We start from the raw sequence: 45,286 nt of genomic DNA on the forward strand, positions 1-45,286 counted from the left end.
GTCCGCCCGGACCTCGTGCTGCGGTGGGCGCTGACCGGACGGCACCTCGACGCCGCGGAGGCGGCGGCGCACGCGCTGGTCACCGACGTCGTGCCCGCCGGGCAGGCGCTGGCGTCCGCCCGCGGCCTCGCCGCCGAGCTCGGCGCGGCGCCCCGGCACGTCGTGACCGCGGGCATGGCGTGGCTGCGGCAGTGGGCCGACCACGCCGTCCGTCCGCTGGACGACTGGTCCGAGGAGCACATGACCTTCGCCGAGCCGCCGCCGCCCTGAGGCCTCCGCCGGGGTCCTCACGACGTTCCACCGGAGTCGCGGTTGATCCACAGGCGTTGCAGGCGGCGCTGGTGACCGGTGTCGTCCGGGTCGTCGACGAACCCGGTGCGCGAGTGGATCACCCTGCGGTTGTCGACGAACTCCATGTCACCGGCCCGCAGGTCCACGTGGACGGCGGTCCCCGGACGCCGCAGCAGCGAGTCCAGGTACATCAGGCAGGTCATCTCCTCGGCGCCCAGCCGCGGGACGTCCTCGAACCGCATCGCGCTGATGATCCGCTTGGTCGCGAGCGAGCAGGTCAGCACGCCTCCCGCGAAGGAGAAGATCGGCCGGAGAGTCCAGCCCGGCCGCTCGCCCGCCCAGTCGGTGGCGTACTCGCGGTGGACCAGCTCCAGCCACTCCGGGTGCTCGCGCACCAGGGCGTTGTAGACCGTCGCGGCGCTGGCCACGACCCGCGCGCCGCCGCTCCTGGCCGGCGCCAGGCACAGGTAGCTCACGACGTCGGCGGGGTCGCTGTGGAACGGCGCTCCGGCCTTGCTGGCGTAGGTGCCGCCGGGCTGGGCGGGATGGTGGGCGTCCTCAAGGACGCGGAGCAGGTCGCCGTCTTGGTTCTGCGGGACGATCTCGCCGATCCGCCGGGCGATCGTCAAGTGGAGCTGCGACGCCTGCTCGGGTGTGTACCGCGTCCCCAGCGGCAGGCCGCGCAGGACGGCGTAGCCGATGCCGTTCTCCAGCCGTTCGACCAGGTCGGAGACCAGGTCGTCGAGGGCCTCGTCGAGCGCGTCCAGTTCGGCGCCGGTGAGGTGCCGCACGTACGGCTCGCCGGACTGGAGGTCCTCGGCCGTCCACACGCTCGGGCCGGTCACCGGCCGGGTCGACGTCTCGGTGGTCATGATGGGCTCCTGATCGCCGCCGGGCCGGGGGGTCACGCGGACCGCGCCCAGTCCAGGCGGGAGATGCCGCTGCGCCAGTAGTGGTATTCGGGGCACACGACCCGTCCGGTGTCGGGGCGGCTGACCCACAGCCGCAGCAGGTGCCGCTGGAACGCCGGGTCGTCGGGGTCGTCCTCGAAGCCGGTCCGGCTGTGCACGGTCACGAAGTTGTTGACGAACTGGATGTCGCCGACCTCCAGCGTCATGTCCAGCGCGACGCCCGGCCGGGTCGGGATCTCGTCGAGGAACAGCAGGCACGCCACCTCCCGCGCGCTGAGGCGCGGGACGTCGGGGAACCGGGTCGCGCTGAGGATCCGGCCCGTGCGGTAGGCCGACGACAGCAGCCCGTCCACGTACGAGTAGAGCCGCGAGTAGTACCAGCCGGGGCTGCCGGGCGGCTCCTCGCTGACCCAGTCGGTCGGGAACCGCTTGTAGAGGACGTCGAGCCACTCGGGGTGCTCGTCCAGGACGATGTTGTAGAGCGCCATCGCGCTGGCGACCAGGCTGATCCCTCCGCTGCGGGCCGGGTGCAGGCACATCAGCCCGACGATGTCGGTCTGGTCGGTGTGGAACGCGGCGGCGGAGGCGGTGGCGTACCCGCGCGCGTTGTGGCCCTTGGCGCCGAGGTTCCGGATGTGCCCGATCAGCTCGCCCTTGCGGTTCTGCGGGACCAGCTCGCCCAGGTGCAGGCCGATCGCCCAGTAGATCTTGGTGGCGTCCTCGACGCTGTAGCGGTCGTGGATCGGCAGGCCGCGCAGCAGCACGAACCCGGTGCCGTGTTCGAGCTCGTCCAGGACGTCGCGGACCTTCGCCGAGAACGACGGCAGCGGGAAGTCGCGCTTGGACAGCTCCCGCGCGGACTTCTCCCGGACGCCGGCCAGCGCGCGGTCGAACTCCTGGAGGTCGTCCTCGGTGAACCTCCGGGCGTAGGAGTCCTCGTCGCCGATGTCGGCCGCCGTCCAGACGCTCCGCCCGGCCACCGGCTCTTCCAAAATGTCAACCATCACACGTACTCCGAGTAGGGACGATTGGTGATCACGCCGAGCCGCCCGTCGCCGGGCTCACGGTGGGTTCCGCTTCGCCGGGTAGGTCTCACCCATGGCGGGCGCGCCCTGCGCACCGCGCGGTCTCTTTTGGGTCTGTGTGGAGTGGCCTGTCAGACCACGGTTCCGTGCTCGTCGTGCTGTCGCGCCAGCTGCTTCGCGATGGTGAGCAGCTGGATCTGCGAGGTCCCCTCGTAGATCCGGAAGATCCGGCAGTCCCGGTAGAGACGCTCGATCTCGCTCTCCTTCACGTAGCCGTAGCCGCCGTGGACCTGGAGTGCCCTGTCGACGGCCTGGAAGCAGTTCTCGCTGGCCACGTACTTGGCGATCGACCCGGCCCGGCGGACGTCCTCGTCCCGGTCGCGCAGCGCCGCCGCGTGGTAGGCGTGCAGGCGCCCGGACTGGACGAGCGCGTCGATCTCGGCGAGCAGCAGCTGGATCGCCTGCAGCTCGCGGATCGGCCGGCCGAACTGGACCCGCGTCGACGCGTACGCGGTCGCGAGGTCCAGCGCGCGCATCGCGACCCCGTTGGCCAGCGCCGCCACGTCGATGCGGGCGCTGTTGAGGACCTCCAGCGCGATGCGCCCGCCCCCGCCGGGCTCGCCGAGCACGGCGTCCGGCCCGACCCGGACGCCGTCGAGGGAAACCTCGTACGCGTGCTCGCCGCGGATGCCCAGTTTCTCGATGGGTGTGGAGAAGCCGAGGCCGTCCGCCCCGGTGGGGACGAGGAACGCGGTGATGCCCCTGAAGCCGGCGCCGGGTTCGGTCATGGCGAACACGACGATCTCGTCGGACTCCCGGGCGTTGCTGGTGAAGGTCTTGCCGCCCGACAGGGTCCAGGCGCCGTCCGGCCCGGCGGTGGCGCGGGTCCGGATGCGGCTGACGTCCGAGCCGGCGTCCGGTTCGGTCAGGGCGAACGCGAGCCGGGACGACCCGGCGGCGAGGCCGGGCAGGTACCGCTTGCGCTGCTCGGACGACCCGAACTGGCGCAGCGTCTCCATCCCGAGGTAGTGGCCGGCGAACACCGACCCGAGGGACGCGTCGGCGTAGGCGACCTCCTCCATCGCGAGGACCTGGGTCACCATGTCCAGGCCCAGGCCGCCGAACTCCTCGGGGATCGTGATGCCCATGAGCCCCATCCCGGCGAGCCGGGCGACCAGCTCGGCCGGGTACTCGGCCTCGGCGTCGCGGCGTGCGGCGCCGGGCATCACCTCTTTGCGGCAGAAGTCCCGCAGGGTGTCGCGGAACTGTTGCCGCTGGTCGTCGAGCAGGTCAAACATCGCTTGCCTCCCGTCCGGCGCCGGGACGCGCCCGTCCCCCGGCCTCCCCCGCTTCCCCGGCTTCCCCGGCTTCCCCGGGGCGTGCCGGTTCGTGCGTGCGCACCGGTTCGTCCAGCCAGCCGGCGACCAGGTCGTCGTGCTGGCCCAGCGCGGGCGCCGGGACGGTGTCGGTGCGCGACCCGGCGATCCGGAAGCCGTTGTCCAGCGTCGGGAAGCCGTCCGCCTCGGTGCGCACCATGCCGCGCGCCTCGGCCTGCGGGTGGCGCAGGGACTCGCGGACGTCGAGCACCGGACCGCAGGGCACGCCGGCCGCCGACAGGACGGCGATCGCCTCGTCGCGGGTCCGGCCGGCGAGCGCCGCCTCCAGTTCCTTCCGCAGCTCGTCGCGGTTCCGGCCGCGCTCGGCGTCGGTGCGGAAGCGGGCATCGCCGGTCCACTCGGGGTGGCCGAGCGCCGCGGCGAGGGCGGCGAACAGCGGGTCGTTGGCGACCGCGACGGCGATCGGCTCGTCGCGCGTGGCGAAGGTGCCGAACGGCGCGCTGATCGCGTGGTGGCTGCCGGTCGGCTCGATCGGCTCGCCGGTGAGCAGCGCGCGCATCGCGACGGACTCCAGGATGGACAGCAGCCCGTCGAACATGGCGACGTCGATGTGCTGGCCCCGCCCGCTCCGCGCCCGCTGGTGCAGCGCCGCCAGGACGGCGTTCGCGGCGTACATGCCGGGCACGATGTCGCCGAGGCTGACGCCCACCCGCGCGGCCGGGCCGCCGTCCGGGCCGGTCACCGACATCAGTCCCGACGCCGCCTGCACGATCAGGTCGTAGGCGGGCTGGCCGGACAGCGGCCCGGTGCGGCCGAAGCCGCTGATGCTCACCGCCACGAGCCGCGGGTTGAGCTCCAGCAGCCGCGCGGGCGGGAAGCCGAGCCGGTCGAGGACGCCGGGCCGGAAGTTCTCGATCAGCACGTCGGAGCGCTCGACGAGCCCGGCCAGCGTGCGGCGGCCCTCGTCGGACTTCAGGTCGAGCGTGATGCCGGACTTGTTGCGGTTGAGCAGCCGGTGGTAGCTGCTGACGCCGTCGTAGAACGGGCCGAAGTGGCGTCCGTCGTCGCCGGCCGGCGGCTCGATCTTGATGACGTCGGCGCCGAGGTCGGCCAGGATCCGTCCGCAGAGCGGGCCCGACAGGACGCGTCCGAGGTCGAGGACCCTGATGCCGCCGAGTGCGGCCACCTGCTCACGCACCGCGCCTCCCGGTCTTGACGGAACGTTCCAGCCCCTGCCGCCGAGCCGTGCGCGGCCCCGCCCCGAACGCGGCCCTCGGGCCGGTGTGCGGCGGTGCTCCCGCGCTGGACAGCTCGACTCTCATCTGCAACCCTGTCATCTAGTAAAAATCGAAGGTCACTAGATGAAAGCATATGACCGGGGGCCTGGCAAGACTCGCTCCCCGGACGACCACGGAGGACGAACACGGTGTCGACAGACAACGGTCCAGCGCCGACGCGCACGGTGGAGCGGGCCCTCACGCTGCTGGTGGAGGTCGCGACCAACGACGGCCTCGGCCTGGTGGACCTCGCGCGGCGGGTCAACCTGTCGCCGGCGACCGCGTCCCGGCTGCTGCGCACGCTGGAGGCGACCGAGTTCGTCCGGCGCGACGAGGACGGCGCGTACCACGGCGCGAGCCGGCTGATCCAGGTGGCGGTGACGTTCATGGGCAGCGTCCCGCTGTACCGGCTCGCGGAGCCGCACCTCGCCGCCCTGCGCGACGAGGCGGGCGAGAGCGCCTACCTGGGCGTCGCCGGCCCGCAGAACACGGTGCTGTACGCGCGCATGGCCGAGAGCGACAAGTCGATCCGGCACAGCGGCTGGCTCGGCAGGACCGTCCCGGTCGAGGACACCGCGATCGGCACCGCGCTGCGCGGCCGCTGCGGCGAGCTCGGCTACGTCACCGCGAGCCACGCCCTGGAGGACGGCGTCACGGCCGTCGCCGCGACCGTGCGCTGGGCGGACGGCAGCGTCGCGGCCGCGATCAGCGTCGTCGGCCCGACGTTCCGGATCCCGGACGCGCAGGTGCGCGAGATCGGGAAGCTGGTCGCCGCGCGCGCCCAGGCCATGTCCCGTGATCTCGGCACGCCCGACTTCGATGCCGAAACCGGTTCCGCATCCGATCCGGCCGACGGCTGACGGCTGACGAAATGAGCGAGGGGAACTGATGTCCGAAGATGCCGCACCGGCCGTGGGCACGCGCTCGCGCAGCGCCCGGCACGTCGCGGGAGCCCGCGGCGGGACGGCGGACCCGCCGTACGCCGTCGACCTGTCGGTCCTGCTCCGGCTGCTGGAGCAGGTGCGCCCGACGGGCGACGCGGAACTGGCGGCGTTGCGCTGGGACCCGCAGGCCCCGCCCCCCGGCGGCGACGGCGACGGCGGCGGGACGGCCGTGCGTCTGGAGGCCACCGTCACCAGACGGGTGCCAGGCACCGGCCCCGGGCGCGCGACGATCCACCAGGCGGTGCACGTCGTGGACGATCTCGACCGCGTGCGGTCGCGGTCGTCGGTGGCCTGGAGCGTTCCGGCGACGCTGAGCCGGGACGAGGCCGCGGAGTGGGAGGCCGCCGACTTCGCCTCGGTGCGCTGGGGCGGGCGGCTGCGCGAGCGGCTGTCCGGCGACGCCCGCTTCGCCGCCGCCGCGCGCAGCTTCGACGGTGCGATCGCGTTCGCCGCCCAGGACCGGCAGGTGCACTTCCGGATCTACCGCGGCGAGGTCATCGACGTCGCGCGCAAGTCCCTGGACGGCGCGACGTTCACGGTCGAGGGCGCCGACCTCGCGTGGACCGAGCTGCTCGCCGCCCCGTCCAACGACTTCGTCCGCCGCACCAGCGACGGCCTGTTCCGCGTCCAGGGCAGCGGCTACCAGTACCTGCGGATGATCAAGGCGGTCATGATCATGCTGGACCACGCCCGCGAACCGGCCCGGCGGACGGCGTCCGCGACGACCCTGGAGGCGACCGGTGCATAACGCCGACTACCTGGAACTCGACGGCCGGCTCGCGTTCGTCGAGAGCTGGCCGGGGGCGGGCGGGCGCCCGACCGTCCTGTGCGTCCACACGGCCGGGCAGAGCGGGGTGCAGTACCGGCACGTCGCCGCCGGGCTCGCCGGACTGGGCTTCGGGGTCGTCGTGCCCGACATGCCGGGGCACGGCCGGTCGGAGCCGGCGCCGGGCGGGCCGGTCAGCGACCTGTCCTGGTACACCGGCTGGTGCGTCCGGCTGATCGCCGCGCTGGGGCTGGAGCGCCCGTACCTGCTGGGGTGCTCGATCGGCGGCAGCATCGCGCTGGACATCGCCACGAAGGTGCCGGACGAGCTGTCCGGCGTGGTCGCGCTGGACCCGTCCGGGGTCCTCGGCAGCGACGGCCGCCCGCCGCCGCCCCCGCTCCTTGAGGACTCCGCGTCCCCGAGCATGCGCGACCGCACCTACTTCGGCACGATCGAGGCGTGCGGACGGTCCGTCCCCGCCGAGCGGGCCGAGCTGATCGCGCAGATGCACTGCCGCGAGGACTGGCACATCACCGTCAGCGACGTGCACGGCGCGCTCACCCACGACATCCGCGCGGCGCTGGGCGACATCACCTGCCCGGTCCGGATCCTCGCCGGCGAGGACGACTACTTCGTCCCGCCGAGCCGGGTGCGGCGCATCGCCGACCGCATCCCGCACGCGGTCTTCGAGCTGCTGCCGGGCATCGGGCACTACCCGATGGAGGAGATCCCGGACTTCGCGGAGCGCTTCGACCGCTGGGTGAAGGACTTCGACACCGCCGACGGCGCGATCACAGCCGACGGGGTCGCGCCGTGACGGTACGGGGCGCGGCGTTCATCGTCGGCGCCCACGAGCACCCGCGCCGCGACATCCCCGACCTGTCGGTGGCGGAGATCCACGCCGAAGTGGCGCTCGGCGCGCTTGCCGACGCGGGGCTGACGCCGCCGGACGTCGACGCCTACTTCTGCGACTCCGACGCCCCGGGCGTGGGCCCGCTGTCGATGGCGGAGTACCTCGGGCTGCGCTGCCGCCACCTCGACACGACCGAGACCGGCGGCGCGTCGTACCTGTCGCACGTCGGGCACGCCGCCGCCGCGATCGCGGCCGGGAAATGCCGGGTCGCGCTGGTCGTCATGGGCGGACGCCCGCGCACCCTGCGGCTCGCGTCCGGGCCGAGCCTGTCCGGCGCCCCGGAGACGCACTTCGAGACGCACTGGGGCATCACCGACACCGTCCACAACTATGCGCTGGCCGCGATGCGGCACATGCACGAGTTCGGGACGACCAGCCGGCAGCTCGCCGAGGTGAAGGTGGCCGCGTCGCTGCACGCGCAGCACAACCCGAACGCGTTCCTGCGCAAGCCCGTCACGGTCGACGACGTGGTGTCCTCGCCGATGATCAGCGACCCGCTGCACCGCCTGGACTGCTGCGTCATGACGGACGGCGGCGGCGCGGTCGTCGTGGCGGGCACGGACGTCGCCCGGCGGCTGCCGCGTCGCTCGGTCGCCGTCCTCGGGCACGGCGAGGCGGCGAAGGGCACCGGCAACGGCCGTCCCGACCTCACCCACACCGCCGGGGTCCGGTCCGGCCCGGCGGCGTTCGCCGAGGCCGGTGTGACGCCCGGCGACATCGACTACGCGTCCGTCTACGACTCCTTCACCATCACCGCGCTGATGGCGCTGGAGGACCTGGGCTTCTGCGAGAAGGGCCAGGGCGGACGGTTCGTCCAGGACGGCGCGCTCGTCGCCCCGCACGGCAGGCTGCCCATCAACACCGACGGCGGCGGGCTGTGCAACAACCAGCCCGACAACCGGGGCGGGATGGCGCGGATGATCGAGGCGGTGCGCCAGCTGCGCGGCGAGGCCGCGCCCGAGGTGCAGGTGCCCGACTGCCGCCTGGCCGTGGTGCACGGCTCGGGCGGACGGCTCGCCACGCGCAGCTCGGCCGCCACCCTGATCCTGGGACGTGAGGACGCATGACCACGCCGCTGCCCCGAGCCGATTTCACCCCCGCCGACTCCGACGCGACCTTCTGGACGGCCACCGCCGAGGGGCGGCTGCTGCTCCCCCGCTGCGAATCGTGCGCGACCGTCATCTGGTATCCACGGCCGTTCTGCCCGCGCTGCGGCGGACGCGACGTCACCTTCTTCCCGGCGTCGGGCGAAGCGACCGTCTACTCGTACACGGTGGTGCGCAAGGCACGCGGCGACTACCGCGACCTGACCCCGTACGTCGTGGCCTACGTCGAGCTGGCCGAGGGACCGAGGATCCTCACCAACATCGTGGGGTGCGACCCGGCCGAGGTTCAAATCGGGCAGCCCGTCACGCTGCTCTTCGACCCACCCGCCGCCGATGGCGGCGACCGCGACGCCAACGACGGCGACATCGACGACGGCGGCATTCGCGCCCGGCTGTACCGCTTCCGCCCGACGGGTGGAGGCAGGCGATCATGAGCTGCGGGCCGGGGTTATGCTTCGGGCGAGTGATCTTCCCCGTGCACGGCGTATGAAGGGCTTCCGATGGCAGACCAGGCCGGCGAGGCCGGTTCCGCAGACAGGCTCAAGTCGGACGTGCCCCATACGGCGCGGATCTGGAACTACTGGCTGGGCGGCAAGGACCATTTCGAGGTCGACCGGAACGTCGGCGACCGGGTCCTGGAGATCTTCCCGGTGGTGGCCGAGCTGGCGCGCGCCGACCGGCTGTTCCTCGGACGGGCCGTCCGGTACCTCGCCGGGGAGGCGGGCCTGCGGCAGTTCCTGGACATCGGCACCGGGCTGCCGACCCACGACAACACGCACGAGGTCGCGCAGCGGATCGCGCCCGAGTCGCGGATCGTCTACGTCGACAACGACCCGCTGGTGCTGGTGCACGCCCGCGCGCTGCTCGTCAGCACCCCGCAGGGCGCCAGCGACTACATCGAGGCCGACCTGCGCGAACCGGACAGGATCCTGGACGTCGCCGCACAGACCCTCGACTTCGCCGAACCCGTGGCGATCATGCTGCTGGGCGTCATGCACTTCATCCAGGACGACGACGAACTCCAGGCGATCATCGACCGGCTGGTGGACGCCGTCCCGTCCGGCAGCCACGTCGCGGTCGCCAACACGACCACCGCGGTCAACGGCGAGCTGACCGCGGAGGCCGTCCGGGTCTGGAACGTCGACGCCCAGCCGAAGCTGAAGCTGCGCACCCCGGAGCGGATCGCCGGGTTCTTCCGGGACCTGGAGGTCCTCGATCCGGGGTGGGTCTCGTGCTCGCGGTGGCGCCCCGACCTGGGCCCGGACGGCGGTCTCCCCAACGAGGTCGACCAGTGGGCGGGCGTCCTCCGCAAGCCGTGACGAGCCCCAGTTCCCGGGACCCGGGCCGCCGGGGCGTCAGGCCGTGGGCGGGTAGCGGACCGGGCCCTCTGAAGTGATCTTGCCGTTGGTGATGGTCATCAGCCGGGTCGCGCCCGCGATCCGCTCCGGGGCCATCGTCAGCGGGTTCTCCTTGATGACGACGAGGTCGGCGTAGTTGCCCGCCTTCACCGTGCCGCGCTCGCGCTCCTCGAACGAGGCGAACGCCGGCCGCGACGTGACCAGGCGCAGCGCCGTGGGGACGTCGAGCCGCTGGTCCGGCAGCCACCCGCCGGGCGGCGTGCCGTCGAACTCGGTGCGGGTCACCACGCGCTGCAAGCCCCACAGTGGATCGAGCGCCTCGATGGAGAAGTCGCTGCCGCCGACCATCGGCACCCTCGCCCGGAGCATGTCCCGCCACCGGTACGCGTACCGCAGCCGGTGCCGTCCGAGGGCGTCCTCGGCGAACCGCTGGTCGGACGTCGCGAAGCTCAGCTGGATGCTCGCGATCACCCCGCGCCGGATCATCCGTTCCAGCAGGTCGTCCTCGGCGACCTGGACGTGCTCGATCGCCCAGCGGTCCCGCGGCGACACCCCGTTGTGCTCGTAGGCGTTCAGCGTCACCTTGAGCCCGCGGTCGCCGATGGCGTGGGTGGTGACGTTGAAGCCCAGTTCGCGGGCGCGGGCGACGTCGCGGTCGGCGCGCTCCTGCGCGAGGAAGAGGATCCCGCTGCGCGGGAAGCCGTACGGGTCGTCGCTGTACGGGCGGCGCAGCGCGGACGTCCGGGGGCCGAGCCAGCCGTCCGAGTACAGCTTCACGCCGAGCACTTTCACCCAGTCGTTGCCCACGCCGGTGCGCAGGCCCATCCGGGCCGCCTCCTCCATGCAGCCCCACGCCACCCGGACGAGGAAGCGCACCTTCAGCCTGCCCTCCTCGGCGAGCTGGAAGAGGGCGTCCAGCGCGCCGAGATCGCGCAGCCCCGCCTCCACGACGGTGCTGACGCCCTGCCTGGCCACCTCCTCCTGCATGACCAGCAGGTCGTTCTTCATCTTCTCGGTCACCGGGCTGTGGGCGCACTCGTCCACGGGCGTCTCGCCGCGCGCGTGGATGTCCACGTGCCGCTGGCCGGTGCGCCTGCGCGCCTCGAACGCCTCGTCCTCGTCGTACGGCTTCCACACCGGCCGGTACGCCTCAGGGCCCGCGCCGCCCAGCGCGACCTGGATGAGGTGGGTGTGCTGGTCGCGGAATCCGGGCCCGACGAACGCGCCCCGCAGGTCGACGCGGCGCGTGCCGTCCCCCGCGTGTTCGAGGACCTTCCGGTCGGAGCCGACGGCCACGATCCGCTTCCCCTTGACGGCCACCGCCTGCGCGGTGCCGTCGCCCGTCCAGACGACGCCCGAATGCAGCACGAGGTCGGCGTGGCCCCGCGCGCTGCCAGGCGGGCGGCCCGCGGCCACCGTCCCCGCGGCGGCGCCGGTCAGGACGAGCGCGGATCGACGGGTCACCGGAGAATCCATGGCACACTCCTCACAGTTCGCTTCATGATCAATGTGAGGCCGGTGCGGGCGCTTGTCGACCCCGCGCGGGCCGGAAACTCACCCGTCGGTCCCGGGGGTCCGCTCCCGGCCGGACGACCCGGATGACCTGCGAAATGGGAATCGTTATCATCATCACCATGATGACCTCTCCCCACGAGCGCATGGTCCCGGACATCGAGTACGCCATCGCCGATGGCGAGCGCCTGCGGCTCGATCTGTACCTGCCGGAGACGCCGGGGCCGCACCCCGTCTCGCTCTGGGTGCACGGCGGGGCATGGCTGTTCGGCGACCGGTTCAGCGGCGCCACCTCGTTCGTGGCGGGGCTCGTCGAGCGCGGCGTGGCCATCGCGAGCATCGACTACCGGCTCGGCGAGGCCGGGGCCTTCCCCGCCTCCGTCGACGACGTCCGCGCCGCCGTGCGCTGGCTGCGCGCCAACGGCAGCGAGCACGGGCTGGCCACCGCGCGGATCGGCGCCTGGGGAGCCTCGGCCGGCGGGCACCTGTCGCTGATGGCGGCGCTCGGCGCGCGGGGCGGCCCGCCCAGCGACCGCATCGACGTCGTCGTCGACTACTTCGGGCCCACCGACCTGCTGGCCCGCCTGTCGCGCACGGAGCTGGAGCGCGAGGTGCTGCCCGATCCCCCCGACGCGCGCTATCTGCGGACCACCGTCAAGACGCTCGATCCCGACTGGGCGCGTGCCGCCAGCCCGCTGTACCAGCGCCTCGACCAGGCGCCGCCGACGCTGATCGTCCACGGCGACCGCGACCATCAGATCGCGCTGGACCAGAGCCAGCGCATGCATCAGGCCCTGGTCGCCGCCGGACGCGACTCGCAGCTGCTCGTCCTCGGCGGCGCGGGGCACGAGGACCTCCGGTTCCAGAGCTCGTGGGTCCTCGACACCACCGCCGCGTTCCTCCGCCACCACCTGACCGGCTGCTGACGCGGATGAGCGACGGCATCGGCCTCCGGACGCCCGACGACGACCTTCTTCCGCCCGCCGACTGGGGCCGCCGCGCCCCCACCCCTCCAGGGACCAGAGCGGCGTGGACGTTCGGCGCCCTGGCCCTGGCCCTCGTGGCCGGCCGGATATGGGTGGCGCCGGGCGTCGAAGCACGCGCGCTGGACGCGTGGACGACGACGTTCGTGGCGGTATGCGTGCAGGCGCTGCCCTTCCTGGTGTTCGGCGTCGCGCTGTCGGCGGCGATCACCGCGTTCGTCCCGCCGTCGGTGTGGCGGCGCGTGCTGCCGCGCCGGCCCGGGGCCGCGGTGCCGGTCGCCGGGGCGATGGGCGCGGTCCTGCCGGGCTGCGAGTGCGCGTCGGTGCCGGTGGCGGGCGGGCTGATGGCGCGCGGGGTGGCCCCGGCCGCCGCGCTCACCTTCCTGCTCGCCGCACCCGCGATCAACCCGGTCGTGCTGATCGCCACCGCGGTCGCGTTCCCGGGCCGGCCCGAGATGGTCGCCGGCAGGTTCGCCGCGTCGCTGCTGGTCGCCGTGCTGGCCGGATGGACGTGGCTGCTGGTCGGCAAGGGCGAGTGGCTCACGACGCCGACCCGTCCGCGGGCCCGGGGGACGGCCGGACGCGCGGAGGCGTTCCGGGAGGCGATGCGGCACGACCTCCTGCACGCCGGCGGGTTCCTGGTGGTCGGGGCGTGCGCGGCCGCGACCGTCAACACCGTCGTGCCCGCCGCCTGGGTGACGGAGGTCGCCGGGATTCCCGTGGCGTCGGTGCTGCTGCTGGCGCTGCTGGCGGTGCTGATGTCCATCTGCTCGGAGGCGGACGCCTTCGTCGCGGCCAGCCTGCCGCAGTTCTCGACCACGGCGCGGCTGGCGTTCCTGGTGGTGGGGCCCATCGTGGACCTGAAGCTGATCGCCCTGCAGGTCGGGTTCTTCGGACGGCGGTTCGCCGTCCGGTTCGTTCCGCTGACGTTCGTCCTCGCGGTGGCGGTCAGCGCGCTGGTGGGAGGGTTGCTCACGTGAGGCTTCCGGCATGAGCAGGGCGGCGCAGAATCTGTTGCTGGTCCTGATCGGCGCGGCGGTGCTGTGGATCACGCTCGGCAGCGGCGAGTACGTCAACTACGTCCGGCCGGGCTTCCGGTTCCTGCTGGTTCCGGCGGCGGTGGCGCTGCTGGCGCTGGGCGCCGCGGGCGTCCGCCGCGACCGGCGCGCGGCCGGGGACACCGATGGAAACGCAGCCGGGAACGCGGCCGGCGGCGACCACGGTCACGATCATTCGCGGGGGCCGCGGGTGGCGTGGCTGCTGTGCCTGCCGGTGCTGGCGGTCTTCCTGATCGCCCCTCCGGCGCTCGGCTCGTTCACCGCCGCGCGGGACGCCGGCCGGACGGCGCCGCCGCCGTCCGCGCCGTCCGGCGGGTTCCACGCGCTGCCGAGGACGGGCCCGCCGACCCCGCTGACGATGGGCGAGTTCATCGGCCGCGCGTTCGAGGCGCAGACCGGCGATCCGGCGCGCTTCCAGGGCGTCCCGGTGCGGCTGACCGGTTTCGTGACCCCGGGCGCCGAGGGCGAGCGCGGGTGGCGCGTCACCCGGCTGAAGATCGCCTGCTGCGCGGGCGACGCCGTCCCGTTCCCGGTGCTCGTGCGCGGCCTCCCCCGTCCCCCGGACGACGCGTGGGTCCAGGTCGTGGGCGTCTGGCAGCCGCCGCCGGCCGGACGCCGTGCGACCGAGGTCCAGGCGCTGCACGGCCGATCCCTCCGGCGGATCAAGAAGCCCGCGAACCCGTACGAGTGACCCGCGCCCGGCCCCCGCTCATCGGGGTCGAGAGACCGATCAGGAATCGAGAAGCGTCCACGACCGGGCCGGATCTAGCGTGACCGCCATGGACACCGAGATGACCGGCGGGAGGCCGACGATGGCGCGGAAGCAGCGGGCGGAGAGCGGCGGGAAGCGCGAGCCCGGCACGCCTGGCGCGTTCTCACGCTGGATGCAGCACCGGATGAACGCGCGCATGAACCGCAAGGTCCGGCGCGGGCGCGGCACGTTCATGGGCATGGACGTCCTGATCCTGCACACCGTGGGCCGCCGCAGCGGGGAGCGCCGGGAGACGCCGGTGGCGTGGTTCGCCGGGGACGACGAGGACGCCCGGCTGATCGTCGCGTCGGGCGGCGGCAGCCGGCACCCGGACTGGTTCGCCAACCTGATGGCGCACTCCGACCGGGCCTCGATCGAGCTGCCCGGCGGCGACACCGTGCGGGTGACGCCGCACCGGCTCGACGGCGACGACCGCGAGCGGGCCTGGCAGCGCATCGCCACCGCCCAGCCCCGCATCGCGAAGTACCAGAGCAAGTCAGAGCGGCGGTACCCGGTGGTCCGGCTCACGCCCCGGTGATCGCGGGCGCGGGCCCGGCCGCGCGACGGCATCACATTCCGGGCCGCCGACTCGTCGAACATGGTGAGGACGGAAGCGAGCGAGGGAGCCGCCGACCACCATGAGCAGCGAATCCGAACCGGACGACGACCGGGCCGAGCCGGGACTGGCCGCGATCGTCGGCGAGCGGCGCCGGCTGATCAACCTCGGGTACCGGCTCCTCGGCTCCATGGCCGAGGCCGAGGACGTCGTGCAGGAGACGTACGCCCGCTGGTACGCCATGTCGCGGCGGGAGCAGGAGGCCATCGAGTCGCCCGCCGCCTGGCTGACGAAGGTCGCCGGCCGCGTCTGCCTCGACCTGCTGCGCTCGGCGCGGGCGCGGCGGGAGCGCTACGTGGGCGAATGGATCCCGGAGCCGCTGCCCGACCGGACGGAGTGGATCGGCGGCCGCGACGGCGGCGGCCCGGTCGATCCGGCCGACCGGGTCACGCTCGACGAGTCGGTCAACATGGCGTTCCTGGTCGTGCTGGAGTCGATGACCCCGGCCGAGCGCGTCGCGTTCATCCTGCACGACGTCTTCCGCTACCCGTTCGCGGACGTGGCGGAGATCGTCGGCCGGACGCCGGTGGCGTGCCGGCAGCTGGCCTCGTCGGCCCGCCGCCGCGTCCGGGAGTCGCGCGGCCCCGCGACTCCGCCCGCCCGGCAGGCGGGCATCGTCAGGGCGTTCAAGGAGGCGTGGGAGGCCCAGGACGTCGACGCGCTCATCGCGCTCCTCGACCCAGGCGCCACGGCGATCTCCGACGGTGGCGGCCTCGCCAGCGCCCTCCCGGCCCCGATCGAGGGCGGCGAGCGGATCGCGCGCGTCTTCGCCGACCTCGTCCGCAGGGGGCCCGCCCTGACGTACCTGGAGCGCACGGTCAACGGCCAGCCCGGCCTGGTCGCCCAGCTCGACGGCGTCACCGTGGTGGTCGTGGCGTTCGAGGTCGCCGGCGACCGGATCAAGAACATCTGGGCGGTGCGGAATCCGGAGAAGCTCCGTCCCTGGACGGCGGACTGACGCGCCTCTTCCTTCGGCCGGAAAGCGCTTAAGGTAGATCATCTAGCGACAGTCAGGCGATCAGGGGATCGATATGACCGACCGCGACATTGATCTGAAGACCGAAATCCCGCATTCGGCCCGAATTTACGACTACCTGCTGGGCGGGACGGAGAACTTCCCCGCCGACCGGGCGGCGGCCGCGAACATCGTCGAGGGGTGGGCCAACCTTCCGACGTCGATGCGGGCCAACCGCAATTTCATGGCGCGGATGTCCCGCCGCCTCGCCGCCGTGCACGGCATCAGGCAGTTCCTGGACGTCGGGTCCGGGCTGCCGACGGCGCCGAACCTGCACGAGGTCGTCCAGGGCGTCGCGCCGGAGTCGCGGATCGTGTACGTCGACAACGACCCGATCGTGCTCGTGCACGCGCGCGGCCTGCTCACCAGCACGGACGACGGCAGGACGGCGTATCTGGACGCCGATTTCCGCGACCCCGACTCGATCCTGGGGTCCGGCCTGGTGCGCGACGTCCTGGACCTGGACGAGCCCGTCGCGCTGAGCCTGATCGCGATCCTGCACTTCATCGTCGACGACGCCGAGGCGCGGCGGCTCATCGACCGGCTCATGGCGCCGCTGGCTCCGGGCAGCGTCCTGGCGCTGTCCACGACCACGGCCGACAGCGCGCCCGAGGAGGTGACCGCGGGCGTGGCCGCCTACAACGCCCACGGAATTCCGACGGTGGCGCGGACCAGGGCCGAGGTGGAGCCGTTCTTCGACGGTCTGGAGCTCCTCGATCCGGGCGTCGTCCTCGTCAACCATTGGCACCCGGACGAGGCGGCGTCCAAGGTCGCCGACGCCCACGTCCACATGTACGGCGGCGTGGCCCGCAAAGGCCCCCTGAACTGACCTTTCGATGGCTTCCGCGGCCTATTCGGAGGGTCGCTGAAAAGGTCTCCTATGGCGAAGTGTGAATTCGCGTCTCACCCTGCTCACCACGCTCGCCCGCGACCGCGCCTCCGTCGGCTGACCCGCCGCCGCGCAGGACGCGGCCGCCCGCCGTCGGGTGGACGGCGGGCGGCCGGTACTGCCGGTCGTGCGGTCGCTCAGCGGGCGACCTTCGGGAAGCGGATGATGCGGTCGTCGGTCTGGGCGGGCTGGCCGCGGCCGTCGCGGTTGCTCGTCATGACCCACAGCCAGCCGTCCGGGCCGACGGAGACGGTGCGGAGCCGCCCGTAGGTGCCCTGTAGCACCGCCGTGGGCTGGCCGGACGATCCGCCTCTGCCGTCCAGCGGGACCGTCCAGAGCCGGCGGCCGCCGAGCGCGGCGGCGTACAGCGTGTCACCGGCGACGGCGGCGCCGCTGGGCGACGCGTCCCGCGTCGCCCAGGTGGCGATGGGGTCGTGGTAGGTCGGCTCGCCGCCCGGGCCCTCGAAGTTCGGCCAGCCGTAGTTGTCGCCGGCCTCGATGTGGTTGACCTCGTCCAGGCGGTTGTTGCCGAACTCGCTGGCGTACATGTGGCCGCCGCCCCAGGCGAGGCCCTGCACGTTGCGGTGCCCGAGGGTGTAGACGATCGAGCCGGGGGTGGGGTTGTCGGCGGGCGCGGTGCCGTCCGGCTTCATCCGCAGGATCTTCCCGGCGGGGGTGTTCCGGTCCTGGGCGTTGGCCGTCCGGCCGGCGTCGCCGGTGCCGGCGTAGAGCATCCCGTCGGGGCCGAAGTGGATGCGGCCGCCGTCGTGGAAGGAGTTCTTCGGAATGCCGGACAGGATCACCTGCTGCTGCGGCGAGGCGGCGAGCTTGAACCGGACGATCCTGTTGTCGGACGCCGACGTGTAGTAGGCGTAGACGTATCCGTCCTGCTCGTAGGTCGGCGACACCGCGATGCCGAGGAGGCCGGCCTCGCCGGTCGGCTGCACGCCGGACAGCCGGGCGACCTCGGTCGGCGTCGAGCCGGGCTTCACCTGGAGGATGCGGGCGCTGTTGCGTTCCGACACCAGCGCGCTGCCGTCGGGCAGGAAGGCCAGGCCCCAGGGGACGGTCAGGTTGGACGCCGCCACGCTGGGCTTGGCGAAGTCGAAGGCGGGGTCGGCGGCCGTCCGCGCGGGCGGGGTGGACGCGTGGGTCGCCTGGGAGACGGGAACTGCGAGCACGGCTGCGACGGCGAGGGCCGCGGCGGGAGCCAGCGTGCGGGTTTTACGGGGCATCTTCTCTCCTAAGTCACCCCCGAACCAATAAGTGACCTCGGCTGCTGCCCCTGCTGATGGGCGGTTTCACAGTTCAGGGCACCGGGGAGCGTTGCTGGCGCGCCTCTGTCAACGGGAAGAGCGGGGGGTCGTTGGGGCAGCGCAACCGAGGGGAGCGCTCGGTATCGCCTCCAAGCTACTCGGCCCGCCGGCGCCTGGGAAGCGCCGGTTTTTCAGCTTTCAAAACAGGGGTCCGCACGGAGAATCGAAAATGCGATCGCCTAACGCGTTTCCGCAGACGGGAGAAATCGCGGGGCGACGGCGGCGCCCGATGTCGCGGCCGCCGCGGCGGCGGTGACGACCGTCCAGGCGCCTGGGCCGAGCGGGGTGCAGCCGAAGAACTGGCTGATGCCGGGCGTCTCGACCACCGCGAACAGGGCGGCGGCGGAGACCGCGCAGGTCGCGAGGACGAGCGGGCTGCGCCAGCGGGCGATGAGCGTCTGGCCGAGCTGGGCGCCGACCAGCGCCGCCAGGCCCATCGTGGACGCGCGCCTGCCGCCGCCGGGGATGAGGCCGGTCAGCCGGCCCGCCTGCCAGGAGAGCAGGGCGGCGGCCGCGGTGGCGGTGCCGCGGACGGCGAGCGCGCGGCGCATGTCCTCGCCGGTGAAGCCCTGGACGGGCGCCCCGCCGAGCGGCGCCTCGGAGTCGCCCCCGGCCGGGGTGATCGCGACGGCGAGCGCGGGGAGCATGTCGGTGAGCATGTTGACCACGAGCAGCTGCCGGGTGCTCAGCGGCGCGGCCCCGCTGAGGGCCGTCCCGAGGACGGTGAACGACACCTCGCCCGCGTTGCCGCCGACGAGGATCGCGGCGGCGTCGCGGACGCTGTGCCACAGGGCGCGGCCCTCGCGCAGCGCGTCCAGGATGAGCGCGGTGTCGGGCGCGGTGAGGACGAGGTCGGCGGCGCTGCGGGCGGCGCCGGAGCCGCGCCCGGCGACCGCGATGCCGACGTCGGCGCGGCGGATGGCGGCGGCGTCGTTGGCGCCGTCGCCGGTCATCGCGACGACCCGTCCCGCCCTGCGCAGGTCCTTGACGATGCGCACCTTCTGGGCCGGGGAGACGCGGGCGAAGACCGCCGCGTCCTGGACGGCCCCGAGCCGCTCGGCGGCGGACATGGCGTCGAGCTCCGCTCCGGTGACGACCCGGTCGGCGCCGGGGATGCCGAGCTCGGCGGCGACGGCGGCGGCGGTCGCCGGATGGTCGCCGGTGATCATGGTGGTGCGCACGCCGGCGTCGCCGAGCCGCTGCACCGCCTCCTCCGCGGTGGGGCGCGGGGTGTCGGCGATGCCGACGAAGCCGAGCAGCGTGAGGTCCTCGACGTGCTCGGCGATCTCGCCGCGGACGTGCGCGGGGTCGTCGACGGCGCCCTCCGCGATGGCGAGGACGCGCAGCCCCTGCCCGGCCAGGCGGCGGAAGGCCGCGGTCGCGGCGCGGCGCCGGGCGGCGGTCATGGGCTCGTCGCGGCCGGCGGGGAGGCGCGGCGTGTGGATCCGGGCGCAGCGGGCGAGCAGCACCTCGGGGGCGCCCTTGACGGCGAGGACCGTCCGGTCGCCGTCGCGTCCGAGGGAGGCGGAGAAGCCCCGGGTGGTCTCGAACGGCAGTTCCTCGTCCAGCGACCAGGCGGCGTCCGGTTTCAGGTCGGCGGCGCGGTCCAGCACGGCCCGGTCGGTGGCGTGCGCGACCTGCCGTCCGTGTGGGGGCGGGCAGGCGCGGGCGGCGACGCGCAGGATCCGCCGCCCGGCGTCGCCGGTGAGCGGGAGCGGACGCGCCGGGCCCGCCGCGCGGACCAGGCGGAGCCTGCCCTCGGTGAGGGTGCCGGTCTTGTCGAAGCAGAGCGTGTCGACCCGTCCGAGCGCTTCGAGCGCGCGGGTGGTGCGGACCAGCACGCCGAGCCGGGACAGCCGCCGCGCCGCCGCGAGCTGCGACACGGTCGCGACCAGCGGCAGCCCCTCGGGGACGGCGGCCACCGCGACGGCGACGCCGGAGCCGAGCGCCCGGCGCAGCGGCACTCCGCGCAGCATTCCCAGCGCGGTGACGGCCGCGCCGCCGAGCACGGTGGCGGGCAGCGCCTGGTGGGTGAGCTCCGCGAGGCGGGTCTGCATGCTGGACGATGCGTCCGCCGCCCCGGCGAGGGCGGCGGCCCGGCCCGTCTCGGTGGCCTCGGCGGTGGCGACCACGAGCGCGACCGCGCTGCCCGCGACGACCGTGGTGCCCTCGTAGACCATGCACTGCCAGTCGGACGGGTCGGCGCCCGGCGACGGCTCGACGTTCTTGTCGACGGGCACCGACTCGCCGGTGAGCGTGGCCTCGTCCACCTCAAGCGACTCGGCCCACAGCAGCCGGGCGTCCGCGGGGACGACGTCCTCGGAGCGCAGGACGATCACGTCGCCGATCCGCAGGCGTCCGGCCATGACCTGCTCGGCGGCGGCCGACCGCAGATGCGCGAACGCCTCCGGGCCCGCGGCGCGCGGGGACGCGCCGGCGGCGGGCCTCAGCCGCCGGGCGTGGACCTGCTGGCCCAGCAGCAGCTCGCCGAGCGCCTTCTCCGCGCGCATCCGCTGCGCGCCGCCGATCAGGGCGTTGCCCGCCATGACGCCGGTGACCAGCAGCGCGTCCACGCTGGAGCCGACGACCGCGGAGGCCGCCGCGCCGAGCGCGAGCACGGGCGTCAGCGGGTCGTCGAGCTCCTGCCGCACGGCGGCGGTCAGCCGCATGCCCGCACCGGCCGGCCAGACGACCGTCCGGCGCAGCAGCGGGACCGACGCCAACCGGGCGCGCAGTGCGGCGGCGCGGGAGTCGGCGCCGTCCGGCTCGGCGTCCCCGGCGGCGCGGTACAGCCGCCGGAACGCCTCCTCGGCGGTGAAGGCGTGCCACGCGTCGCGGACGACGGGCGGCGGCAGCGGACGATGGTCCAGCCGCCGGGCGCTCACCGCGTTGGTCAGCATCGCCACCAGCGCGGCCGCGTGCACCGGCGGCATGTCCTGCCAGGACGTGACCGCCCGGCCGAACGGACTGCGTCCGGCGCGCCGCCCGGGACGGCGGCCCGCGATCAGCAGCGCGCCCAGCGCCGACGCGCTCAGCGACAGCTCGGCGGCCCGGTCGCTGGCGCGCCGCGCGGGCCGGACCGCCGTCAGCAGCCGCCACGCCTCGGCGAGCCCCGGCCCGCACACCAGGTCGGCGCGCCAGTCGCAGGGCCCGTCCCCGCGCAGGACGCTCACGCCGACGTCGGCGGCGTCCAGCGCTTGGTCCTGTCCGGACGACATGGCGAGCACCACGTGGCCGTCGCGTTGCAGCGCCCGCACGGACTCCGCCAGCTCGCCGACGGCCATCGGGGAGTCGTCGCCCCAGGCGACCAGCTCGCGGGTGCTGGCGTGCTCGGTCAGGAAGACGACGTCGGCCGCCTGGTGCGCCGCCGACAGCAGCGCCTCCGCCAGCGGGTCGAGCGAGCAGCCCACCCGGACGCGGCCGGACCGTCCGCCGCGTCCGTCCAGCAGGTCGAGCGTGACGCCCTCCGGGTCGGCGGGCGCGCCGGACGGGGCGTCCGCCGCCCGCACCAGCCGCCATTCCAGGCCGTTGTCGTCCCAGGGGCCGGGCCCGGCCAGGTCGCCGGGGTCGCGGCCCGCCAGCACGGTGTTCGCCGCGCGCCACACGCCCGCGTCGTCCAGGTCGCCGCCCGCGGCGACCGCCGACAGCAGCCGCAGCTCGCCGTCGCACAGCACCGCGGAGTCGATGACGACCGCGCTGACCCTGTCGAGCCTGCGCAGGGCGGCCGGGTCCAGGACCACGGTGTCGCGTCCCGCCAGGTCGTGCGCCAGCACCGCGGCGAACGCCTCTCTGCCGTGCCGCGCCGCCTTGGCCACGGTCGCCAGCAGCAGGTCGGCGACGGCGGACGAGTCGCGCGTGCCCGCGAGGACGCCCGCCCCGCCGAGCAGATGTCCCAGCGCGGTGCGGTTCCCGGCCTTCTCCACCGGCCCGTCCGGCAGCGGGCACGGCCGCTCGGCCCGGGCGCCGCACTCCTGCGGCTGCCGCCCCGCCGCCAGTCGCGGCTCGCGCCGGCGCCACGCCGCGCGGCGCGCCCCGATCTCGTGGAGCTGGAACACCCGGTGGACGGCGTCGGCGACCGGCGGGGCGACGCCGTGCCCGGCCCCCTGGACGACGGCGTTCGCGACCCCGAGCAGCGCGTCGGCGCGCAGTACGCCGAGCCGCCGCTCCACGGCCGTGCGGACCTGCGGCATCGAGTCCGCGACCGCCGCAGCGGCCCGCAGCGGGCTGGGCACCGGCGGCAGCGCCAGCAGCCTCCCGGCGACGGCCGACATCGCGCCCGCGACGTCCGCGGCCAGGGCGGACGTGGCCGCCGCCCACGCCATCTCGTCATCGGGCCACCGCGCGTGCGCGTTCTCGTCGAACCGGCCGGCCCTGCGCGCCTCTTCCACGTCCTCGACGACCTCGACCAGGGCGTCCAGGCCCACGTCGCCTTCCTCGAACGCGACCAGGACGTGGCCGGTGACAGCGTTGACCTCCGCCCAGTTCACGCCGTCCAGGCGCCGCAGCGCCTCCGTCAGCGCCCGCACGTACCGGAGGTGGCGCGGTCCCTCGCCCGACAGGCCACCCACCTGGATGTGGGCCCGTCCGGCGTTCGCCCACACGCGCCGCTCGCGCCCTCCGGCGGCCAGCGCCGCGAACGCGCCCGCGGCCCGGGACGCCCGCTCCGCCGCCGCGCCCGGGACGCCCAGCACCGTCCTGGCCAGAGACGCCCCCGGAAACCCCACTGCGCTCCTCCCCGACGGAAACGCCGACCGGGTACCCGCGACCGCGCACCGCAAACAAGCCGCCCCGGCGCCGGTGCCCCCGTCAATGAATCCGATTTATGCGGGTAATGCGTCGGCATGCGAATCGGTGTGCTGGACGTCGGATCGAACTCCGCCCACCTGATGGTGGTGGACCTCAGCGTCGGCGAGCCGCCCCGGCCGGTCACGGCGGTGAAACGCCCGACCCGGCTGGCCGAGGCGATCGACGGCGGCGGAGCGGTGGGCCGCGGCGCCGTCTGCCGGCTGGTGGGGTCGGTCGGCGAGGCCGCATGCGCCGCGTCCGCCCACGGCGTCGAGGAGCTGATCGCGTTCGCGACGTCGGCGGTGCGGGACGCGACGAACCAGGACGAGATCGTCGCCCAGGTCGCGGCCACCACCGGCGTCCGGCTCGGATTCCTGTCCGGCCGGGACGAGGCTCGGCTGACGTTCCTCGCCGCCCGCACCTGGTACGGCTGGTCGGCCGGACGACTCCTGCTCGTCGACATCGGGGGCGGGTCCCTGGAGATCGCGCACGGCGACGGGCAGGAACCGGAGCTGGCGCTGTCGCTGCCGCTGGGCGCGGGACGCCTCACCCGGGAGCGGCTGCCGGGCGATCCGCCGTCCCGCAAGCACGTCCGCAGGCTGCGCCGCCGGGTGTACGAGGAGCTGGCAGACGCCGCCGCCCAGGTGAACCCGGGGCTGGACGGCGGCCCGCCGGTGCGGCCGGTCGCGACGTCCAAGACGTTCACGCAGCTGGCCCGCCTCACCGGGGCACCCAAGCGCAAGGCCGGCCCGTACGCGCCGCGGGTGCTGGAGCTGGCGCGGCTGCGCGAGCAGATCCCGGTCCTGGCGGCCAGGTCCGCCGCGCGCCGGGCGAAGCTGCGGGGCGTGTCGCGGCCACGGGCGCAGCAGATCCTCGCCGGCGCGATCGTGGCGGAGGCCCTCATGACCACGCTGGGGATCGGCCGGGTCGACATCTGCCCGTGGGCGATCCGGGAGGGCCTGGTGGCCCGGCGCCTCCAGGCGATGTCCGATCCCGCGGCGGCCGACGACGAGACGGCGCGCCTCACCCAGACCGTCCCCGTCTCGCCCCAGCCGGGACGGCCGCCGCTGCGCGCGGTCTCCGGCTGAGGCGCCGCGAAAATCGGGCACGACCCGATGAATTCGGCGGCCGCACGCGGTCTAACCGGGGAAAGGCGTCAACCAGGAGGGGCAGGCATGCGGAAGCTCGTGGTCACGGAGAACATCACGCTCGACGGGGTGATCGACATGGCGGAGGGCTGGTTCGACCCGCTCGACGAGAACGTCGACCAGGCGGATATCACGGCGGCGACCACCGAGCACCGCGACGCCGCCGACGCGGTCCTGCTCGGCCGGCGGACGTTCGAGGCCTTCCGCGGCTTCTGGCCGAACCAGAAGGACGACCCGACGGGCGTGTCGGAGTACCTCAACGCGGTGAACAAATACGTCGTCTCCAGCACCGTCCAAGACCCGGAATGGGAGAACTCCACCGTCCTGCGCGGGCCCCTCGTGGACGAGGTCAACGCCCTGAAAGTGGCCCCGGGACGCGACATCGTCGCGACGGGCAGCATCCAGCTCGTGCACGCGCTGATCGCCGCAGATCTGGTCGACGAATACCGGCTGTTCGTCTTCCCGGTGGTCGTCGGCCACGGAGCGCGGCTGTTCGAGACGTCGGCGGCGCGGCTGCGGCTTCTTGAGACGCGGCGGTTCGTCTCCGGCGCGGTGCTGCTGCGCTACGCGCCGGAGGTCGCCCGCACCTAGCCGGGACGGTCAGCCCAGCTCGGCGAGCTTGCGTTCCAGCACCGCGCGTTCGCGCTCGTTGCCGCACAGCCGCACGGCGCGCTTCAGCTCGGTGCGCGCCTCGCCGGCGCGTCCAAGGCGGGCGAGCAGCTCCCCGCGGACGCCGGGCAGGAGGTGCGAGGTCGGCAGCGCGCCGGCGGCGACCAGCTCGTCCACGATCGGCAGCGCGGCGGACGGCCCTTCCGCCATGGAGACCGCAACCGCCCGGTTGAGGTCGACCACCGGTGACGGCGCGAGCCGTCCGAGCGCCTCGTAGATGAGGACGACGCGCTTCCAGTTCGTCTCGTCCACCGACGGCGCGACGGCGTGGCATTCGGCGATCGCCGCCTGGAGGCCGTAGGCGCCGAGGCCCCGGCCCGCCTTCTCCGCGCGGGCCAGCGCGGCGCGCCCGCGGCGGATCGCGGCGCGGTCCCAGCGGCGGCGGTCCTGGTGCTCCAGCAGCACGGGCTCGCCGTCCGGGCGGGTGCGGGCGGGGAAGCGCGCCGCGGTCAGCTCCAGGAGCGCCAGCAGGCCGTGCACCTCGGGCTCGCCGGGGACGAGCCGGGCCAGCACCCGGGCCAGCCGCTGCGCCTCCCCGGCGAGGTCGAGCCGGATCAGGTCCGTGCCGGAGCCCGCCGAGGACCCCTCGGTGAAGATCAGGTAGATGACGCTGAGCACGGAGCCGAGCCGCTCGGCCCGCTCCGGCGCGGACGGCGCCTCGAACGGCACCCGGGCCGCGGCGAGGGTCTTCTTGGCCCGGGTGATGCGGGCCTGCACGGTGGCGGTCGGGACCAGCACCACCTTGGCGATCTCGTCGCTGGTCAGGCCGCCGACGACGCGCAGGGTCAGCGCCACCCTCGCCTCCCGCGACAGCACGGGATGGCAGGAGATGAACATCAGCGCGAGGACGTCGTCGTCGATCTGGTCCGGGTCCCACAGGACGTCGTCGTCGCGTCCAGGGCCGGTGGGTTCGCCGCCGGCGGCCACGCCGCCCTCGTCCAGGTGGTGGGCGAGGACGGCGTACCGGTCGTCGAGCGCGGAGCGGCGGCGGTACGCGTCGATGGCGCGGCGCCGTCCGACGGTGAGCAGCCACCCCGCGGGGCTGCGGGGGACGCCGTCGCGCGGCCACGTCACCAGCGCCTCGGCGAGCGCCTCCTGGGCGAGGTCCTCGGCCAGGGCGAAGTCGCCGGTGTACCGCGCGAGCGCGCCCACGATCCGGGCGGACTCGATCCGCCAGACGGCGGCCACCGCCGCGCGGCCCGTCGGGTCGGACATCCCCGCTCCCCCGCTTCCGCTCAGAGCTGGCCGTTGGCCTCGCGCCACGCCCGCTCCTTCTTGATCCACTCGTTGTCCTGCGGGAACTCGTCGATCTCGGTGACCCGGCGGATCTCGGTCTTGAAGCCGGGCCCGGTGAGCGGCTGCCGCCTGGCCCACTCGACGGCCTCCTCCTTCGACGCGACGTTGAGGATGTAGAAGCCGAAGAACAGCTCCTTGGTCTCCCCGTACGGGCCGTCGCTGACCACGGGCGCCTCGGACGAGTAGTCGACCACCACGCCCTCGCTCGCGTCGGCGAGTCCCTCCGCGGCCAGGAGAACGCCCGCCCGGATCAGCTCCTGGTTGAACTTCCCGACGGTCTCGATCATCTCGTCGAGGTCGACGTCGCCCATGCTCGCGGCGGCCTCGTCGGTGGCGCGAAAGATCAGCATGTACTTCATGGTCCGTCTCCCCTTGGGATCGTCCTGGCCCCTCTCCGGGACCCTTTCATCCCTAGGTCGAACGGGGGCCGCCGCGGATCGACACGGCCCCCGATCCTTTTTGAAACCTTCGTGACCTGCGCGGTCACCGCGCCGGGCCGGGGGTCAGGACGGCCGCCGCGACGGCGCCGGCGGCCGCGGCGACGGCGGCGAGGACGAACCCGTCCGTGAACCCGGACAGCGTGCCGCCCGCCAGGCTCGCCGCCGCGACGCTGGAGATGACGGCGGCCCCGATGGACGCGCCGAACTCGTGGAACGTGCTGACGATCCCGGACGCGACGCCCGACTCGTGCGGCGCCACCCGCCCGAGCGCGGTCGCCGACGCGACGACGAACATCGCGCCCGTCCCGGCGCCCGCGACGGCGGTGCCCACGACGACGGTCACGGGGTTCATCGACAGCGCCGGGACGGCCATCCCGGCCGCGGCGACGACGAGCCCGGCGACGGCGAGCGGCCGCGCGCCCGCGCGGGCGAGCGCCCGGCCGGTCAGGTTGGCGCCGAGCATCGTCGCGACCGCCACGGGGAGGAACAGCAGGCCGGTCCGCAGGGCGCCGAAGTCCTCCGCGTGCTGGAAGTAGAACGTGCCGAGGAAGAACACGGCGATCATCAGCGCGGTCGCCATCAGGATCAGGAACGTGCCCGTCGCCACCGGCCGCCGCACCAGCAGCGTGACGTCCATCATCGGCGACCTCGCGGTCTTCTGCCGGATCACGAACGCCACGTACCCGGCGGCGGCGAGCAGCACCAGCGCGCCGGTGGCGCCGGTGACCCAGCCGTGGTCCCCGGCGCGGATGAACGCGTAGATCAGCGCCCCGGACGACGCCGTGACCAGCGCCGCGCCGAGCACGTCGAGCCGGGGCCGCGGCGCGCTCACCCGCTGCCGGGGCAGCATCCTGGCGAGCGCGACGAAGATCACCACGCCGAGCGGCACGTTGACGTAGAAGACCCAGGGCCAGCCGGGCCCGGCGGTGAGCGCGCCGCCCAGCAGCACGCCGAGGGCCGCGCCGCCGCCGCCGAGCGCGGACCAGACGCCGAGCGCCTTGTTCCGCTCGTCGCCGTCGAAAAGGTGCACCACGAAGGACAGCGCGGACGGCGACATCAGCGCCGCGCCCACGCCCTGCGCGATCCGTCCGCCGAGGAGCGGGGCCGCACCGCCGGCGAGGCCGGTCGCCAGCGACGCCGCCGTGAAGATCAGCAGGCCGGCGAGCACGACCCGCCTGGCGCCGAACAGGTCGGCGGCCCGGCCGCCGAGCAGCATGAGGCCGCCGAAGGTCAGGGTGTAGGCGCTGACCGTCCAGGTCACGGCCTGGCGGCCGAGGCCGAGGTCGGTCTCGATGTGCGGCAGCGCGATGGCCACGACGGTCACGTCGAGGATCAGCATGAGCTGCGCGACGCCGAGGAGTCCGAGGATGCGCCACCGCAGCGGGTGGGCCGCGCCGTCCCGCGCGGACGCGTCATGGGTCTGCTGGTTCATCGGAGGGCTCTCCTTAACTCGTACATCGCCATACGATTTCCAGCAGAGTAACACGTACTCCGCCGTACGAGTTAGGATGTTCACCATGCCGACCGCAGCCTCCGGACGCCGCCGGCGCGCAGACGCCGAGCGCAGCATCGCCCGCATCGTGTCCGCCGCCCGCGAGTGCCTCAGCCGGAACCCGAACGCCAGCATCGACGACGTCGCCAAGGCCGCCGGGGTCGGCCGGATGACGCTCTACGGCCACTTCCGCAACCGGGCCGAGCTGGTCGAGGCCGCCCTGACGGACGCGCTGCGCGCCGGCGACGAGGTCCTGTCGGCCGTCGACCTGACCGGCGACGCGCGCGAGGCGCTCACCCGGCTGCTGGAGTCCAGCTGGTCGCTCGTGGCCGAGTCCACGGCGCTGCTGACGGCGGCGCAGGGCACACTGCCCCCGGGGCGCGTCCGCTCGCTGCACGCCGCCCCGGCGGAACGCGTCGAAGAGCTGATCCGCCGCGGTCAGGAGCAGGGCGTGTTCCGCACCGACCTGCCGATCGGCTGGCTGGTCGGCGTCCTCCAGTACGTCCTGCACGGCGCGGCGGAGGAGAACCGCACCGGACGTCTGGACCCGGACGACACCGGACGCGTCGTCACCGCGACGGCGCTGTCGATCCTGACCGCTCCCTCACCGGGCGGCTAGCACACCGAGGGCCTTGGCGTACCGCAGGACCGGGACGGGCACCGTGCCGCCCGACGAGGTGGGCGCCGCGTAGGTCATGGCCCCGGTGTTCCGCCATCCGTGGAACTCGTAGAAGCGCCGGGCCCGCGCGTTGCCGGGCACCACCGCGAGCCACGCCTCCCTGTGGACGCCCGCGAACCGCTCCTCCGCGCCGCGCAGCAGGGCGCCGCCGACTCCGCGTCCGCGAGCGGCCCGGTCGACCGCGAGCTGAACGACCTCGCCCTCCGCGTCGCCAAGGATGATCATGCCGAGCAGAGTGCCGCCGTCGTCGGCGACGATCGTGGAGTCCGCGTACTTCGCGGCGTGGACGGCGAAGTGCCCGGGGCCGCGGGCGTCCATCAGCGCGGCGGGGACGTGACCGGCGTGGCCGTCGAGCCAGGCCGCGCGCCACATCGGGGCGAGCCTCGGCAGATCGGCCGTCCCGGCGGGCCGCAGAATCATCGCCGTCACCTTCTCCCGGACGAGTCGTCACTGTCGTATCCTTGAACGACAGTTACACGGTAACCGGACAAAGGTCACTGGTCAATTGCTTCTAGACAGTTACATGGACGCGGGCGCGCTCGTCTCGGTCGACCTCGTCAACCGGATGGCGATCCGGCCCGAACCGGCCGGGGACGTGGCCGTCCTGCGCGAGGTCCTGGCCGTCGACCCGCCTTCGGTCGCGGAGCTCGCGCCCGGCCACGTGCCCGGCTTCGCCGCCCTCGCCCGCGAACTGCGCGCCGTCTTCGACGACCTGGGCGGCGGCGACGAGGACGCCGCCGCCGCTCGCCTGAACCGGCTGCTGGCCGCGCACCCCGCCCATCCGCACCTGGCGAAGGAGGACGGCCGGTGGCGCCTGCACCACCACCCGGCCGACGCCGCCCTGGTGCCGATGTGGACGTCCATCTGCGCCGAGGCGCTGGCACGGCTGCTGGGCGGCGGGCACGCCGGCCGCGCCGGCTCCTGCGCCGACGACCGGTGCGGACGGGTCTTCGTCGACACCAGCCGCAACGGCAGCCGCCGCTTCTGCTCGACCACCTGCCAGAACCGCGTCAAGACCGCCGCGCTGCGCCGCCGCCGCGCCGCCCTCGACGACTGACCCGGCGTCAGGTGGCGCGGGGGCAGCGCGCCTACCACCGGGTCGTCGATGGGCCGCCCACCCCTGCTGGGCTACCAACCGTCTGGTGGATATTCAATTGCCGGAAAGGGTTTGTCGGACGGACCGGCAGAACGGTCGCGCCAGTTTACCGGGTTTCCCCGGACGACTTCGCCACAAGCTCGTCGGAACCGCCGAGGCCGCGGATGAAAAATGTGGCGTACCAGTCGCCGAGTTCGGCGTAGGAGAGCCGTCCCGAAGGCTTGAACCACGTCTGCGTCGTGTTCATCAGCTCGAACAGGGTGCTGGTCACGACGCTGGGGTCGACGCCCGGGTCGAAGTCGCCGTCGCGCATTCCCTGCTCGATTATCTCCTTGGCGAACGCGCTGAATCTGTCGCGTTCGGCGATGACGTCCTTGAGCCGCTTGCCGCGCAGCCGGCCGAACTCGCTCTCCGCGACACCGCGCCAGAGCCGCTGCTTGCGATTGAGCGCCATCCACCGGCGGATGAAGGCCCGCAGCCGCACGGGCGCGGCGGCCTGGGCGACCTCGGGCTCCTCCACCAGCGAGGGCTGGTGGGCCTCAAGGGCGCGCTGCACCAATTCATAGAGCAAGTCTTCCTTGTTCTTGAAATAGTAGTACATGCTGCCCTTGAGGATGCCGACCGTATTGGCGATGTCCTGCAGGCTGGTGGCCTCGTAACCCTTCTGCGAGAAGATCTTCGCAGCCGCCTCGACAATCTCTTCCCAGCGCTGTTCGCCGGCCACGCGTGATTTGGCGGCGGTGCGTCGGCGTCCTTGGGACACGCTCAAAATCATCATTCCCTTCGTTGATTCGGCGTGCCCGCAGAGTCTACCAAGTGCGGGGTCGCGAAATCGCCCGTACAAGCGTTTCAGGCGATGGCGCCGACCCCCTTCAGGGGGCCGATTTCCGTCCAGTCGTGGCCCAGCTCAAGCAGCACCTCTTCGGTGTGCGCGGCGGCCTCGGGCGCGGGGCCGGAGTTCGGGCCGCCGCCCGTCGAACCGGACCGGCGCGCGGACGAGCGTGATGTCCTCCCCGGCCGCACTCGGGTGAGCGTCCCCGGCCGCGGGTGGCGAGCGCCCGGTTCTGACAGTATTCTTGCCGTTCATTAGTCAATAATCTGACTAACGGGGGTTTGACCGCATGCATCCCTTCCGAGCGGCGGCCGAGGCCGGCGACCACGACGCGATCGAGGCCCTGCTCGCCGACGACGTCGTCTTCACCAGCCCCGTGGCGTACAGGCCGTACCCCGGCAAGGCCATCACCGCGGCGATCCTGCGCGCCGTCCTGCGGGTGTTCTCCGAGATCCGCTACGTCCGGGAGATCGGCGGCGCGGACGGCCGCGACCACGCGCTGCTCTTCGCGGCGAAGGTCGGCGACCTGGAGCTCACCGGCTGCGACTTCCTGCGGCTGAACGACGACGGCCTGATCGAGGACCTGACGGTCATGGTCCGGCCGCTGTCGGCGGCCAAGGCCCTCGCGGCCGCCATGGCCGCGGAGTTCGAGCGGGTCGAGCGGGAGGCCGCCGCCGGCTGACCGGGCGTCCGATTAACGATCGGTGAAGATCTTGCCGCCATCCGGCGTCGTGATCGCCGTACCTTAGTAGGCTCGCCGGGGCATTCGCAGGTCAGGAGAGGAACCGGATCATTGAGCGTGATCAACGTCGGGCAGGCCATCGTCCTCGGGATCGTGGAGGGCCTGACCGAGTTCCTCCCGGTGTCCTCGACCGGGCATCTGAAGATCGCCGAAGGGCTGATGGGCATCCCGGTCGAGGACGACGCCGTGGTCGGGTTCACCGCCGTCATCCAGGCCGGGGCGATCGCGGCCGTCCTCGTGTACTTCTTCGCCGACATCGCCCGCATCGTCAAGGCGTGGGGGCGCGGCATCGTCAAGCCGTCCGAGCGGTATCACCACGACTACAAGTTCGGCTGGTGGGTGATCTTCGCCACGCTGCCCGTCGTGGGCGTCGGCGTCGCCGCGGACGACCTCATCCACGGCCCGCTCGCGTCGCTGTGGGTCGTCGCCGGGTCGCTGATCGGCGGCAGCGTCGTGATGTGGCTCGCCGACCGGTACGGCAGGCACAAGCGCGGCGAGGACGACACGTCCCTCACCGACGCGATGCTGATCGGGTCCTCGCAGATCCTCGCGATGCTGTTCCCCGGCTTCTCCAGGTCCGGCGCGACCATGTCCACCGGGCTGCTGCTCGGCCTGGACCGGGTCGCCGCGACGCGGCTGTCGTTCTTCATGGGCATCCCCGCGCTGACCGGCGCCGGGATCTACGAGCTGCCCGGCGCGATGGGGTCGGGGGCGGGCACGATGCCGCTGGTCGTCGGCACCGTCGTCTCGTTCATCGTCGCGTACGCGTCCATCGCCTGGCTGCTCAGGTTCGTCCAGCGGCACACCTTCACCTCGTTCGTGGTCTACCGGGTCGCCATCGGCCTGCTCCTGTTCGGCCTTCTCGGCGCGGGGACGTTGGACGCCTGAGCCCTCCGCACGGTAAACGGGGACGTATGAACGATGCGATATGGGCCGGAACCGTCACCGTCACCGGGCACGAGGACGCCGCGCTTGAGGCTTATCTGGCGAGGCCGCTGAGCGACGTCCCGCGCGGCGGCGTCGTGGTGATCCACCACATGCCGGGCTACGACCCCGGCACGAAGGAGTTCGTCCGGACGTTCGCCGCGCACGGGTACGCGGCGATCTGCCCGAACCTGTACTCGCGCGAGGGCGCCGGGGTCAGCCCCGACGACCAGGCCGCCGCGGCCCGCGCCAAGGGCGGCGTCCCGGACGACCAGCTCGTCGGCGACGTCGCCGGAGCCGCCGCCCACCTGAACTCCCTCGACCACGCCAACGGGAGGATCGGCGTGATCGGGCACTGCTCGGGCGGGCGGCACGCGTTCCTCGCCGCGTGCTCCCTCGACCTCGACGCCGCCGTCGACTGCTACGGCGCCTTCGTCGTCAACGACCCGCCCGACGATTACCCGACGATCGCCAGGTCGATCATCTCCAGGGCGCCCGACCTGTCGTGCCCGCTGCTCGGCCTGTTCGGCGAGGACGACGCGTTCCCCGCCCCGGACGAGGTCGCCGCCCTGGACGCGGAGCTGACCCGGCTCGGCAAGGACCACGAGTTCCACACCTACGCAGGCGCGGGGCACGCGTTCTTCGCCGTCGAGCGTCCCGCGTTCCGGCCCGCCGCCGCCAAGGACGGCTGGGAGAAGATCTTCGCCTTCTACGGCCGCCACCTGAGCGCCTGAACGCCCGAGAGGAGACCGGCATGTGCACCTATCAGACGATCAAGATGGCGCTGGACGGCGCGGCCAAGGGCGCGAACGGCTGGTTCACGCTGACCGGCGGCGCGGTCTACGTCGACCACCCGTACCACGCCTGCCACGAGCACACGGTGAACATCGACTTCACCAATCGCGGTGACGGCCCGTCCGCGCGCGTCGCGGTCGAGCTGACCGAGGAGGCGGCGCTGGCGCTGGTCGAGGCGATCCAGAAGGCGCTGGCGTCGGCGCCGCCCGGGCTCGCGTCCGCCGCCACGTCCGCCGCGGGCGCGGCCTGACCCGAGGGCGCGGCCTGACGCGAAGACACAGCGGAGGGCATCGCGCGACGGACCGCGCGATGCCCTCCTCAGCCGCCGGGCTCAGCCCCCGGCGTGGGCCTTCTTCAGCTTGGCGATGTCGAGCTTGCCCTGGGTCGACAGCATCGCCTGGGCGGCGCGCCCCGCCTTCTCCGGGTCGGGGTCGCTCATCAGCTCGTACAGCACGGTCGGGACGACCTGCCAGGACAGGCCGAACTTGTCCTTCAGCCAGCCGCATGGGGCCTCCTGGCCGCCCTCGGTGAGCCGGCTCCAGTAGTAGTCCACCTCCGCCTGGTCATCGCAGTGGATCACGAAGGAGACCGACTCGTTGAACGTGAACTCGGGGCCGCCGTTCAACCCGACGAACTTCTGCCCGTTGAGCTCGAACTCGACCGTGATGATCGAGCCCGGCTTCCCCGGACCCCCCTCGCCCGCCCGGGTGACGTCGCCCAGCGCGGCGTTCTTGAAGATGGAGACGTAGTGGTTCGCCGCCTCCTCCGCCTTACCGTCGAACCACAGGCACGTTGTCAAACTCTCGGCCGCCATCGGAACCTCCCTGTATCGGATCGCTTTCAGAAGTGCAGACCAGGCGAGCCCTGCAAACTCATCGGCCGTCCACGCGCTGAAACCGGACGCCCGTAGGCCCGTACCCCCGGAGCGACGAGCCACCCGACGAGCCAGGAGAGGCGTGGGTTCAGGTGGCGCGGCGGGCGCGGGCGCGGCGTTTGCCCTCGTGCATGGCCTGGACGCGGGCGATCGGGATGGTGTGGCCCTCAGCGATCAGGTCGTCGGGGAGCCGCTGCGCGGGCGGCGTCAGCTCGGCCCAGAGGTCGCGGTCGCCCAGCAGCCCGGCCGCGTTCCGGACGGTGAAGTCGCCCGGCGTGACACCGTCGAGCTCGTCCCACGGGACGGGGAACGACACCGTCGCGCCGGGGCGGATGCGCGGGCTGTAGGCGGCGACGACGGTCGCGCCGCCCGCGCGGGTCGAGTCGAGGAACACCTTGCCGGCGCGGTCCTCCCGGATGAAGGCCGTCGTGGCGAGCGCGGGATCGAGGCGTTCGGCGCGGGCGGCCAGGGCCCGGGTCGCGGCGGCCACGTCGTCCGTCGGCTGGCCGTCGAGCGGCACGAACACGTGGACGCCCTTGGCGCCGCTGGTCTTGACCGCGCCTCGCAGGCCGCAGTCGTCCATCGCCCGGCGCACCAGGTGGGCGGCCTGGATCACGGCGTCGAAGCCGCCGCCCTCGGGCGGGTCGAGGTCGATGACGAGGTCGGTGGGACGATCCCAGGCGTCCGCGCGGACCAGCGGCGGGTGGTATTCGACGGCGCGCTGGTTCGCGAACCATAGCAGCGTGCGCCGGTCGTCGCACAGCGCGTAGGAGACCTGGCGCTGCGACGTCTCCGCCCACACCGACACCGTCCGGACCCACGACGGCGTGTACTTCGGCGTGTTCTTCTGCATGAACGGCTCTTGGCCGGGCCGCACGCGCTTGACCGACAGCGGCCGCCCGGCGAGCCGCGGGACGATGCGCCCGGCGACGGCGTCCAGGTAGTCGACCAGGTCGCGCTTGGTGGCGTCCGCCCCGTCGAACAGCGGCTGGTCGAGGTTCGTCAGCCGGACCCCGTCCCGTTCCTCTTCGGCACTCACCCGCCCAGCTTCGCACGCCGGGGTGTCAGAGCGTCCCGTCGAGGGCGAGGTCGGCGGCGCGGCGGAGGGCGCGGCGGTCGGCGTCGCTCACGTTCGGCGCCGAGCAGGACGCCATGGCGATGACGTTGCCCTTCCGTGCGGCGACCGTGGCCCAGGAGTCCTTGGTGCGGCCGTCGCAGCTCTCGTCGCCTATGTCGTGGCTCTCGGTGGGCTCGCCGACGCAGCCGAAGTCGGAGCCCCCGTGCAGGGCGTGGCGCGCCCAGTCGACGCCGGTCTGCGGGTCGTCCGGCTTGTAGAGGTTGAGCTGGATCTGGAACGTGTCCTTCGGCGGGAAGCGGGACGTCCCGAACGCGCAGAGGCGCCATTCCCCGTACTGGTCCTTGGCTCCCTGCGGGATGCGCCTGCCCTTGTCGGCGCCCATGTCGCGCAGGATCCGGCGGCCCTCGCCGCCGTCGTAGATCTTGCAGGTGTCCGGGAGGGAGGTGGCGACGGCCTCGGATCTGAGGAGCTCCCGTCCCAGCAGGACACCCCCGGCCGCCAGCGCCGTCACGACGGGCACCGCGACGGCCGGGACGAGCCACGGCCACACGCGCCGCTTGCGCGGGCGGGTCGCCCCCGGCGCGAACGGCGCGAACGGCGCGAACGGCGCGGTCGACGCGAACGACGCCCCCGGCCCCACCGGCGCGGGCGGGGCGGGCGGGGCGAACGCGGCGTTCTGGCCGGTCAGCCGCGCCGCCAGCGCGGCCGCCGTCGGACGCCGCGCGGGGTCCTTGGCCAGGCAGGAGCGGACGACGTCGCGCAGCGGCCCGTCCATGCCGGACAGGTCGGGCTCCTCGCTCAGGATCTGGTGGAAGAGGGCCTGCAGTCCGTCCCGCGCGAACGCCGGATGCCCGGTCGCGGCGAACACCATCACCGCGCCCCACGCGAACACGTCGGCCGCGGCGGTGACGGCATGCCCCTCGATCTGCTCGGGCGCCATGTACGCGGGCGTGCCGATCGGCCCCTTCGTCAGGGACGAGGTCGTGTCCAGCGCGCGGGCGATCCCGAAGTCGATGATGCGCGGGCCGTCCGGGCCGAGCAGCACGTTGTGCGGCTTGAAGTCGCGGTGGACGATCCCGGCCGCGTGGACGGTCGCCAGCGCCGCCGCCGTGTCGGCGGCCAGCCGGTCCAGGGCGGCGCCCCGCCGCGGGCCCTCGGTCTTGACCGCGTCCTGGAGCGAGGGGCCGTCGACGTACTCGCTGACCACGTAGGCGGCGGAGGGGTCGAGCCGCACGTCGACGATCCGGACCGTGCAGGACGGTGCGACCCTGCGGGCCGCCTCGACCTCCCGCTCCATCCGGCGCAGCGCGTCCCAGTCCAGGCCGCGCAGCACCTTGACAGCGACCCGCTCCCCGACGAGGTTGGAGCCGAGGTACACGACGCCCTGCGCGCCCTCCCCGAGCCTGCCCCGCAGCTCCCACGGTCCGACGTGCCTGGGGTCCCCGGGCTCCAGTGGAAATGCGGGCATCCGACTCCTTCGCGGCAGAACGATCTCCCCTTTTACCGCATTCCACACGGAGTGGGGCACGCTTGTACGGTGAACGCTCATGTGACGAGTCCCCTGTTCGTCGGGCGCGTCCGGGAATCGGCCGCGCTCGACGACGCGTACAGGGCCGCGCGGGACGGGTCGCCGTCGGCGGTGCTGCTCGGCGGCGAGGCGGGCGTGGGCAAGACGCGGCTGGTCGGCGAGTTCGGGGCGCGGGCCAGGGCGGACGGCGCGCGGGTCCTCGTCGGCGGCTGCCTGGAGCTCGGCACCGAGGGGCTGCCGTTCGCGCCGTTCACGGCGGCGCTGCGCGGCCTCGTCCGCGACGTCGGCGTGGACGGGGTCCGGGACCTGCTGCCGCCGGGCGCGGGCGCCGAGCTCGGACGCCTGCTCCCCGACTTCGGCGAGGCCGACGCCGACTCCTTCACCGGCGAGGCCAGGGCCCGGCTGTTCGAGCTGGTCCTGACGCTGCTGGAGCGGCTCGCCGCGGCCGCGCCCGCGGTGCTCGTCGTCGAGGACGCGCACTGGGCCGACACGTCCACCCGGGACCTGCTGACGTTCCTCGTCCGCAACCTCGGCGCGGGCGCCGCGCTGCTGATCGTCACCACCTACCGGACGGACGAGCTGCACCGCACCCATCCGCTGCGGCCGCTGCTCAGCGAGCTGGAGCGGGTGGAGCGGGTGCGGCGCGTCGAGCTGGCGCGGCTCGCCAGGGACGAGGTCGCGGAGCTGGTCAGGAGCGTCCTCGGCGAGGCCGGGACGCTCCGGGTCGCGGAGGACATCTTCGCGCGCAGCGACGGCAACCCGCTGTTCGCGGAGGCGCTGCTCGGCTCCCACGACGACCCCGAGCTGCCGGAGTCGCTGCGCGACCTGCTGCTCGGCGCCGTCCACCGGCTGCCGGAGGAGACCCAGGAGATCCTCGGCGTCGCGGCGGGCGGCGGCGCGCGGATCGAGCACGAGCTGCTCGCCGCGGTCGCGGGCGTGGACGAGCGGGCGCTCACCCGCGGCCTGCGTCCGGCGGTCGCGTCCAACACCCTGGTCGTGGACGGCGACGGGTACGCGTTCCGGCACGCGCTGATCCGCGACGCCGTCCACGACGACCTGCTGCCCGGCGAGCGGACGCGGCTGCACGTCCGGTACGCGGAGGCGCTGGAGGAGCGGCCCGAGCTGATGCCGGCGCGGCAGCGGGCGGTGACGCTCGCCCACCACTGGCACGCCGCGCACGAGGCGGGCAGCGCGCTGGCGGCCGCGTGGCGGGCGGTCGGCGAGACGCGCAAGGCGCTCGCCTACGCCGAGTCGCTGCGGATGGCGTCGCGCGTGCTGGAGCTGTGGGACCGGGTCCCGGACGCGGCGGACCGCGCCGGCGTCCCGTACACCGAGGTCATCGAGAAGGCCGTCCTGGTCGCCGACCTCGCCGGGGAGCCCGAGACCGGGATCAGGCTCGCCACGGCCGCGCTGGCGGAGTCCCGCGACGACCGGCCGCACACCGCCCGCAAGCCCGGCGAGCTGATGCGCACCGCCCGCCTGTACGAGCGGCGCGGCCTGATGGCCATGCGGCTCGGCCGCGACGAGGCGATCGGCGATCTCCGCGAGGCGGCCAGGCTCGCGCCCGCCGACCCGCCGAGCCGGACCCGCGCCCGCGTCCTCGCGACGCTCGCCTACCAGATCCACGCGCTGCACGGCACCCGGGACGAGGCGCACGCCGCGGCCGTGGAGGCCCTGTCGGTCGCGCGGGCCGTGGGGGACGTCCCGGTGGAGATCCACCTGGACCTCTGGTTCGCGTGGGACGACATGTTCGGCGACGGAGAGGGCCAGGGCGACGCCGAGGCGTTCTTCGCGCGGGTCGAGCGGGCCGCCGACCGGGCCGAGGAGGTCCACGCGTTCGAGCCGCTGCTGCGCGCGCTGACCAACCGGTCCGACATCCTGGAGATGTGCGGGCGGTCGGCGGAGGCCACCGCCGTCGCCGCGCTCGGCGTGGCGAAGGCCGACGAGTACGGGCTCGCCAGGACGGCCGGGACGTTCCTCGCGTTCAACACCGCCGAGCCGCTGATCTCGCTCGGCCGCTGGGACGAGGCGCTCGCCGTCATCGGCCGGGCCCTCGCGCAGGACCCGCCCGCCCTGATCCGGGGCAGCCTGAACTTCCTCGCCGGCGGCGTCGCGGCCGGCCGCGGCGACCTGGACGAGGCGGAGCGGTCGGCGCGGGCGGCGCGGCGGCGGATCCCGCACGGCGCCGCCCGCCGCGCCCAGGACCTGTTCCCCGTCTGCCGCCTCGACGCGATGATCGCCCTCGGCCGCGGCCGCCCCGCGGACGCCCTGGAGGCGCTCGGGCCCGTCCTCGCCGACCGCGACCTGCCGGACGAGTCCCGTTACGCCCTCCCGGGGCTGGTCGACGCGGCCACCGCCTGCGCCGACCTCGGCGACCCCGGCCCGCTCGCCGCGATCAGGGAGCGCGCCGCCGGAATCCGCGTGTACGGGCCCGTCCAGGAGGCGCACCGGCTGACGTTCCTAGCAGAGGCGGCCCGCGCCGAGGGCGTCCTCGACCAGGACGCGTGGGACGCGGCGGTGGCGGCGTGGGACGCGCTCGCCCGGCCCCATCCGCTCGCGTTCGCGCTCACCCGCGCCGCCGAGGCGGCCGCTGGGCACGACCGGGAGGGCGCCGCCGTACGGCTCCGCCGCGCCGCGGCCATCGCCGGCGAGCTCGGCGCCGTCCCGCTCCGCGAACGCGTCGACCTGCTCGCCCGCCGCGCCCGGGTCGACCTCGGCGGCGGCGCGGCGGCGTCCCGTCCCGGCCTGGGCCTGACGCCGCGGGAGGCGGAGGTGCTCCGGCTGGTCGCCGAGGGCCGCAGCAACCGCGAGGTCGCCGAGGCGCTGTTCATCTCCGCCAAGACGGCGAGCGTCCACGTGTCCAACATCCTGGCCAAGCTGGGCGTCTCCACCCGTACCGAGGCCGCCGCCACGGCCCACCGCCTGCGCCTGTTCGACTGACCACGCCTTTTCGGCTAACCCTCAGTGGGTCAGCGCGGCCGCCAGGGTGATTCCGGAGAGGTGGGACGGGGGGCGTCCGCCACCTGGAGGGCGTAGGTGGGGGTCTCGGCGCCGTCGACCGGGCCGAGGTAGGCGTGGCCCGTCAGGTGGCACCAGGCGGGCAGGTCGATGGGGGCCACGGGGTCGCTGGCGATCAGGTGGACGACGGTGCCGGGGGCGAGTCCCGCGAGGTGGCCGCGCAGTTCCAGGAGGAGGCGCACGCAGGAGCGGTCGCCGCCGTCGATGACGACTGGGTCCGAGATCATTCCCACTCCCCGGGTGTCGCGCCCCCGCTCCCGTCCTTCGCGAACCTAGCAGGGACCCGTCCGATTTCTCGACGTAAGGCCCGATATAGCGGTCAGAGCAGGGTGGCGCGGGCGAGGGCGCCGGGCTCCGGGCCCGCCTGGGCGACGACGAGGCCGTCCGGGGTGCGGATGCTGGAGTGCCCGGCGGCCGGGTCGTAGCCACCGCCGGCCGGGCCCGCGAAGCTGGCGAAGGCGACCCAGACGCCGTGGCCGGTCGCGGCGCGGTGGGCGCGTTCCGCCACGACGGCGGGGTCGTTGTCGCACACCCCGGCGAGGTAGGCGTCAATGCCCAGGGCGGCGGTGTCGGCGAGGTGCCGCGGGACGCCCGTGTCCTTGCAGACGGCCAACCCGAAGCGCCAGCCGTCGACCGTGATCACGGCGGGTTCCTCGCCGGGCCGGAATCGGCGGGCCTCGGCGTCGCCCAGGTTCATCTTCCGGTAGGCGATCGTGACGCCGCCGGCGTCGACGCGGAGCATCACGATCTGCGAGCCGACCGGGGCACCCGCGAGCGCGACCGTGTCCGTCTCCGCGCAGGCGTCGACGAGGGGTGCCAGGCGCGGGTCGGCGGGCTCGATGTTCTCGGCGTCCAGTTCGTATCCGCTCAGGGAAAGTTCAGGAAAGAGGACCATCCTGGACCGTGCGGCGCGGACCGTCCCGGCATGCGCGGCGACGTTCGCCTGGACGTCGCGGGGCGTGCAGGGCGGCTGGGCCGCGGCCAGGGTCAGCGGCGCGGGCATGCGGGCCTCCAGATGCGACAAATCAGGATGAATCAACGATGAACGGGATCGTCGGCGATATGGGGGATCGACGTCCTAGACTTGACCATTTCTTTCAGGTTCCGTCCAGCTCGGGGGCTTACAGTCGCAGTGATGTCCCCCCGCTGTCATCCAGGTGAGGAATTCGACTTTGGGGCGAACCATGGATCTCGGAGTGGCACGAGTGGAGATCACGGAGACCTGCGGGACGCTGACGTTCCCGGACGAGGTCGACCTGAGCAACGGCGACGCGATCCTCGCACAGGCCGTGCGACTCCTCGACTCCGGGACCCCCGCCCTGATCCTCGACCTGACCGGCTGCGCGTTCTGCGACTCCAACGGCCTGAACGTGATCACGCGGTCGCAGATGCGGGCCACCGAGCTCGGCGTTCCGATGTGGGTGGTGCTGCCGTCGCGCGGCGTCGTCCGCCGGGTGTCGGACCTGGCGGGCCTGCAGCGCCGCGTCGCCATCGCGCCGGACGTGACGACCGCGCGCGAGGCGCTCGCCGCCGCCGCCGCGCACGCCTGGGCCGGCGAGGCGGTGCCGCGCGCCTGAGCCGGTCAGGCACGCGAAGGCGGCCCGTCGGCGGCAGGGGATCTCTTTGCATGATCTTGTGGTGACGCTGATGGCCGGGAGTTGCGGACGGGGCATGGATGCCTAGGACCGACGGCGCCGACAAGCGGGAGCGCGCACATGCAGGTGAAGCTGGAGGCGGAGCTCGGCCGCATTCCGATCCTTGACGTGGCGCCGGTGGTGGGGTGTGGCCGGTGGCCGGCCAAGGCGGTGGTGGGTGAGTCGGTCGAGGTGTCGGCGACGGTGTTCCGTGAGGGGCATGAGCGGTTGGGTGCGGCGGTGGTGTTGCGGACTCCGTCGGGTGAGGAGTTGCCGGGTGTGCGGATGAGTGAGGTGGGTGCGGGGCTGGATCGGTGGTCGGCGCGGGTGACGCCGACCGAGATGGGGTCGTGGTCGCTTCGGGTGGAGGCGTGGGGCGACCCGATCGCGCACTGGTGGCACGACGCGCAGATCAAGGTGCCGCGCGGCCTGGACGTCGAGCTCATGTTCGCCGAAGGCGCCGCCCTGTTCACCCGCGCCGCGCGCGAGACACCGGCCAAGGACCGGCGCGTTCTCGCCCGCCTCGTCCGCCTGCTCTCGGACGAGGACGCGGACGTGCCCGAACGCCTCGCGGCGGCCGAGGACCCCGCCGTGCTGGACGTCGTCGACCGTCATCCGTTGCGGGATCTGCTGACGGTCGGTGACTGGTACCCCCTGGCGGTGCACCGCCAACGCGCCCTGTACGGCGCCTGGTACGAATTCTTCCCGCGCTCCGAAGGCGCCATCATCGACCCCCTCGGCCGCCGCGCCCCCACCACCGGCACCCTGCGCACCGCGATGAAACGCCTGCCCGCCATCGCCGACATGGGCTTCGACGTCGTCTACCTGCCCCCCGTCCACCCCATCGGCACCACCCACCGCAAAGGCCCCAACAACACCCTGGACGCCGGCCCCCACGACCCCGGCTCCCCCTGGGCCATCGGCTCACCCGACGGCGGCCACGACACCATCCACCCCGACCTGGGAACCCTCGACGACTTCGACGCCTTCGTCCACCACGCCGACGCCCACGGCCTCGAAGTCGCTCTCGACCTGGCGTTGCAGTGCTCCCCCGACCACCCCTGGGTCCGTCAGCACCCCGAATGGTTCACCGCCCGCACCGACGGCACCATCGCGCACGCCGAAAACCCACCCAAGCAGTACCAGGACATCTATCCCCTCAATTTCGACCACGACCCCCACGGCCTCTACGAGGAAATCCGCCGGATCGTGCGGCACTGGATGGACCACGGCGTCCGGATCTTCCGGGTCGACAACCCGCACACCAAACCCATCGCCTTCTGGGAACGACTCCTGGCCGACATCCACACCACCGACCCCGACGTCATCTTCCTCGCCGAAGCCTTCACCCGCCCCGCCCTCATGCACACCCTCGCCAAAATCGGCTTCCACCAGTCCTACACGTACTTCACCTGGCGCAACACCGCCGACGAACTCCGCGACTACTTCACCGAACTCGCCGGGCCCGCCGCCGACTACATGCGCCCCAACTGCTTCACCAACACCCCCGACATCCTCAACGAATACCTCCAGCACGGCGGCCGCGCCGCCTTCCAAATCCGCGCCATCCTCGCCGCCATGCTGTCCCCCACCTGGGGCATCTACGCCGGCTACGAACTGGGCGAGAACACCCCCGTCCGGCCCGGCAGCGAGGAATACCGCGACTCGGAGAAATACCAATACCGGCCCCGCGACTGGGACACCGCCACCCGCACCGGCGCCTCGATCGCACCCCTCATCACCCGCCTCAACACACTCCGCAACACCCACCCCGCCCTCCAACTATTCCGCGACCTGCACTTCCACCACATCGACCAACCCGAACTCCTCGCCTTCTCCAAACGCCACCAAGGCGACACCGTCCTGACCGTCATCAACCTCAACCCCCACCAGCCCCGCGAAGCCACCGTCCACCTCGACCTGACCGCACTCGGCCTCCCCGACGACCCCACCCGAACCCACACCGTCACCGACCAACTCGACGGCGCCACCTACACGTGGACCCAAACCAACTACGTCCGCCTCGACCCCCACACCAAACCCGCACACATCCTCACGTTCGACGAGACGCCGGACGACGGACGCGCGCGGGCCGATGAGAGCCGCGACCAGCGGCGGGCGGCCGCCCCGCCGCGGAAGAAGACCGCGAAGAGTCCGAGCGGCAGCGGCAGCGGCAGCCGCGGCGGTGGCGGTGGCGGTGGCGGCAGTTGAGTCAGACGGGCTCGGCGCTGAGCAGGCGGTCCTCGATGGAGCGGCACCCGGTGAAGACCGACCCGAGGCCCTCGCGGTCGATGATCTCGCGGAGCCTGGCGGGCAGCGACGGCAGCGCGAGGCAGCCGCCGTCGGCGGCGACGCGCCAGCGGATGCCGAGCAGGATCGGCAGCGGGTCGCAGCGGACGCCCAGCCGGTCGTGCATCCGCACCATGAGGTGGCGCAGGTTCCCCTCGACGAGCCTGGTGAGCGTCTCCCCGAGCCGCGGCACCGTGACCTCGTCGAGCACCCCGGACAGGTGGACGACCGTGTGGTCACCGTCCCCGGCCGCCGTCGTGGTGATCATGAGCTCGGACGGGGCGGGCGGGTTCGGCGCGAGCCCGGCGTCGCCCGGATGCAGGGCCCGGATGGCGTCCAGGACGTGCGTGGTGTCCACCTCGCCCGCCGCACCGTCCGGGACGGGCGCGGCCGTGGCCGACGCGACGTCCGGGAACAGCGGGACGAGCCGCGCCAGGCCGGTGAGCCGCAAGGCGCGCCGCACGTGCGCGGACAGCTCGGGCACGACGGCCCGCAGCGCGCAGCCGAGCAGCTGCGCCCGCGTCTCGGCGCGGGCCAGCAGGACCAGTCCGGCCGCGTCCAGCAGCACCGCGTCACCGAAGTCGACGACGACTCCCGTGCGCGCTCCCCCGCTCCGCCGTCCCCGGGGCGGGGGAGCGGCGGCGGCGAGCGACAGCGCCTTGCTCACCCCTTCCCGGATCCCCGCGTAGTTCTGCCAGCTGATCTGGGCGGGCAGGCTCAGCACGATGAACCCTGGCCGGGTCTCGATGCTCAGGCCCGGCACGGTCGTGTCCTTCATGTGTCACATCCCGATCGGGGTTCTCGTGGCCGCGCGGGCGGGCCGGGGCGGAGCGGTGGCGGAGGCGGACGCGGTGGCGGCCGTCAGGAGGCCGGGCGGTCTCGGCGCGGGCCGCCCGTCCGGATGCGCGTCCGGATGCGCGTCCTGATACGGGGGGCGCCCGCCCCGCACGACGCCCGTCAGCCGGGACGCGGCAAGGCGTTCGATGATCCGCTCCTCGGGCCGCACCCCGAGATGGGCGCAGCAGCACCACAGGTCGTCCACGCAGCGGCGCACGTTCTCCGCCGGAACATCGGCGAAGCGAACGCGCAGCCGCGCCACGAGCTCATCGCGCGTCGGTACGACCGATGGCGACATCTCCCAGCGCTCCACTGTCCCTCCGATCGCTTTTGGACGGACGCACGTATTCCGTCCGAACTGAGCAGAACCCGCCGTTCCGACGGGTTCTGAGCTTGGAAACGGCCTACCCCTGACATGCGCCAGAAAAAGCGACGAACCTAAAAACACGGACATGACACAACCGTCGCGCGGCAAGCATTCGGGGCCGTCCGCGCCACTGACCGGGCCGCAAATCGACGTGTTTTTGCGCTACTTTCCGGCGGCATACCCGGCCGCGACCGGACGGTTACCTTCCGTTCCGGACGATCCGCCGGACGGACGGGCCTGACGACGCGTGATCTACCCCGGCCATGGGCACGGACCGCCCCGCGGGACGGGCCTCCCCGGACCCGAAACCGGAGCGACGGTCACAGACCGTACTGAATCTTTTACGGATGGTTGCCTGTCGCGAACGTCTCGGTAGCGCGCGGCGGGAATTGCTGATCTAGATGCCTTCAACACACCCGGGGTGACCCATGCACGGCCAGCCGAAGAACCTGACCCGCTCCACGTCCGACCAGGCCACCGCCCCGAGCATGGACACCGCCCCGGAGACGAGCGCGGCGCCGGCCACGCGTGCGGTCCCGAACCCGTTTCGTGAGGACGCTCCGCGCACCCCGCATTGGTTCAAGACGGCCGTGTTCTACGAGGTCTCAGTGCGCGGATTCGCCGACTCCAACGGCGACGGGTACGGCGACCTGCGCGGCCTGATCTCCAAACTCGACCACCTGCAATGGCTCGGC

General features: G+C 73.5%; 44 protein-coding genes and 1 pseudogene (1 of these 45 running past the window's edge). 25 read left to right on the forward strand and 20 right to left on the reverse strand.

Features of this window, described 5'->3' with window-relative positions; all coding sequences use genetic code 11:
- A protein-coding gene (locus ACH34T_RS20390; protein WP_395993749.1) for an enoyl-CoA hydratase/isomerase family protein crosses the window boundary here: on the forward strand, nucleotides 1–270 show its end. Its footprint begins 447 nt before the window's first position; the window shows 270 of its 717 coding nt (coding positions 448–717); its start codon lies beyond the left edge, outside the window; the stop codon is at nucleotides 268–270.
- 17 nt (nucleotides 271–287) lie between these two features.
- Here the strand turns inward: ACH34T_RS20390 and ACH34T_RS20395 are convergent, their stop codons facing one another.
- The 4 genes from ACH34T_RS20395 to ACH34T_RS20410 all read right to left on the reverse strand — a co-directional run bounded on the left by ACH34T_RS20395 (nucleotide 288) and on the right by ACH34T_RS20410 (nucleotide 4,762).
- A complete protein-coding gene (locus tag ACH34T_RS20395) occupies nucleotides 288–1,163 on the reverse strand; it encodes a TauD/TfdA family dioxygenase (RefSeq protein WP_395993750.1) in 876 nt (291 codons plus the stop codon).
- Nucleotides 1,164–1,195: 32 nt separating this feature from the next.
- Nucleotides 1,196–2,206, reverse strand: coding sequence for a TauD/TfdA family dioxygenase (locus ACH34T_RS20400; protein WP_395993751.1), 1,011 nt, complete (start codon nucleotides 2,204–2,206; stop codon nucleotides 1,196–1,198).
- Between the two features lie 152 nt (nucleotides 2,207–2,358).
- On the reverse strand, nucleotides 2,359–3,525 hold the full coding sequence (locus ACH34T_RS20405; RefSeq protein WP_395993752.1) for an acyl-CoA dehydrogenase family protein: 1,167 nt from the start codon (nucleotides 3,523–3,525) through the stop codon (nucleotides 2,359–2,361).
- Complete coding sequence (locus ACH34T_RS20410; protein ID WP_395993753.1) at nucleotides 3,518–4,762, reverse strand: CaiB/BaiF CoA transferase family protein; 1,245 nt, start codon at nucleotides 4,760–4,762, stop codon at nucleotides 3,518–3,520. Before ACH34T_RS20410 ends, ACH34T_RS20405 begins: the two co-directional genes overlap by 8 nt.
- Nucleotides 4,763–4,990: 228 nt before the next feature.
- Between ACH34T_RS20410 and ACH34T_RS20415 the strand changes: the two genes are divergently transcribed.
- The 6 genes from ACH34T_RS20415 to ACH34T_RS20440 all read left to right on the forward strand — a co-directional run bounded on the left by ACH34T_RS20415 (nucleotide 4,991) and on the right by ACH34T_RS20440 (nucleotide 9,889).
- On the forward strand, nucleotides 4,991–5,701 hold the full coding sequence (locus ACH34T_RS20415; protein ID WP_395993754.1) for an IclR family transcriptional regulator: 711 nt from the start codon (nucleotides 4,991–4,993) through the stop codon (nucleotides 5,699–5,701).
- Between the two features lie 28 nt (nucleotides 5,702–5,729).
- Nucleotides 5,730–6,533, forward strand: a complete 804-nt coding sequence (locus ACH34T_RS20420) for a hypothetical protein (protein ID WP_395993755.1) — start codon at nucleotides 5,730–5,732, stop codon at nucleotides 6,531–6,533.
- Nucleotides 6,526–7,368 carry an alpha/beta hydrolase gene (locus tag ACH34T_RS20425; protein ID WP_395993756.1) on the forward strand — a complete coding sequence of 281 codons (843 nt, stop codon included), beginning with the start codon at nucleotides 6,526–6,528 and terminating at the stop codon, nucleotides 7,366–7,368. Before ACH34T_RS20420 ends, ACH34T_RS20425 begins: the two co-directional genes overlap by 8 nt.
- The gene (locus ACH34T_RS20430; RefSeq protein ID WP_395993757.1) at nucleotides 7,365–8,531 is read left to right on the forward strand and encodes a thiolase domain-containing protein; all 1,167 of its coding nucleotides are present in this window, start codon (nucleotides 7,365–7,367) and stop codon (nucleotides 8,529–8,531) included. The genes ACH34T_RS20425 and ACH34T_RS20430 overlap by 4 nt, the downstream gene beginning before the upstream one ends.
- Entirely contained in the window at nucleotides 8,528–9,004 is a 477-nt protein-coding gene (locus tag ACH34T_RS20435; protein ID WP_395993758.1) for a Zn-ribbon domain-containing OB-fold protein, read from the forward strand. The genes ACH34T_RS20430 and ACH34T_RS20435 overlap by 4 nt, the downstream gene beginning before the upstream one ends.
- Before the next feature lie 66 nt (nucleotides 9,005–9,070).
- A complete protein-coding gene (locus tag ACH34T_RS20440; protein WP_395993759.1) occupies nucleotides 9,071–9,889 on the forward strand; it encodes an SAM-dependent methyltransferase in 819 nt (272 codons plus the stop codon).
- 36 nt (nucleotides 9,890–9,925) lie between these two features.
- On the opposite strand, the gene ACH34T_RS20445 is transcribed toward ACH34T_RS20440, so the two are convergent.
- Nucleotides 9,926–11,392: an amidohydrolase gene (locus tag ACH34T_RS20445; protein ID WP_395993760.1), complete on the reverse strand. Its 1,467-nt coding sequence runs from the start codon at nucleotides 11,390–11,392 to the stop codon at nucleotides 9,926–9,928.
- A 170-nt stretch (nucleotides 11,393–11,562) separates the two neighbouring features.
- Here ACH34T_RS20445 and ACH34T_RS20450 point away from each other — a divergent pair, with 170 nt between their 5' ends.
- The 6 genes from ACH34T_RS20450 (at nucleotide 11,563) to ACH34T_RS20475 (ending at nucleotide 16,692) form a co-directional block, all read left to right on the forward strand.
- Nucleotides 11,563–12,366, forward strand: a complete 804-nt coding sequence (locus ACH34T_RS20450; RefSeq protein ID WP_395993761.1) for an alpha/beta hydrolase fold domain-containing protein — start codon at nucleotides 11,563–11,565, stop codon at nucleotides 12,364–12,366.
- Between the two features lie 5 nt (nucleotides 12,367–12,371).
- The gene (locus ACH34T_RS20455; protein WP_395993762.1) at nucleotides 12,372–13,403 is read left to right on the forward strand and encodes a permease; all 1,032 of its coding nucleotides are present in this window, start codon (nucleotides 12,372–12,374) and stop codon (nucleotides 13,401–13,403) included.
- A 10-nt stretch (nucleotides 13,404–13,413) separates the two neighbouring features.
- Entirely contained in the window at nucleotides 13,414–14,172 is a 759-nt protein-coding gene (locus ACH34T_RS20460) for a TIGR03943 family putative permease subunit (RefSeq protein ID WP_395993763.1), read from the forward strand.
- A gap of 88 nt (nucleotides 14,173–14,260) precedes the next feature.
- Complete coding sequence (locus ACH34T_RS20465) at nucleotides 14,261–14,770, forward strand: nitroreductase family deazaflavin-dependent oxidoreductase (protein ID WP_395993764.1); 510 nt, start codon at nucleotides 14,261–14,263, stop codon at nucleotides 14,768–14,770.
- A gap of 100 nt (nucleotides 14,771–14,870) precedes the next feature.
- Nucleotides 14,871–15,806 carry an RNA polymerase sigma factor SigJ gene (sigJ, locus tag ACH34T_RS20470; RefSeq protein WP_395993765.1) on the forward strand — a complete coding sequence of 312 codons (936 nt, stop codon included), beginning with the start codon at nucleotides 14,871–14,873 and terminating at the stop codon, nucleotides 15,804–15,806.
- Between the two features lie 73 nt (nucleotides 15,807–15,879).
- Nucleotides 15,880–16,692 carry an SAM-dependent methyltransferase gene (locus ACH34T_RS20475; protein WP_395993766.1) on the forward strand — a complete coding sequence of 271 codons (813 nt, stop codon included), beginning with the start codon at nucleotides 15,880–15,882 and terminating at the stop codon, nucleotides 16,690–16,692.
- 197 nt (nucleotides 16,693–16,889) lie between these two features.
- Here ACH34T_RS20475 and ACH34T_RS20480 read toward each other — a convergent pair whose 3' ends face one another.
- Both ACH34T_RS20480 and ACH34T_RS20485 read right to left on the reverse strand, forming a co-directional pair.
- A complete protein-coding gene (locus ACH34T_RS20480) occupies nucleotides 16,890–17,987 on the reverse strand; it encodes a PQQ-dependent sugar dehydrogenase (protein WP_395993767.1) in 1,098 nt (365 codons plus the stop codon).
- A 260-nt stretch (nucleotides 17,988–18,247) separates the two neighbouring features.
- The gene (locus ACH34T_RS20485; protein WP_395993768.1) at nucleotides 18,248–22,792 is read right to left on the reverse strand and encodes a cation-translocating P-type ATPase; all 4,545 of its coding nucleotides are present in this window, start codon (nucleotides 22,790–22,792) and stop codon (nucleotides 18,248–18,250) included.
- Between the two features lie 117 nt (nucleotides 22,793–22,909).
- Between ACH34T_RS20485 and ACH34T_RS20490 the strand changes: the two genes are divergently transcribed.
- Together ACH34T_RS20490 and ACH34T_RS20495 are read left to right on the forward strand one after the other, a co-directional pair.
- A complete protein-coding gene (locus ACH34T_RS20490) occupies nucleotides 22,910–23,941 on the forward strand; it encodes a hypothetical protein (protein WP_395993769.1) in 1,032 nt (343 codons plus the stop codon).
- Between the two features lie 87 nt (nucleotides 23,942–24,028).
- Entirely contained in the window at nucleotides 24,029–24,592 is a 564-nt protein-coding gene (locus ACH34T_RS20495; RefSeq protein ID WP_395993770.1) for a dihydrofolate reductase family protein, read from the forward strand.
- Between the two features lie 9 nt (nucleotides 24,593–24,601).
- Here ACH34T_RS20495 and ACH34T_RS20500 read toward each other — a convergent pair whose 3' ends face one another.
- The 3 genes from ACH34T_RS20500 to ACH34T_RS20510 all read right to left on the reverse strand — a co-directional run bounded on the left by ACH34T_RS20500 (nucleotide 24,602) and on the right by ACH34T_RS20510 (nucleotide 27,838).
- Nucleotides 24,602–25,885 carry an RNA polymerase sigma factor gene (locus ACH34T_RS20500; protein WP_395993771.1) on the reverse strand — a complete coding sequence of 428 codons (1,284 nt, stop codon included), beginning with the start codon at nucleotides 25,883–25,885 and terminating at the stop codon, nucleotides 24,602–24,604.
- 20 nt (nucleotides 25,886–25,905) lie between these two features.
- Nucleotides 25,906–26,325: a YciI family protein gene (locus tag ACH34T_RS20505; RefSeq protein ID WP_395993772.1), complete on the reverse strand. Its 420-nt coding sequence runs from the start codon at nucleotides 26,323–26,325 to the stop codon at nucleotides 25,906–25,908.
- Between the two features lie 124 nt (nucleotides 26,326–26,449).
- A complete protein-coding gene (locus ACH34T_RS20510) occupies nucleotides 26,450–27,838 on the reverse strand; it encodes an MFS transporter (protein ID WP_395993773.1) in 1,389 nt (462 codons plus the stop codon).
- A gap of 85 nt (nucleotides 27,839–27,923) precedes the next feature.
- Between ACH34T_RS20510 and ACH34T_RS20515 the strand changes: the two genes are divergently transcribed.
- A complete protein-coding gene (locus tag ACH34T_RS20515; RefSeq protein ID WP_395993774.1) occupies nucleotides 27,924–28,517 on the forward strand; it encodes a TetR/AcrR family transcriptional regulator in 594 nt (197 codons plus the stop codon).
- Here the strand turns inward: ACH34T_RS20515 and ACH34T_RS20520 are convergent.
- On the reverse strand, nucleotides 28,503–28,997 hold the full coding sequence (locus tag ACH34T_RS20520) for a GNAT family N-acetyltransferase (RefSeq protein ID WP_395993775.1): 495 nt from the start codon (nucleotides 28,995–28,997) through the stop codon (nucleotides 28,503–28,505). The two genes, ACH34T_RS20515 and ACH34T_RS20520, sit on opposite strands and share 15 nt — an antisense overlap.
- 85 nt (nucleotides 28,998–29,082) lie before the next feature.
- On the opposite strand from ACH34T_RS20520, the gene ACH34T_RS20525 reads away from it, so the two are divergent.
- Nucleotides 29,083–29,634, forward strand: a complete 552-nt coding sequence (locus ACH34T_RS20525; protein ID WP_395993776.1) for a CGNR zinc finger domain-containing protein — start codon at nucleotides 29,083–29,085, stop codon at nucleotides 29,632–29,634.
- 145 nt (nucleotides 29,635–29,779) lie between these two features.
- On the opposite strand, the gene ACH34T_RS20530 is transcribed toward ACH34T_RS20525, so the two are convergent.
- Together ACH34T_RS20530 and ACH34T_RS20535 are read right to left on the reverse strand one after the other, a co-directional pair.
- Nucleotides 29,780–30,436 (reverse strand): TetR/AcrR family transcriptional regulator, encoded by a 657-nt coding sequence (locus ACH34T_RS20530; RefSeq protein ID WP_395993777.1) that lies wholly within the window; start codon nucleotides 30,434–30,436, stop codon nucleotides 29,780–29,782.
- Nucleotides 30,437–30,522: 86 nt separating this feature from the next.
- Nucleotides 30,523–30,696, reverse strand: a complete 174-nt coding sequence (locus ACH34T_RS20535) for a hypothetical protein (RefSeq protein WP_395993778.1) — start codon at nucleotides 30,694–30,696, stop codon at nucleotides 30,523–30,525.
- Between the two features lie 98 nt (nucleotides 30,697–30,794).
- On the opposite strand from ACH34T_RS20535, the gene ACH34T_RS20540 reads away from it, so the two are divergent.
- From ACH34T_RS20540 to ACH34T_RS20555, 4 genes are all read left to right on the forward strand, one after another.
- Nucleotides 30,795–31,187, forward strand: a complete 393-nt coding sequence (locus ACH34T_RS20540; RefSeq protein WP_395993779.1) for a nuclear transport factor 2 family protein — start codon at nucleotides 30,795–30,797, stop codon at nucleotides 31,185–31,187.
- Between the two features lie 117 nt (nucleotides 31,188–31,304).
- Entirely contained in the window at nucleotides 31,305–32,135 is an 831-nt protein-coding gene (locus ACH34T_RS20545) for an undecaprenyl-diphosphate phosphatase (RefSeq protein WP_395993802.1), read from the forward strand.
- Nucleotides 32,136–32,161: 26 nt separating this feature from the next.
- Nucleotides 32,162–32,905, forward strand: coding sequence for a dienelactone hydrolase family protein (locus tag ACH34T_RS20550; RefSeq protein WP_395993780.1), 744 nt, complete (start codon nucleotides 32,162–32,164; stop codon nucleotides 32,903–32,905).
- A 20-nt stretch (nucleotides 32,906–32,925) separates the two neighbouring features.
- The gene (locus tag ACH34T_RS20555; protein WP_395993781.1) at nucleotides 32,926–33,216 is read left to right on the forward strand and encodes a DUF6295 family protein; all 291 of its coding nucleotides are present in this window, start codon (nucleotides 32,926–32,928) and stop codon (nucleotides 33,214–33,216) included.
- An 81-nt stretch (nucleotides 33,217–33,297) separates the two neighbouring features.
- Here ACH34T_RS20555 and ACH34T_RS20560 read toward each other — a convergent pair whose 3' ends face one another.
- The 3 genes from ACH34T_RS20560 to ACH34T_RS20570 form a co-directional block, all read right to left on the reverse strand.
- Nucleotides 33,298–33,780 (reverse strand): VOC family protein, encoded by a 483-nt coding sequence (locus ACH34T_RS20560; protein WP_395993782.1) that lies wholly within the window; start codon nucleotides 33,778–33,780, stop codon nucleotides 33,298–33,300.
- Between the two features lie 148 nt (nucleotides 33,781–33,928).
- On the reverse strand, nucleotides 33,929–34,879 hold the full coding sequence (gene ligD, locus ACH34T_RS20565) for a non-homologous end-joining DNA ligase (protein ID WP_395993783.1): 951 nt from the start codon (nucleotides 34,877–34,879) through the stop codon (nucleotides 33,929–33,931).
- A gap of 25 nt (nucleotides 34,880–34,904) precedes the next feature.
- Nucleotides 34,905–36,386: a serine/threonine-protein kinase gene (locus ACH34T_RS20570; protein WP_395993784.1), complete on the reverse strand. Its 1,482-nt coding sequence runs from the start codon at nucleotides 36,384–36,386 to the stop codon at nucleotides 34,905–34,907.
- An 81-nt stretch (nucleotides 36,387–36,467) separates the two neighbouring features.
- Between ACH34T_RS20570 and ACH34T_RS20575 the strand changes: the two genes are divergently transcribed.
- Complete coding sequence (locus tag ACH34T_RS20575; RefSeq protein ID WP_395993785.1) at nucleotides 36,468–39,386, forward strand: AAA family ATPase; 2,919 nt, start codon at nucleotides 36,468–36,470, stop codon at nucleotides 39,384–39,386.
- Between the two features lie 29 nt (nucleotides 39,387–39,415).
- On the opposite strand, the gene ACH34T_RS20580 is transcribed toward ACH34T_RS20575, so the two are convergent.
- Nucleotides 39,416–39,691 carry a sulfurtransferase TusA family protein gene (locus ACH34T_RS20580; RefSeq protein WP_395993786.1) on the reverse strand — a complete coding sequence of 92 codons (276 nt, stop codon included), beginning with the start codon at nucleotides 39,689–39,691 and terminating at the stop codon, nucleotides 39,416–39,418.
- A gap of 92 nt (nucleotides 39,692–39,783) precedes the next feature.
- Entirely contained in the window at nucleotides 39,784–40,467 is a 684-nt protein-coding gene (locus ACH34T_RS20585) for a carbon-nitrogen hydrolase family protein (protein ID WP_395993787.1), read from the reverse strand.
- Nucleotides 40,468–40,660: 193 nt separating this feature from the next.
- On the opposite strand from ACH34T_RS20585, the gene ACH34T_RS20590 reads away from it, so the two are divergent.
- Entirely contained in the window at nucleotides 40,661–41,041 is a 381-nt protein-coding gene (locus ACH34T_RS20590) for an STAS domain-containing protein (RefSeq protein WP_395993788.1), read from the forward strand.
- A gap of 138 nt (nucleotides 41,042–41,179) precedes the next feature.
- Nucleotides 41,180–43,309, forward strand: a complete 2,130-nt coding sequence (locus ACH34T_RS20595) for an alpha-1,4-glucan--maltose-1-phosphate maltosyltransferase (RefSeq protein WP_395993789.1) — start codon at nucleotides 41,180–41,182, stop codon at nucleotides 43,307–43,309.
- Between the two features lies 1 nt (nucleotide 43,310).
- Here the strand turns inward: ACH34T_RS20595 and ACH34T_RS20600 are convergent, their stop codons facing one another.
- Both ACH34T_RS20600 and ACH34T_RS20605 read right to left on the reverse strand, forming a co-directional pair.
- Nucleotides 43,311–44,165 carry an STAS domain-containing protein gene (locus tag ACH34T_RS20600; RefSeq protein WP_395993790.1) on the reverse strand — a complete coding sequence of 285 codons (855 nt, stop codon included), beginning with the start codon at nucleotides 44,163–44,165 and terminating at the stop codon, nucleotides 43,311–43,313.
- Nucleotides 44,166–44,168: 3 nt separating this feature from the next.
- Nucleotides 44,169–44,522, reverse strand: a complete 354-nt coding sequence (locus ACH34T_RS20605; protein ID WP_395993791.1) for a hypothetical protein — start codon at nucleotides 44,520–44,522, stop codon at nucleotides 44,169–44,171.
- Nucleotides 44,523–45,079: 557 nt separating this feature from the next.
- Between ACH34T_RS20605 and ACH34T_RS20610 the strand changes: the two are divergent.
- Nucleotides 45,080–45,286 (forward strand): annotated as a pseudogene (locus ACH34T_RS20610) (trehalose synthase); the annotation flags it as partial.

The organism is Actinomadura sp. 9N215 (assembly GCF_044326345.1).
Classification (GTDB): domain Bacteria; phylum Actinomycetota; class Actinomycetes; order Streptosporangiales; family Streptosporangiaceae; genus Spirillospora.

Bases quoted from the DNA above. Each gene is read 5' to 3' on its own strand.
- ACH34T_RS20395 (WP_395993750.1), bottom strand. From the start codon at position 1,163: ATGACCACCGAGACGTCGACCCGGCCGGTGACCGGCCCGAGCGTGTGG.
- ACH34T_RS20400 (WP_395993751.1), bottom strand. From the start codon at position 2,206: ATGGTTGACATTTTGGAAGAGCCGGTGGCCGGGCGGAGCGTCTGGACG.
- ACH34T_RS20405 (WP_395993752.1), bottom strand. From the start codon at position 3,525: ATGTTTGACCTGCTCGACGACCAGCGGCAACAGTTCCGCGACACCCTG.
- ACH34T_RS20420 (WP_395993755.1), top strand. From the start codon at position 5,730: ATGTCCGAAGATGCCGCACCGGCCGTGGGCACGCGCTCGCGCAGCGCC.
- ACH34T_RS20435 (WP_395993758.1), top strand. From the start codon at position 8,528: ATGACCACGCCGCTGCCCCGAGCCGATTTCACCCCCGCCGACTCCGAC.
- ACH34T_RS20440 (WP_395993759.1), top strand. From the start codon at position 9,071: ATGGCAGACCAGGCCGGCGAGGCCGGTTCCGCAGACAGGCTCAAGTCG.
- ACH34T_RS20450 (WP_395993761.1), top strand. From the start codon at position 11,563: ATGATGACCTCTCCCCACGAGCGCATGGTCCCGGACATCGAGTACGCC.
- ACH34T_RS20455 (WP_395993762.1), top strand. From the start codon at position 12,372: ATGAGCGACGGCATCGGCCTCCGGACGCCCGACGACGACCTTCTTCCG.
- ACH34T_RS20460 (WP_395993763.1), top strand. From the start codon at position 13,414: ATGAGCAGGGCGGCGCAGAATCTGTTGCTGGTCCTGATCGGCGCGGCG.
- ACH34T_RS20465 (WP_395993764.1), top strand. From the start codon at position 14,261: ATGGACACCGAGATGACCGGCGGGAGGCCGACGATGGCGCGGAAGCAG.
- sigJ (WP_395993765.1), top strand. From the start codon at position 14,871: ATGAGCAGCGAATCCGAACCGGACGACGACCGGGCCGAGCCGGGACTG.
- ACH34T_RS20475 (WP_395993766.1), top strand. From the start codon at position 15,880: ATGACCGACCGCGACATTGATCTGAAGACCGAAATCCCGCATTCGGCC.
- ACH34T_RS20480 (WP_395993767.1), bottom strand. From the start codon at position 17,987: ATGCCCCGTAAAACCCGCACGCTGGCTCCCGCCGCGGCCCTCGCCGTC.
- ACH34T_RS20490 (WP_395993769.1), top strand. From the start codon at position 22,910: ATGCGAATCGGTGTGCTGGACGTCGGATCGAACTCCGCCCACCTGATG.
- ACH34T_RS20495 (WP_395993770.1), top strand. From the start codon at position 24,029: ATGCGGAAGCTCGTGGTCACGGAGAACATCACGCTCGACGGGGTGATC.
- ACH34T_RS20500 (WP_395993771.1), bottom strand. From the start codon at position 25,885: ATGTCCGACCCGACGGGCCGCGCGGCGGTGGCCGCCGTCTGGCGGATC.
- ACH34T_RS20505 (WP_395993772.1), bottom strand. From the start codon at position 26,325: ATGAAGTACATGCTGATCTTTCGCGCCACCGACGAGGCCGCCGCGAGC.
- ACH34T_RS20510 (WP_395993773.1), bottom strand. From the start codon at position 27,838: ATGAACCAGCAGACCCATGACGCGTCCGCGCGGGACGGCGCGGCCCAC.
- ACH34T_RS20515 (WP_395993774.1), top strand. From the start codon at position 27,924: ATGCCGACCGCAGCCTCCGGACGCCGCCGGCGCGCAGACGCCGAGCGC.
- ACH34T_RS20520 (WP_395993775.1), bottom strand. From the start codon at position 28,997: ATGATTCTGCGGCCCGCCGGGACGGCCGATCTGCCGAGGCTCGCCCCG.
- ACH34T_RS20540 (WP_395993779.1), top strand. From the start codon at position 30,795: ATGCATCCCTTCCGAGCGGCGGCCGAGGCCGGCGACCACGACGCGATC.
- ACH34T_RS20550 (WP_395993780.1), top strand. From the start codon at position 32,162: ATGAACGATGCGATATGGGCCGGAACCGTCACCGTCACCGGGCACGAG.
- ACH34T_RS20555 (WP_395993781.1), top strand. From the start codon at position 32,926: ATGTGCACCTATCAGACGATCAAGATGGCGCTGGACGGCGCGGCCAAG.
- ACH34T_RS20560 (WP_395993782.1), bottom strand. From the start codon at position 33,780: ATGGCGGCCGAGAGTTTGACAACGTGCCTGTGGTTCGACGGTAAGGCG.
- ACH34T_RS20570 (WP_395993784.1), bottom strand. From the start codon at position 36,386: ATGCCCGCATTTCCACTGGAGCCCGGGGACCCCAGGCACGTCGGACCG.
- ACH34T_RS20580 (WP_395993786.1), bottom strand. From the start codon at position 39,691: ATGATCTCGGACCCAGTCGTCATCGACGGCGGCGACCGCTCCTGCGTG.
- ACH34T_RS20585 (WP_395993787.1), bottom strand. From the start codon at position 40,467: ATGCCCGCGCCGCTGACCCTGGCCGCGGCCCAGCCGCCCTGCACGCCC.
- ACH34T_RS20595 (WP_395993789.1), top strand. From the start codon at position 41,180: ATGCAGGTGAAGCTGGAGGCGGAGCTCGGCCGCATTCCGATCCTTGAC.
- ACH34T_RS20600 (WP_395993790.1), bottom strand. From the start codon at position 44,165: ATGAAGGACACGACCGTGCCGGGCCTGAGCATCGAGACCCGGCCAGGG.
- ACH34T_RS20605 (WP_395993791.1), bottom strand. From the start codon at position 44,522: ATGTCGCCATCGGTCGTACCGACGCGCGATGAGCTCGTGGCGCGGCTG.